The 57,406-nt window shown below is 58.2% G+C and carries 53 protein-coding genes (2 of these 53 only partly in view); 34 read left to right on the top strand and 19 right to left on the bottom strand.

The window, feature by feature from the left end; all coding sequences use genetic code 11:
- A protein-coding gene (locus tag ACR0AG_RS02155; RefSeq protein ID WP_480835979.1) for a M20/M25/M40 family metallo-hydrolase crosses the window boundary here: on the top strand, window positions 1-456 show its end. The gene continues 915 nt to the left of window position 1, outside the view; 456 of the gene's 1,371 nt are visible here — the last part of the coding sequence; its start codon lies off the left edge, out of view; the stop codon is at window positions 454-456.
- 79 nt (window positions 457-535) lie between these two features.
- Here the strand turns inward: ACR0AG_RS02155 and ACR0AG_RS02150 are convergent, their stop codons facing one another.
- The 4 genes from ACR0AG_RS02150 to ACR0AG_RS02135 form a co-directional block, all read right to left on the bottom strand.
- Window positions 536-637, bottom strand: coding sequence for a hypothetical protein (locus ACR0AG_RS02150; protein ID WP_480835977.1), 102 nt, complete (start codon window positions 635-637; stop codon window positions 536-538).
- 35 nt (window positions 638-672) lie between these two features.
- Window positions 673-975 carry a hypothetical protein gene (locus ACR0AG_RS02145; protein ID WP_480835976.1) on the bottom strand — a complete coding sequence of 101 codons (303 nt, stop codon included), beginning with the start codon at window positions 973-975 and terminating at the stop codon, window positions 673-675.
- A 671-nt stretch (window positions 976-1,646) separates the two neighbouring features.
- A complete protein-coding gene (locus ACR0AG_RS02140) occupies window positions 1,647-2,753 on the bottom strand; it encodes a ParB/RepB/Spo0J family partition protein (RefSeq protein WP_480835975.1) in 1,107 nt (368 codons plus the stop codon).
- On the bottom strand, window positions 2,750-4,057 hold the full coding sequence (locus ACR0AG_RS02135) for an AAA family ATPase (protein WP_480835973.1): 1,308 nt from the start codon (window positions 4,055-4,057) through the stop codon (window positions 2,750-2,752). The genes ACR0AG_RS02140 and ACR0AG_RS02135 overlap by 4 nt, the downstream gene beginning before the upstream one ends.
- Window positions 4,058-4,524: 467 nt before the next feature.
- Between ACR0AG_RS02135 and ACR0AG_RS02130 the strand changes: the two genes are divergently transcribed.
- Window positions 4,525-5,208 carry a DnaA N-terminal domain-containing protein gene (locus ACR0AG_RS02130; RefSeq protein ID WP_480835972.1) on the top strand — a complete coding sequence of 228 codons (684 nt, stop codon included), beginning with the start codon at window positions 4,525-4,527 and terminating at the stop codon, window positions 5,206-5,208.
- Window positions 5,209-5,449: 241 nt separating this feature from the next.
- On the opposite strand, the gene ACR0AG_RS02125 is transcribed toward ACR0AG_RS02130, so the two are convergent.
- Together ACR0AG_RS02125 and ACR0AG_RS02120 are read right to left on the bottom strand one after the other, a co-directional pair.
- Window positions 5,450-6,424: a LuxR family transcriptional regulator gene (locus tag ACR0AG_RS02125; RefSeq protein WP_480835970.1), complete on the bottom strand. Its 975-nt coding sequence runs from the start codon at window positions 6,422-6,424 to the stop codon at window positions 5,450-5,452.
- A complete protein-coding gene (locus tag ACR0AG_RS02120) occupies window positions 6,421-6,615 on the bottom strand; it encodes a hypothetical protein (protein WP_480835968.1) in 195 nt (64 codons plus the stop codon). The genes ACR0AG_RS02125 and ACR0AG_RS02120 overlap by 4 nt, the downstream gene beginning before the upstream one ends.
- A gap of 177 nt (window positions 6,616-6,792) precedes the next feature.
- Here ACR0AG_RS02120 and ACR0AG_RS02115 point away from each other — a divergent pair, with 177 nt between their 5' ends.
- The 8 genes from ACR0AG_RS02115 to ACR0AG_RS02080 all read left to right on the top strand — a co-directional run bounded on the left by ACR0AG_RS02115 (window position 6,793) and on the right by ACR0AG_RS02080 (window position 12,979).
- Window positions 6,793-7,164, top strand: coding sequence for a YciI family protein (locus tag ACR0AG_RS02115; RefSeq protein ID WP_480835966.1), 372 nt, complete (start codon window positions 6,793-6,795; stop codon window positions 7,162-7,164).
- Window positions 7,165-7,167: 3 nt separating this feature from the next.
- On the top strand, window positions 7,168-8,403 hold the full coding sequence (locus ACR0AG_RS02110; RefSeq protein ID WP_480835963.1) for an RNA polymerase sigma factor: 1,236 nt from the start codon (window positions 7,168-7,170) through the stop codon (window positions 8,401-8,403).
- A 69-nt stretch (window positions 8,404-8,472) separates the two neighbouring features.
- Window positions 8,473-8,859, top strand: coding sequence for a VOC family protein (locus tag ACR0AG_RS02105; RefSeq protein ID WP_480835961.1), 387 nt, complete (start codon window positions 8,473-8,475; stop codon window positions 8,857-8,859).
- 24 nt (window positions 8,860-8,883) lie between these two features.
- Complete coding sequence (locus ACR0AG_RS02100) at window positions 8,884-9,282, top strand: MAPEG family protein (protein ID WP_480835959.1); 399 nt, start codon at window positions 8,884-8,886, stop codon at window positions 9,280-9,282.
- The gene (locus ACR0AG_RS02095; protein WP_480835957.1) at window positions 9,282-9,626 is read left to right on the top strand and encodes a TfoX/Sxy family protein; all 345 of its coding nucleotides are present in this window, start codon (window positions 9,282-9,284) and stop codon (window positions 9,624-9,626) included. The genes ACR0AG_RS02100 and ACR0AG_RS02095 overlap by 1 nt, the downstream gene beginning before the upstream one ends.
- A gap of 12 nt (window positions 9,627-9,638) precedes the next feature.
- Window positions 9,639-10,298, top strand: a complete 660-nt coding sequence (locus tag ACR0AG_RS02090; RefSeq protein ID WP_480835955.1) for a DUF2461 domain-containing protein — start codon at window positions 9,639-9,641, stop codon at window positions 10,296-10,298.
- A gap of 156 nt (window positions 10,299-10,454) precedes the next feature.
- The gene (locus ACR0AG_RS02085; protein ID WP_480835954.1) at window positions 10,455-12,515 is read left to right on the top strand and encodes an adenylate/guanylate cyclase domain-containing protein; all 2,061 of its coding nucleotides are present in this window, start codon (window positions 10,455-10,457) and stop codon (window positions 12,513-12,515) included.
- A gap of 260 nt (window positions 12,516-12,775) precedes the next feature.
- Complete coding sequence (locus ACR0AG_RS02080; RefSeq protein WP_480835952.1) at window positions 12,776-12,979, top strand: hypothetical protein; 204 nt, start codon at window positions 12,776-12,778, stop codon at window positions 12,977-12,979.
- A gap of 108 nt (window positions 12,980-13,087) precedes the next feature.
- On the opposite strand, the gene ACR0AG_RS02075 is transcribed toward ACR0AG_RS02080, so the two are convergent.
- On the bottom strand, window positions 13,088-14,212 hold the full coding sequence (locus ACR0AG_RS02075; RefSeq protein ID WP_480835951.1) for a caspase family protein: 1,125 nt from the start codon (window positions 14,210-14,212) through the stop codon (window positions 13,088-13,090).
- A gap of 88 nt (window positions 14,213-14,300) precedes the next feature.
- On the opposite strand from ACR0AG_RS02075, the gene ACR0AG_RS02070 reads away from it, so the two are divergent.
- Window positions 14,301-15,296, top strand: a complete 996-nt coding sequence (locus tag ACR0AG_RS02070) for an OmpA family protein (RefSeq protein ID WP_480835949.1) — start codon at window positions 14,301-14,303, stop codon at window positions 15,294-15,296.
- 53 nt (window positions 15,297-15,349) lie between these two features.
- Here ACR0AG_RS02070 and ACR0AG_RS02065 read toward each other — a convergent pair whose 3' ends face one another.
- From ACR0AG_RS02065 to ACR0AG_RS02055, 3 genes are read right to left on the bottom strand one after another with little or no spacing between them, the layout of a single operon-like run.
- Complete coding sequence (locus ACR0AG_RS02065) at window positions 15,350-16,063, bottom strand: response regulator (RefSeq protein ID WP_480835947.1); 714 nt, start codon at window positions 16,061-16,063, stop codon at window positions 15,350-15,352.
- Window positions 16,056-18,287 (bottom strand): hybrid sensor histidine kinase/response regulator, encoded by a 2,232-nt coding sequence (locus ACR0AG_RS02060; protein ID WP_480835945.1) that lies wholly within the window; start codon window positions 18,285-18,287, stop codon window positions 16,056-16,058. The genes ACR0AG_RS02065 and ACR0AG_RS02060 overlap by 8 nt, the downstream gene beginning before the upstream one ends.
- A 26-nt stretch (window positions 18,288-18,313) precedes the next feature.
- Window positions 18,314-18,448, bottom strand: a complete 135-nt coding sequence (locus ACR0AG_RS02055) for a hypothetical protein (protein ID WP_480835943.1) — start codon at window positions 18,446-18,448, stop codon at window positions 18,314-18,316.
- 98 nt (window positions 18,449-18,546) lie between these two features.
- On the opposite strand from ACR0AG_RS02055, the gene ACR0AG_RS02050 reads away from it, so the two are divergent.
- From ACR0AG_RS02050 to ACR0AG_RS02025, 6 genes are all read left to right on the top strand, one after another.
- Window positions 18,547-19,386 carry an alpha/beta fold hydrolase gene (locus tag ACR0AG_RS02050; RefSeq protein WP_480835942.1) on the top strand — a complete coding sequence of 280 codons (840 nt, stop codon included), beginning with the start codon at window positions 18,547-18,549 and terminating at the stop codon, window positions 19,384-19,386.
- 72 nt (window positions 19,387-19,458) lie between these two features.
- Entirely contained in the window at window positions 19,459-20,289 is an 831-nt protein-coding gene (locus tag ACR0AG_RS02045) for a class I SAM-dependent methyltransferase (RefSeq protein ID WP_480835940.1), read from the top strand.
- A gap of 107 nt (window positions 20,290-20,396) precedes the next feature.
- A complete protein-coding gene (locus ACR0AG_RS02040; protein ID WP_480835938.1) occupies window positions 20,397-20,756 on the top strand; it encodes a group I truncated hemoglobin in 360 nt (119 codons plus the stop codon).
- A 3-nt stretch (window positions 20,757-20,759) separates the two neighbouring features.
- A complete protein-coding gene (locus tag ACR0AG_RS02035) occupies window positions 20,760-21,782 on the top strand; it encodes an adenylate/guanylate cyclase domain-containing protein (protein WP_480835937.1) in 1,023 nt (340 codons plus the stop codon).
- Window positions 21,783-21,948: 166 nt separating this feature from the next.
- The gene (locus ACR0AG_RS02030) at window positions 21,949-23,319 is read left to right on the top strand and encodes an amino acid permease (protein WP_480835935.1); all 1,371 of its coding nucleotides are present in this window, start codon (window positions 21,949-21,951) and stop codon (window positions 23,317-23,319) included.
- Between the two features lie 5 nt (window positions 23,320-23,324).
- Window positions 23,325-24,803, top strand: a complete 1,479-nt coding sequence (locus ACR0AG_RS02025) for a hypothetical protein (RefSeq protein ID WP_480835933.1) — start codon at window positions 23,325-23,327, stop codon at window positions 24,801-24,803.
- Here the strand turns inward: ACR0AG_RS02025 and ACR0AG_RS02020 are convergent.
- From ACR0AG_RS02020 to ACR0AG_RS02005, 4 genes are all read right to left on the bottom strand, one after another.
- Window positions 24,782-25,909: a saccharopine dehydrogenase family protein gene (locus ACR0AG_RS02020; protein ID WP_480835931.1), complete on the bottom strand. Its 1,128-nt coding sequence runs from the start codon at window positions 25,907-25,909 to the stop codon at window positions 24,782-24,784. The two genes, ACR0AG_RS02025 and ACR0AG_RS02020, sit on opposite strands and share 22 nt — an antisense overlap.
- Entirely contained in the window at window positions 25,906-26,607 is a 702-nt protein-coding gene (locus tag ACR0AG_RS02015; RefSeq protein WP_480835929.1) for a DUF4166 domain-containing protein, read from the bottom strand. Before ACR0AG_RS02015 ends, ACR0AG_RS02020 begins: the two co-directional genes overlap by 4 nt.
- A gap of 41 nt (window positions 26,608-26,648) precedes the next feature.
- Complete coding sequence (locus tag ACR0AG_RS02010; protein ID WP_480835928.1) at window positions 26,649-27,212, bottom strand: GbsR/MarR family transcriptional regulator; 564 nt, start codon at window positions 27,210-27,212, stop codon at window positions 26,649-26,651.
- A gap of 95 nt (window positions 27,213-27,307) precedes the next feature.
- Complete coding sequence (locus tag ACR0AG_RS02005; RefSeq protein ID WP_480835927.1) at window positions 27,308-27,988, bottom strand: GntR family transcriptional regulator; 681 nt, start codon at window positions 27,986-27,988, stop codon at window positions 27,308-27,310.
- Window positions 27,989-28,090: 102 nt separating this feature from the next.
- Between ACR0AG_RS02005 and ACR0AG_RS02000 the strand changes: the two genes are divergently transcribed.
- The 5 genes from ACR0AG_RS02000 to ACR0AG_RS01980 are packed head-to-tail and all read left to right on the top strand — an operon-like array spanning window position 28,091 to window position 32,945.
- Entirely contained in the window at window positions 28,091-28,693 is a 603-nt protein-coding gene (locus tag ACR0AG_RS02000) for an amino acid synthesis family protein (protein ID WP_480836864.1), read from the top strand.
- Window positions 28,665-29,492, top strand: coding sequence for an alpha/beta fold hydrolase (locus ACR0AG_RS01995; protein ID WP_480835925.1), 828 nt, complete (start codon window positions 28,665-28,667; stop codon window positions 29,490-29,492). The genes ACR0AG_RS02000 and ACR0AG_RS01995 overlap by 29 nt, the downstream gene beginning before the upstream one ends.
- Window positions 29,489-30,424 (top strand): flavin reductase, encoded by a 936-nt coding sequence (locus ACR0AG_RS01990; protein ID WP_480835922.1) that lies wholly within the window; start codon window positions 29,489-29,491, stop codon window positions 30,422-30,424. Before ACR0AG_RS01995 ends, ACR0AG_RS01990 begins: the two co-directional genes overlap by 4 nt.
- 6 nt (window positions 30,425-30,430) lie before the next feature.
- Window positions 30,431-31,468, top strand: coding sequence for an LLM class flavin-dependent oxidoreductase (locus ACR0AG_RS01985; RefSeq protein ID WP_480835920.1), 1,038 nt, complete (start codon window positions 30,431-30,433; stop codon window positions 31,466-31,468).
- Window positions 31,469-31,481: 13 nt separating this feature from the next.
- Window positions 31,482-32,945, top strand: a complete 1,464-nt coding sequence (locus ACR0AG_RS01980) for an aldehyde dehydrogenase (RefSeq protein ID WP_480835918.1) — start codon at window positions 31,482-31,484, stop codon at window positions 32,943-32,945.
- Window positions 32,946-33,004: 59 nt separating this feature from the next.
- Here the strand turns inward: ACR0AG_RS01980 and ACR0AG_RS01975 are convergent, their stop codons facing one another.
- The 3 genes from ACR0AG_RS01975 to ACR0AG_RS01965 all read right to left on the bottom strand — a co-directional run bounded on the left by ACR0AG_RS01975 (window position 33,005) and on the right by ACR0AG_RS01965 (window position 36,786).
- Entirely contained in the window at window positions 33,005-33,985 is a 981-nt protein-coding gene (locus tag ACR0AG_RS01975) for an ABC transporter permease (protein ID WP_480835916.1), read from the bottom strand.
- Window positions 33,978-34,985, bottom strand: a complete 1,008-nt coding sequence (locus ACR0AG_RS01970; RefSeq protein ID WP_170375080.1) for an ABC transporter permease — start codon at window positions 34,983-34,985, stop codon at window positions 33,978-33,980. The genes ACR0AG_RS01975 and ACR0AG_RS01970 overlap by 8 nt, the downstream gene beginning before the upstream one ends.
- 94 nt (window positions 34,986-35,079) lie before the next feature.
- Window positions 35,080-36,786 (bottom strand): peptide ABC transporter substrate-binding protein, encoded by a 1,707-nt coding sequence (locus tag ACR0AG_RS01965; RefSeq protein WP_480835914.1) that lies wholly within the window; start codon window positions 36,784-36,786, stop codon window positions 35,080-35,082.
- A gap of 284 nt (window positions 36,787-37,070) precedes the next feature.
- Here ACR0AG_RS01965 and ACR0AG_RS01960 point away from each other — a divergent pair, with 284 nt between their 5' ends.
- The 8 genes from ACR0AG_RS01960 (at window position 37,071) to ACR0AG_RS01925 (ending at window position 49,994) form a co-directional block, all read left to right on the top strand.
- On the top strand, window positions 37,071-38,891 hold the full coding sequence (locus ACR0AG_RS01960) for an ABC transporter ATP-binding protein (RefSeq protein WP_480835910.1): 1,821 nt from the start codon (window positions 37,071-37,073) through the stop codon (window positions 38,889-38,891).
- Between the two features lie 5 nt (window positions 38,892-38,896).
- Window positions 38,897-40,063 carry an acetylornithine deacetylase gene (gene argE, locus ACR0AG_RS01955; RefSeq protein ID WP_480835908.1) on the top strand — a complete coding sequence of 389 codons (1,167 nt, stop codon included), beginning with the start codon at window positions 38,897-38,899 and terminating at the stop codon, window positions 40,061-40,063.
- A gap of 20 nt (window positions 40,064-40,083) precedes the next feature.
- Window positions 40,084-41,250, top strand: a complete 1,167-nt coding sequence (locus tag ACR0AG_RS01950) for a M20 aminoacylase family protein (protein WP_480835906.1) — start codon at window positions 40,084-40,086, stop codon at window positions 41,248-41,250.
- Window positions 41,251-41,266: 16 nt separating this feature from the next.
- Window positions 41,267-42,430 carry a M20 aminoacylase family protein gene (locus ACR0AG_RS01945; RefSeq protein WP_480835902.1) on the top strand — a complete coding sequence of 388 codons (1,164 nt, stop codon included), beginning with the start codon at window positions 41,267-41,269 and terminating at the stop codon, window positions 42,428-42,430.
- 17 nt (window positions 42,431-42,447) lie between these two features.
- Window positions 42,448-43,611, top strand: a complete 1,164-nt coding sequence (locus tag ACR0AG_RS01940) for a M20 aminoacylase family protein (protein ID WP_170707044.1) — start codon at window positions 42,448-42,450, stop codon at window positions 43,609-43,611.
- A gap of 182 nt (window positions 43,612-43,793) precedes the next feature.
- Window positions 43,794-48,650 (top strand): GAF domain-containing protein, encoded by a 4,857-nt coding sequence (locus ACR0AG_RS01935; RefSeq protein WP_480835898.1) that lies wholly within the window; start codon window positions 43,794-43,796, stop codon window positions 48,648-48,650.
- Complete coding sequence (locus ACR0AG_RS01930; protein ID WP_480835894.1) at window positions 48,647-48,976, top strand: Hpt domain-containing protein; 330 nt, start codon at window positions 48,647-48,649, stop codon at window positions 48,974-48,976. Before ACR0AG_RS01935 ends, ACR0AG_RS01930 begins: the two co-directional genes overlap by 4 nt.
- Window positions 48,969-49,994 (top strand): response regulator, encoded by a 1,026-nt coding sequence (locus ACR0AG_RS01925; protein ID WP_480835891.1) that lies wholly within the window; start codon window positions 48,969-48,971, stop codon window positions 49,992-49,994. The genes ACR0AG_RS01930 and ACR0AG_RS01925 overlap by 8 nt, the downstream gene beginning before the upstream one ends.
- Window positions 49,995-50,007: 13 nt before the next feature.
- Here the strand turns inward: ACR0AG_RS01925 and ACR0AG_RS01920 are convergent, their stop codons facing one another.
- A complete protein-coding gene (locus ACR0AG_RS01920; protein ID WP_480835889.1) occupies window positions 50,008-51,297 on the bottom strand; it encodes an alpha/beta hydrolase family protein in 1,290 nt (429 codons plus the stop codon).
- Between the two features lie 208 nt (window positions 51,298-51,505).
- On the opposite strand from ACR0AG_RS01920, the gene ACR0AG_RS01915 reads away from it, so the two are divergent.
- Window positions 51,506-52,153 carry a glutathione binding-like protein gene (locus tag ACR0AG_RS01915; RefSeq protein WP_480835887.1) on the top strand — a complete coding sequence of 216 codons (648 nt, stop codon included), beginning with the start codon at window positions 51,506-51,508 and terminating at the stop codon, window positions 52,151-52,153.
- A gap of 125 nt (window positions 52,154-52,278) precedes the next feature.
- Window positions 52,279-52,704, top strand: a complete 426-nt coding sequence (locus ACR0AG_RS01910; protein WP_480835884.1) for a VOC family protein — start codon at window positions 52,279-52,281, stop codon at window positions 52,702-52,704.
- A 20-nt stretch (window positions 52,705-52,724) separates the two neighbouring features.
- Here the strand turns inward: ACR0AG_RS01910 and ACR0AG_RS01905 are convergent, their stop codons facing one another.
- Window positions 52,725-53,657: a LysR family transcriptional regulator gene (locus tag ACR0AG_RS01905; RefSeq protein ID WP_480835882.1), complete on the bottom strand. Its 933-nt coding sequence runs from the start codon at window positions 53,655-53,657 to the stop codon at window positions 52,725-52,727.
- Window positions 53,658-53,967: 310 nt separating this feature from the next.
- Between ACR0AG_RS01905 and ACR0AG_RS01900 the strand changes: the two genes are divergently transcribed.
- Together ACR0AG_RS01900 and ACR0AG_RS01895 are read left to right on the top strand one after the other, a co-directional pair.
- Complete coding sequence (locus tag ACR0AG_RS01900) at window positions 53,968-55,647, top strand: BCCT family transporter (RefSeq protein ID WP_480835879.1); 1,680 nt, start codon at window positions 53,968-53,970, stop codon at window positions 55,645-55,647.
- Between the two features lie 250 nt (window positions 55,648-55,897).
- Window positions 55,898-57,406: the 5' portion of an acyl CoA:acetate/3-ketoacid CoA transferase gene (locus tag ACR0AG_RS01895; protein ID WP_480835876.1), read on the top strand. It continues 63 nt past the right edge of the window; only the first 1,509 of its 1,572 coding nucleotides appear in the window; the start codon lies at window positions 55,898-55,900; the stop codon falls past the right edge of the window.

Here is a 57,406-nt window from a genome sequence, read left to right as displayed (position 1 = left end):
GGGCCGGGCAGCAAAACCGTGCTACCCAATGAGGCGATAGCGAAATGCGATGTGCGACTGGTTGAACCGCTGACCCCCGATTACGTATTCGAACGCATCGAAGCCCATGTGGCGCAGCATGCACCGGGCGTCGAGGTCATTCGGCACAATGGCATGTTGCCCTCAAAAACACCTCTGGACAGCCCGTATGCGAAACCCCTGCGAGACGCAATCATCGCGGCGCGCGACATGGAACCGCTGATCTACCCCACCGTCGGCGGGTCGCTTCCCGACTATGTCTTTACCAAAATCCTGGGCAAAGACGCCTTCGTCATTCCCTACGCAAATGCGGATGAGGCAAACCACGCACCAAACGAAAACTTGGAAGTGGTGAGGTTTCTCGATGGCATCAAGACCGGTGCAGCTGTTCTGAAGGCACTCGGAACGCTTTCTCGCGCTGATCTGAAAGGATCATGAGCGATCGCATATGTTCGCACTGGCGACCAAACATCACAGAGCCCGTCGCATACCCACCGGGATTTGCCTTCTTGCGACCCTAACCGCCCCAAGTATCCGACAGCCGGAAACCGCTTGGAAACGGGTCGGTGGGGTCCAGGCCAATCTGTGAGAGTGCATAGATCCAACTCTGCCCTGACACGCGATTCCTTATCGCTTCGAACGCTAGCACTTTTGTTACACCCAGAAAAGCCGCTCAAACCACGGGATCAGGCGCGGGGCATAGATCGGAGAGATTCGGATCGGACCATCGGACGCCAGAAGCCAGGACGGAGTCTGCTGCCAGACTGATGCGTGCGCGACCGGCATGAACTCAGTCACGGCGATCGTCCCCATGTTGCCGTATGACGCGCTGTGATTTCGCGGGTCTGCGGCAATCGGCGCGAACCGTGAGCCACGGTTTTGCGGATCATTTGCGATGGCAGAACCAATGACACCGGCCCCGACGTCATCGCTGTGTTTGGACTGATCCTGTTGCACCAGATGGTCCCTTGAAATGGCAGGTAAGGGCCTAGAGCTGCCTTTGCCCTGAACAGGGTGTAGGTCGTGTTTACATTGCCCTATTGGGTCGCTGGCCTCGTTCAGTAGCCCCAGCGGCGCACAAAATTCGCCAACCTCCTGCCCCTGCAATTCGATGGCCCGCAAATCCAGCTTTCCGCGCCCCAGAACATGAAGTCCAGCGCAATATCATCCGAGCCCGAAACCATCTGGATCTTGCCCTCATAACGCGAAGCAGTTTCAAAAACGATTCATAGATTTCCTAAGTGCAATACAATGATGATTTCGATTTCCAACTGCCTTCTTTGAAGAACAGCGAACTACGTTAGAAAGCTAGGCTTTCATTTTTTAATGGTCATATGTTGTGTATTTTGATCATTATAAAACCAAGTAGAATTTATCGCTGTTACACCACATGCATACACCCTTCATAGAATTGACGACCTTCCGACTGAGCCACACTTTGAGTAGGCTTCAAGAATGTCCCAGCGCTCTTTTTGCACCCCCCTGCCCTCAATCGTGCAATAGCCTTGACGCACTATGGTGGCGTCGACCATCAGAAATCCTGGGGTCGGTCGGTGCTGCATCGACCAAAAAACAAGCGCCGGGATCTTGGCCCGGCGCTTTCATTCTGGCTTCGTTGCTCATAAATCTTACCCGCGGGTAAGATCGTCTTCGTCCTGAAGATCTTCCAGCAAAGCTGCTATCGCCCGTTCCAACCTGGCCCGGTCCAGACGTGTAAAATCCAGGTCGTAGCGCAGGTCGATCCGTCCGTTCGAGGCAGAGCATTTCGCAACCCCTGCCCGCCCGGAAACCTGGAAAGTCGTTTTAGCGCGCCGGGTTTTTCCTTCGCTCACCGCTACGGGTTTCTTGGGCGCATCCGCTTTGGGCTCAAGGAATGACCGAAGGATTGAAACTTCGCGGGCACCGTCCCGATCCGGCTCGCTCATCACCGCGGTGCTGACTTGTCGGATCAGACCAGGGTCGGCATCCAGTTTGCGCTTCAGCTCTACCCCGACGTTGCGCGGAATGTCGTTTGGGTGCATCAGGACCTTGTCCAGCATCAACAGAAGGCTGGCAAACGACCGGATATAGCTCCGCTTGGTATAGCTCGCGGATTTGAACAAAAGCGCCACCGCCTTGTCCACATCCGCGCAGTCATTGGTCGGGTCCTCCGCATAGGCACGCGCCAGAGCGCCCATTTCCGCAAATGAGATATCTTTGCGGATCAGGTTTTCATCCACCATCCGACGGTAGTTGTCGGTCAGGTCAGCGCCTTCTGAGATACCGGCCGGAATGCGCGCGTAAAAGTCATCACCGGTTTCCTCATGCAGCGCCCTGTAGGCAGACAACCGGCGCATGCCTTGGATCAATTCAAACCGACCGTCTGACCGACGTTCCAACCGGATCGGGTTCGACAGACCGATATCGCGAATGGAGTCTTTCAGTTCTTCCAGATCCGGGTCCGGACCTGGCTTGCGGTCCCGGGTCAGTTTCTCGGTGACCACATCCGCCAGGTTAACATGTTCCGTCACCAAACCCTCAGACCGCAGGCGCACCAATTCATGCGCGAGGCGATCGTTTTCGTCCCGGATGCTCTGCTCGGTCGACTTCTGATCCCGCAGCGCATCCGCGTTTTCCGAGATTGCGGCGGCCATGGGACCGCGGCGTTTCTCAAGCACTTTGTCGGGAACCTTGCCAACCGGGATGTCGTCCATCGCCGGCATATCGATGTCGAACATTCTGCGTTTGCGGCTCATGCGTCATCCTCCAGCTTGTCCCAGGCCGATAACATTACGCCCCGGAATTCTTCATAGACATTGTCAAAGGTCGAGCGCGCGCGGCGCCAGGTTTCGCGCGTCATCTCGCGATAATCCATCTCATAGACCGAACTTAGAAAGCGTCCGGATTGTTCGACAGCCCGCGTCATCTCGACCGGATGCTCAGCCACGTGGTCACCGAACACCTTCTTGAACGCTTCGAACATTGCGATGTGCAGGGCATTCCCGGGCTCATAACGGGTCAGCACAAATCGCAACTCGCAAAAGGTTTTCGGCAGGCCGATCTTACCCGTGGGTAAGGTCTTGTCGAACCCATAAGCCAGGTCTTCGAGCGCTTCGGCCAGCTGACCGATAAAAGACGTGGTCGAGTCATATTCCCAATACCCGGGGCCGGAAGGAACATAAAGCATGTCCGCGGCAAACACCGCGTTCATCGACTGATAGCCAATTGCAGGAGGGCAGTCGAACAGGATCAGATCGTAGGCGTCATCGGGGATCTGATCGAGATAGCGCGACACAGCGGCAAAGAACGACCATTCCGGATTCAGATGCCGATACTGCGCCGAGGCAAACTCGACAAAAGCTGCATTGGCGCAGGAGGGGATAACGTCGATGGTTGACCACGAACTTTGCTTGATGAAGTCGCTGATCCGCAAATCACCCAGACCCATATCAGTGATCGATGGCGGCAATTCGCGGCGGGGCAGGGCGGTTCCGGATTCCGCAGCGGCAGGGCGGCTGTTCATGCGCTCTGTCTCACGGATGAGATCGCGGGCCATGATACCCCAGACGGTGAAGTCTTCGGCCACGTCGGTCAGGCCCATCGAATGGCTCAGCGTGGCCTGCGGGTCAAAGTCGACCACCAGCACCCGGTAGCCATCCAGCGCCGCTGCGTGGGCCAGATGCAGGGCGACGGTCGACTTGCCAGCGCCGCCCTTAAAGTTAGCCACCGCTGCGCGGATCGCGCGCTTGCCAACAGGGCGAGGCGGCATCAGCGATTTGCGGTTCACTTTCAGTCTGCGGCGCAGCTCATTCACTTCCTCCAGGCTGAACCAGCGCTGTCGCCCATCCGGTTCGACCTCACCCCCGGGCAAGGTCGGGTCAGCGGCCAGCTTGCCGCGAAAGGTCGATTGGTTGACGCGAAAAATCAGCTCGGACACTTCCCAGCTCGAAAAGCGGCGAAGCGTCTTTTCCATCTCGGGGCTGAATGTCTGCTGGCGAATCCAACCCTGCAATTTGAGGGATTGGTTGCGCAATGCGTTCAGGTCTTCGTGCGTGTACATGCCTGTTGTCTCATCGTTTGGGACGTTATTTTCTGCTTCTTCCTCATTTACGCCCTATTTGCACATTACGCAAAAGAAATTATTATAAGAATGCGAACTTACCCATGGGTAAGAAAACAAGGCGACCAAGAGCCCAAAGCGATTCGGACAGGCCAAGAGCCGGCCATCTAGCCCGATATGGTAGATCCTCCCAGATTTAGGGGGTCACAATCTAGCTCAACCGTTGATATAGGGGGACACAAAGATTCAATAAGGGGACATTCAGACTGTCCCCCATCACCATTGCTTCACCTATTTCTTTAAAATTAGGGTTCTGATTTTAGGACCAAGTCTGCGTCGAAACACTCTTCTCTTGACAGAATCGAAGCTTTGGACGCTAATCAGGTCAACATGATGAAAAGCGTTGGCAAACGGCGCGAATAGGGCGGTATTACCCGTCAGAGGCAGACAGAGCTGTGAGAACGAGAATGCAGGTTGCGAAACCGGTCGGGCGAAATGCGCCTGCCATAAAATATGATATTCTGTCCGCGCTGACCGTACATGCCTTGTCGGGCGACAAACACCGCCAGCGTCTCATTCTGCGCATCCTTGTACTGATCACCACCCGCTATAACTGGCGCAGCAATGAGCTGTCGATCGGACGTGAGGAGATTGCGCGGCTCTGGTTCGTGAATGAACGCACGGTAAAGCGTGAAATGGCCAAGCTGCGCGCGTTGGGATGGATCTCAGTCAAACGCCCAGCTGCGCGCGGACGGGTGGCCGTGTATCAGCTGGATCTGGCACAGATGATGCGCGACACCTCCGAGGTTTGGCCTACGATTGGGCGCGATTTTGTGGCGCGCATGACGGAAGAGCCCGAGACAGAGACAAACGTTGTGCCGTTCAAGGCCAAACCCTTTGAACCCGAAGAAACCGAGGATGACGTCTGGATACAGGTTCAAAGCATCCTTCACAGCCGTGACCCCGAACTGTGGACCAGCTGGTTCCGGCATCTCAGCCAAGCCGACAGGGCAGGGGGCACCGTGACGCTGATTGCACCGTCACGGTTTGAAGCGGAATACATCTCACGCAATTGGTCAGAGAAACTGTTGGGCATCTACAGCCGGATTAATCCCGAAATTCGGGACCTTCGTATTGAATCCGCCAAGTAACCGCGCTGGACGAGCCGTGGGCTGAGCGGATGTGATGATCATTACTAATGAAAAATGGATATTATTTGATCAATGTATATCGTTCTTGCGCATTGTGGCTTGGAAGTAACCAATATCCGGTCAACCTGAATTTCAATGCGACGCTGCACCGGCTGAGCTGCGTATCCTGCCGCCCGCCGGTGAACCCGTCATTGGCTGAATCCGGGATGACAGGACAAAGATGGACATTATCGGTGTCTGCTCAGCCCACGCTGAGAAGCGTTCGAACCAGGGCGGTTTGAGAGTTCACGCCGGTTTTGACGTAGATACGTGACAGGTGTGTTCTGGCGGTGTTGAAACTGATCCCCAGTAATTCGGACGCTGCCCTGAGGCTGTCTCCGGCCACGATCCGATGCGCAAGAAGCATTTGTCCGTCAGACAGCCCGAAGATGGATTTTGCGACACTCAGGCGTTCGTCGATATCCCCATCTGTGCGGGTTTCGACAAAGGTCATACCATCCCGGACAAACAAAACGCAAAGGGCGACACCGCCATCATCGGTTTCTCCGAACACGATGGGCAGCCTGAAATTCCGGCCACTTTCGGTCATGTATTTGTAATGCTGGAAATATCCGTGTTGTTCGGCGGCAAGTTTCAGCCCGTCTTGCAGGATTTTATCCCATGCGGGTTTGGAGCCGCGCAGCCGGTTGTTTGAAATCCGAAGCGCTGCGTGGCGGTCCAGATGGGCGCGGGCCTCAGCCGGGAGGCTCAGAACATCGCCTTTGGCGTCAACAACCAGTCTGGTCGTGTCCACATATTGGTGTCCTCGCAGAATGAACGAGGCATAGAGGATGCGCCACATGCCTTCGGAACGCAGCAGAACGCGGGTTTCGAATGTGTTTTCGATCCGGCCATCGATGTTGCGTGAGGTTTCATCAAAGACGACATGCGCCATGCCCCCGGACATGGTGATCGAGATATTGGCACGCTGAACATCTGAGATTTTGCAGACTGCGCCGCTATCCATCACTTGCCGCATATAGGTGCTGAGCTTATCCCACCCTTCATGCACCGTGGCGCCGAAAGAGGACGAAACGCAGACCTCGCGCGTGCGATCGTCATGAACCCAACACGCAGCCCAGGTGTCGAAATCCTGCTGCAGAAACGCCCGGGTCTCGCGCTGGATCACGTCCATAATGGCCGCGTTTTGATCCGACACTTCATTGGGTACCGTCATGGGTGGTGTTTGCCCGCCATTTGCTTCATCCGCCTTGGATCATACCTTAGGGCCGGGTCGCGTCGGGTGAAACACCGCAGTATATTGCGGAAGATATGCAGCCAATTGCAGCTGTGCATGGCGTAGAACTGATCTTCGCTTTGCCGCGTCGAAAGGACATCACTGGCGGCTTTCATATGCAAGGGGTCCATCTTCTGCACTCCGATCAACCGTCGCTTTGGTCGAAGCTTTGGCAGAAAAGCAGAAACAGCGTTGTCACCCAAAGTGACCACAGCCTGCAAATAATCTGTGTCTCAGGGGTTCGGGCCTGTCGGATTTGCAACTTGTCGCGCGTCCTTGCAGCATGTGACCAATCGACGGAGGGTGAGATGATTTACACGATCACGATTTTTGGTGAGGCAGGCGCGTTTGAAGCGCTGCCCGAGGACCGCCAGCAAGAAGTGATGGCAGGTCATGGTGTCCTGCAGGAGGCGCTGCGCGAGCGCGGAGAGTTCGTGACGATGAAGCTGATGCCTCCGACCTCGGCTGTGATGGTCGAACCCGCCCCGACCGAAGGCGCGGCTCCGCTGATCACCGATGGCCCGTTTGCCGAAACCAAAGAGAACTTCCTTGGGTTTTATGCCGCCGAGTTCAAGGACCTGGATGAGGCGCTGGGATATGCCAAGATGATCTCTTCCCCCGTTGCCCGGCTTGAGGTGCGACCGGTGGCATGGGCCGGTGGTGTGATGTCTTCGGACTAGGGCATGTCGGACTGGCTGGAGGCCACATTCACCTTGCACCGCCCGCGCGCGATCGCCGCGCTGACCCGGTATTTTCGCGAAATCGACATGGCGGAAGAAGCATTTGCCGATGCGTGCCTAAAGGCGCTGACGGTTTGGCCCAAGGATGGCGCTCCCCGTGATCCGTTGGCGTGGCTGCTGACAACCGCGCGCAATGCGGGTCTGGACCGTGTGCGCACTTCACAGCGCCGCGCGGCCATTCTGTCACGCCATACCGAGGAATTTCAGCCGATGCCCGCCGAGACACCGGACCCCGATGAGATGCGCGATGATGTGTTGCGGCTGCTGTTTATCTGCTGTCACCAAGAGCTTGACCGGCGCGACCAGATTGCCCTGGCCCTGCGGGTGGTTCTGGGATTGAACGTGGATGAGATTGCACGCGGGTTTCTGATCAAACCCAAAACCATGGAACAGCGGATCACCCGGGCGAAAAAGAAAATCGCGCTGAGCCCGGTTGCCTTTGAAACGCCAAGCCCAGCGGAGCGGGGCGCGCGGCTGGGTGAAGTATCGCTGATGGTCTACCTGATGTTCAGCGAAGGGTGGTCGACCTCAGCCGGGACCACGCAGATCAGGCTGACCTTGTGCGAGGAAGCGATCCGGTTGGCGCGTCTGCTGGCCGCGTTGTTTCCGGCCATGGGCGAACAGGCCGCTTTGCTGGCGCTTTTGCTGTTTCAACATGCCCGGCGCGATGCGCGCATTGATCCCCAAGGCAAGCTTGTCGCACTGGACGATCAGGACCGTAGGCTGTGGAACCGCGCGGAAATCGCTGAGGCGACAGGCCTTTTGCAAAAGGCGCATCGGACGGGCCATCACGGTGCCTACATCATCCAGGCGGCGATTGCGGCGACACATGCAAGGGCGGCTTCGGACCGGGATACGGATTGGGCATCGATCGAAAGCCATTACGCGGCCTTATATGCTTTGCAGCCGACGCCAGTGGTTCGTCTCAATCAGATTGCGGCGCAGGCCAAGCTGCATGGGCCCCATCACGCGCTGAAAGAGATGGAGCCTTTGGCGTCTGAGCTGTCCTCGTACCGTTGGTTTCACGCGATGCGGGGCGGGCTGTTGCAGGATGCAGGCGATCACCGCGCGGCGATTGCGGCGTTTGAAACCGTTCTGACACTGAGCCCGACAAGCCTTGAACGTGTTGCGATCCTTGAAAAAATTTCCCTCAGCCAGAAAAAGCTGAGCCGCGTGTAGGGATCGCGGTACGTCACGCGTCCTTGGATCAGACCCGTCTGTGGCGGGCGTAACCAAGGGAGATCTGAAATGAGTATTCTTGAAATGACCATCGTCGGAAATTCCGGCTGGATCGGACATTCCGGCCCGGATCAGGGCAAAGCCAAAGCGTTCTATCAGGATGTGCTGGGCTGGACGATCAACGACATGCCGATGCAGGACGGATCCAGCTATTCCGCCGCCGTTGTGGGAGAAACCGCCATTGGTGGCTTTTCCCCCATGCCCGAGGATCAGGGAAGCTGGACGATTTTTTTCACGGTGGCCGATGTGGATGCCAGCGTCGCAAAGGCTGAGGCCAAAGGCGCTGCGATCATTCAGCCCGCGATGGACATGCCGGGGGTTGGCCGTATGGCCACGTTGACCGATCCGCAAGGCGCGCGATTTGCGCTGATCACCTATGAAAGCATGGCGTCGTAACCTCGACTGGAAAGGAGGCATCACATGGAACAGGTTCCCCAGATCGCGCTGGCCGTCACAGCCATTTTTGTCCTGATGAGCATCCCGATGGCCATCGCTGTTGGCGTGCGGCGTACCAGAACCGGGATCCCTTTGCTGCACGGCGAGGATGAAAGCCTGCTGCGGCTGATGCGGGCACATGGCAATTTCATCGAATATGTGCCGCTTGCCCTTTTGGCGCTGGCCGGGGCCGAGATCGCGGGAACCCCAACCTGGCTGGTTGCGGCTTGCGGTGCTGTCCTGCTGTTGGCCCGGCTTGTGCACTATTTCAGCCTCAGCGCCTCGATCAACGGTATGGGGCGCGCGGTTGGCGCGGCGCTGACGACACTGACCATGCTGGTGCTTGCGGTGGCGATCCTGTGGCACCTGTGGGTCGGCACCTGATGCCCGTGGATGAAACCCTCAACACCCGCATGCGAGACGCTTTGGCCGCGCATGTGGGCATTTCCGAAAAGCGGATGATGGGGGGTCAGTGCTTCTTTTTGAACGGCAACATGCTGTGTGGTGCGCGGCGTCACACCGACGGCGTGGGCCGGTTCATGTTCCGCGTGGGCAAGAAGAATGAGGCCGCCGCGTTGCAGGACCCCACCGCCCATGCCGTGATCCACGGAACCCGCAAGCTGGGCGGTTTTGTCCGTGTGGATGCGTCGGATTGTGATGACGCCGCGCTGGGGCGATGGTTGCATCTGTGCCTTGAACACGCAGCGGCGCTGCCCGCAAAAGAGTGAACGGAGGACACCATGGCCCAATTTGACTGTTTTTCTGCCGAGGCGCTTGGGTTTTTGTCAGAGCTGAAGGCCAACAATACTAAGGATTGGTTCGCGGCGCATAAGCCGATTTACGAAACCCACCTGAAGGTGCCCGGCAAATTGTTTGCCGAAGATATGGCCTCGGCCCTACAGGACCTGACGGGGCAGGATCATGGCAGCAAGATCTTTCGCATCCACCGCGACGTCCGGTTCTCCAAGGACAAGACCCCCTATAACGCACATCTGCATATTGCGTTCATGCCGGTGGGGCAGGGGGGTCAGCCGCCGATGTGGTTCTTTGGGCTGGCACCCGACAAGCTGTCGCTGGGTTGCGGCGTGTTCCAGTATGAGAAAGCTGCGCTGGATGGGTTTCGCGATGCGATGGCGAGCCCGATGGGGGCCGAGCTAGTCCAGATCACGACAAAGATGCGCGCGCAGGGGTACAGAATCGCCGAGCCTGAATTGAAACGCGTGCCGTCCGGGTTCGACAAGGTCCACCCGCACGCAGAGGCGCTGCGGCGCAAGGGGTTTGCGGTCTGGACGGATATGCCGTTGCCCGCGTTCGCACTGGAACCCAAGTTGGTGGAGCGCACAGCTGCGGAGTTCGCCAAGCTGATGCCAGTATTTCAGCTGTTGTCGCGGGTCGGTTAACCGGGCGCTGCCAGAACCAGAGGCGTCTGGCGCCCATATTACATATGCCAATTCCTAACACTTGCGTGATTTTCCTGCGCAATTGCAAACTAAGCTTTGCGCTCCGGGTTGTCTCAATTCAAAACTGGATCACCTGTCACCATTCGCGGAGCAAGCATGCGCATCAGCGTTGGCATTGCCGTCTCAATTCTGGTCGCCTTCTCGATTGGCGTATCGACGTTTATTGTTCATTCGCTGTGGTGGACAACGGCGCGCGACAACAGCCGTATGCTGGCCGCCGAAATCAACGGCCAGATTGCAAACACGGTCCGGATCGAGGTCGGGGTCACGCTCCGCTCGGCTGAGGCGGCCTGGGCCGCTGTGCGCACGATCTTTGTTCAAAACGTCATCGCTACGCGGCAGGCGGACAAACGAGAATTCGTGTTTCTGTCGCAATTGCAGGCGCAGCCGAATATCTCGTGGATGTTCTTTGGCTGGCCGGACGGGAACTTCTTTGCCTCGCACCGGTTGGGCGACGGCGGGCTTGAGATGATCGAGATCGACAGTGATATCCGCGACCGGATGCTGCGCCGCGACCGTTATATCTTCATCCCCGGCGACATTCAGTTTGAAGAGCGCACCTTTACCGAAACAGACTATGACCCGCGCGACCACGCGTGGTTTGAAAACTTCATGGGCCTTGGGTCTTCGGGTTGGATCGAGGCGCGGGATCTTCCGGGCAGCGACCGGACGATTTACGCCTATGCCGGACCGATAGATGTCAATCGCCAGCGACAGGGCGTTCTGGCCGTCGCCATCGAAACGGACCGGCTGTCGCGCTTTTTGGCAACCCTTGCGCCGGGCGAATTCGGTGCCGCGTTCATTCTGGATGCCGATGGCAAGGTCATTGCGGTACCGGATGCGCAGGCGGATGAGGTTACACCCGCGCGCATGGGCGAGGGAGAGTTGTATGAGGTCGCCAAAATGGCCGGTCATACATTGCTGGGTGGGCCCGAAGGAAATGCGGTGGGCACGTCTACAAAGCGTATTGTCATCGACGACGTGCCTTATGCTGTGGCTCTGACACCGCTGGGGTTCTATGGCTGGCGCGTGGCCACGGTCATACCCGAGGCTGCGTTTCTGTCGGATATCGACCAGACGCTGATCAACCTGATCTATATCCTGATCGGCGCGGTTGTGATTGCGACCGGTCTGGCCATCTGGCTGGTCAGACGTGTGGTCGCCAACCCGCTGTCAGACATTGCCGAAGACCTCAGCAAGATCGAACGCTTTGACGTCGAACGCATTTCGCGCAGGCCCTCGAAACTGTCTGAACTTGAGAACCTTTCGGCCGCGACCGCAAGCATGGCGGCGGGCCTATCGGCCTTTCGCAAATATGTCCCGACCGATCTGGTGCGTATGCTGGTGGCCGAAGGGATCAACACGCAGCCGGGCGGGGATTTGAAACAGATCTCAGTCCTGTTTTGCGATGTTGCGGGCTTCACAGGTCTGGCCGAAAAGCTGGGCCCCAAAGTCGCCCAGTTGATGGAGCCGTTCTTTAGCGCGGTTTCCGCCGCTATTGCGCGCAACGGCGGGACAATCGACAAATTCATCGGGGACGGGGTGATGGCGTTCTGGGGGGCGCCGCTTCGGGATGCCAAACACGCCGAACATGCCTGCCGTGCCGCGCTGGATCTTGTGGCCGCCGTGGATGAGGCCGGGATCGAGGATGACGCCGGCAATCCTCTGCGCGTTCGGATCGGATTGAACAGCGGCGAGGCGCTGGTTGGCAATATCGGATCCGAGCAGCGTTTGAACTACACAGCCATTGGCGATGTGGTGAACGTAGCCAGCCGGTTGGAGGGGGCCAACAAGGATTACGGATCCCTGATCCTGATCGGCCCGGAAACGCGACGCCAGGCGGCAGAGGCCATTGTGGTGCGCGAGCTGGACACTTTGGCCGTGTTCGGTCGCAGCGAAGAGCTGGTGGTCTATGAGCTAATCGCAATGGCCGACGAAATGGACGGCACACCGTCATGGATTGCGCTTTATGAACAGGGCTTGGCGCAGTATCGGGCAGGGCAATTCGAACAGGCGATTGCCGCCTTTCGATCTGCGGATGAGTCCCGCGGTGGCGATCCCGTCTCATCGGCCATGATGGCCCGCACGCGGTCGCTTATGGACAACCCACCGCCCGAAGGTTGGGACGCAGTTCAGCACACGGACAAGAAGCCCTAGATCACGATCCAGCAAAAATTCGACCAATACGCGCATTGGTTGTTGAGCGAGAAGTATCCATCTGATACTCAGTGGCTCCGGAAACCCTGATTCAGGAAGGATCAGACATGTTGAATCGTCAGACTTTCATACTTTGCGTGCCAGGCGCAGTTGTCCGTTAAAGCGGTCTGACAGGTTTCCAATCTGAAGGCCGCCTCATGAGCGGCCTTTTTTAGTGTTTTCCTCATGTGGCGGCTTTCCATCATCCATGGAGAGTGAAAATGCCAAGCATATCCCTTTTTATCCCCTTCAGTCGGTCGCACGGTCTTTTGCTGCGGCTGGTGGCCATTCTGGCGCTGCGGCCGGACCGGGAACATCCGGTCATCCGCAAACAGCCTGAATTGCCGGATTATCTGAGAAAAGACGTGGGCCTGCCGCCCGAGGTTGTGCGGCCGCCCCCTGAACGGCACCGGTTTCCCTTTTGACCGGAACCCGAGGGCAGGGTCGCTAAGCGGTCTCTGCCCTCGGCCAGCAGGCTTTGGCCTAACGGGGAAAAGATGGCTTGGCTGAACTGGCGGTCCGATCCTTTGGGATCAATCGGAAGGTTGCAGCGCCTCAAGTTCCAGGCGGGCCAGCTCGGCATAGACACCGTTTGGAAAGGCGGTCAGGTACGCCTTGTAATCCACAGCGTCGCCCGATTGCAGCGCCTGTTGGAACAGATCAAGGTCCTGATCCTGTGGCGTGGCGGTGACCAGGCGAAGTGCGCGGGTCGTGTCGGCCGAGGACAGCCGGATAGACTGATCAAGCCGCGCGCGGGCATCCGGGGCGAAGCGTCCGCTGGGATACGTGCGCAGAAAGCGAACGATGTCGCGCACATTCCCCGTGTCACGCACTTCGGCCCAAAGCAGGGATTCGGCATCGGGTGTGACGCCCGGCCGTGAGAATACGAAATCCGAGGTCAGCAGCGAAGTGTCCCACGGCGTCTGAATGCCGTGTGTTTCTTCGACAACGCGAATGCGCACCTCTTTGAAAACCTGCTCGATGGCCTGATCGGGCTTTTGCATTTCTGCCGCCAACGCCGCGCTGAACGGGCTGTTCTGGCCCAGACCGTCCAGGGCGACATCCCCGGGTCCGGTGGCATAAGACAGGAATGTTCCGGGGGATGGGTTCATCTTGGCCAGCCCGTTGGCCTCCATGCCCTGCACGGCAGCGAAAGGGTTGTTCCGACAGGCGTCGAGGATCACGATATTTGTGCGGTTCTTGGCGGTGCCCATCTGGCGCAGCACCACATCGGCCTGAGTGCCGACAAGATCCAGCTCGGCCTCATCACTCAGTGCGGCATCCACCGGCATCAGAAAATTCTTGCCCCGCGATTGCACGCCGTGGCCCGCAAAGTAGAACAGCCCGGTCGTTTCGGGCCCGCGCGCCCGAATGGTGCGCCCAAGCTCGACAATGGCGGTTTCCAGTTCTTGCTGCGTTGCATTCAGCAGATAGGTGACTTCGAAGCCCGCATCCTCGAGCACCCCCCCGATCAGGTGTGCATCATTTTCCGGATTATCGAGCGCGCCAATATGCGTGTAATCGGCGTTGCCCACCACCAGCGCGACGCGCGGGCCGTCGGTGTCTGCCATGGACGAAAAGCTCATCACGGTCATCAATGCAACGAGCGGCGCCAGCAGCCACCGAAGAAATACATTTGAATAAATAACAGCTTTCATTTGTTGTCCTTTCAGACAGGCACCTCGCGGCCTTGTGATGGAAACAACCGACTCATAAACTTTATTCAAACAGAAAGGTAATTAAAGCATGCTGCGCTTCCTGGGCCTATGTGCCACTGTTCTGACCGCATTCAGCGCATCGCTTGCTGCCGCGCCTTTTGGCGAGGGTTGGGAACTGGAAGCGACTGCATCCTCTCTGAGTTTTTCGGCCCAGGCGGGCAAAGCGGATCCGGTGCGTTTCGCCACCGAGATGCAGGGCGCAATTGCCAGCGACGGGGTGGTCGAGATTGCCGTTTCTCTGGATGCGATCAACTCGGGCGACGCGCTGCGGGATGCACGGGTCCGGTACCTGCTGCTTGAAAGTTTTCGCCGGCCCCAGGCGACCGTGACCGCCACGATCGATCCGCAGCTTGTGAGCGGGCTGCGGACCGGAGACCGTGTGCAGGTGGCGCAACCGGTGACGCTGACGCTGAACGACATATCACAAGAGATCGACACCACGCTGGACCTGATCGTGATCGCGCAGGATGTCATTCTGCTGGCATCGCAGGCCCCCATCGTGCTGGACCTTGCCGCGTTCGATTACCTGAGCAATCTTGAAACCCTTGAGCGCGTGGCTAGGGTCGACATTCTGCCGAAGGCCGAGGTGAGTTTTGAGCTTGTGTTCAAGGCTAATCCTGTCAGCGGCCAGCCGGTCGCTCTGGACCCGGAGCGGTTCAACGTCTGTGCGCAACAGATCAAGACAATCGGCGAAAGCGATCAGGTCTATTTCACCAGCGGCTCGGTGCAGCTTGAGACGAAATCCTATTCTTTGCTGGACGCGATGGCCGAAACGATGCAATCCTGCCCGGCGATCAATTTGCGGATCGAAGGCCACACGGATGATCGCGGCCCGGCGCAGCTGAACCGGCGGCTTTCGGTTGGGCGCGCGGCAGAGGTGGTGATCTATCTGGCCAACAAAGGGGTTGATCCAACGCGTTTGAATGCCACCGGTTTTGGCGAAGACCGCCCCATCGCGGATAACGCCACCCGCCGCGGGCGCTGGAAGAACCGCCGGATCGAGTTTGTGCCGCTCAGGTTCTGATCGGGACTTTAGGGATTGGCCGGGTTTGTGAAACGCAAGCGCAACCCTTCCAACTATTGCGGGTCGTAGAGATACCCGATCCCCCGGACGGTTCTGATGATTTCCGGTTTTTCGGGATTGGTTTCAATCTTCCGGCGCAGCCTTGAAATTCGGATATCGATGCTGCGATCGAACGGGTCCCAGGATCGGTCATGGGCTTGTTCCAACAGCTGGTCGCGGTTCAGAACCCGCCCCTTGTTTTCTGCAAACACCTTGAGCAGGCGATATTCCATCGCGGTCAACTGAACTTCGGATCCGTCCGCCGAGAACAGTTTTGCGGCATCCTTGTCGAGCGTGTATTCACCGAAAACCGTGCTGCTGCTGCCGTCGCCGGTGGCGGACGCGGTTTCGGTGATGGCCCCGCGCCGCAGGATGGCCTTGATCCGGGCCTCAAGTTCGCGCAGGTCGACGGGTTTGCCCAGATAATCATCGGCCCCCATCTCAAGTCCGATGATCCGGTCGACAACATCCCCCGCTGCCGTAAGCATGATCACCGGCGTGGTGACATCCGGGCGCAGGGAGCGCAGGATGGAAAGCCCATCCTCTTTGGGCATATTGATGTCCATGATCATGACATCCACGGTTTCGGCCTGAATGATCGACCTGAGCTCATCCCCGCCCGAGGCCGCCGACACCCGGTAGCCGCGTTTGCTCAGGTATTCCTGCAGCATTTCGCGAACGTCGACCTCGTCATCGCAAACCAGGATATGGGTGTTCTGATTATCCATTTGGATGATCCTCTTGATCCGCGAGAAGCTGTCCGATCAGTGCCCGGAGCTCAGAGGGCGAGACGGGTTTTTCCAGATAGGGAAGGCCGGATTCCTGCAATAATCCCAAAGAGCTTTCGCCCATCGTGTCTCCGGTAATATAGGCCGTGCGTGCCAGCATGTGGGGGAAGCGTGCCACCAGGGCTTCATAGATCTTGCGGCCATCCACACCCGGCATGTTCAGATCGCTGAGGAAGACATCGTAGCTGCCGGATTGCAGCCGTTTCAGCGCCTCTTCCCCGGATGAGGCGAAATCGACGTGAAACCCCTCACGTCTGAGGATTTCTGCGTGCAGCTCACCCACTTCGATTTCATCATCTACGATCAGCACGCGCTGTTGGGATTGCGGCGATGGGGTTTCGGTGGGCTCATCCAGCTTGTCTTCTTCCGATTTGGCAACAGGTAGCGTGATCCGGAAACAGGTTCCGGTGCTGTCGGTTTGGTCCAGCCTGATCTGACCACCATGCGACAGCACGATCCGGTGGCAGAACGCCAGCCCTATACCGGTTCCGTCACCGACGCCTTTGGTTGTAAAGAACGGCTCGAAAATTCGGGCGCGGATGGCTTTGGGTATGCCAGGCCCGTTGTCGCTGACGGTGATCTCGACCATGTCGGCGGCGGGCTTGAGTTCGGCGGATAGCGTGATCTGGTCACCCGCACCGCTTGAGGTCATGGCCTGTTCGGCATTGATGATCAGGTTCAGGATAACCTGCGTCAGCTGATCCGCATCGCCTGCGATCTGGGGCAGGTCCGCGGGCAGGTTCCGCACGATCTGCACCTCGCCGGACGTGCTGCCATATCCTGCGACGTCGGCGGCGGTTTCAACGAGGCCCGGCACGTCGACCGGTTCGATCTTGCTGGGTTGCTGACGCGCCATGGCAAGAAAGGTCTTTACAATCTTGGCGCAGCGTTCCGCGGCATTGCCGATCTTTTCGATCCGCACCGTCAGATCGGGGTCGGTTATTTCTTCCTTCAGCATCAGCGAATGGCCGACCACCACCGAAAGCGGGTTGTTCAGCTCATGCGCGACGCCGGCCAGCAATTCGCCCAGGGCTGACATCTTTTCGTTCTGGAACACCAGCTCGCGCTGCTTTTCAAGTTCGGCCTCGATGGCCAGTTCGTCGGTCAGGTCGCGCGTGTTTGAGACAATGACCTGCTCGCCGTTAAACTCGATCAGGCGTGAAGAATCCGCGCCCCAGAACTTGCGCCCATTGATGTCGACGAATTCCATCCGCCGGTCTTTGAGGAACCCGGCCTGCCGCAGGTCCTTCAAATAGCGCACGCGTTCCTCGGGGTCGGCATAATATGACATGGAGCTTTCGCTGTCGCCAAACAGGGCGCGGATTTCCGGGGTGGCGAACAGCACTTTGCCGGTGTCTGCGTGGGTCATGTTGATGGCGGCTGGATAGGCCTCGACGACCTGGCGGATGATGGCGTCGGCCTCTTTCTGGACGGTGAGGTCGATGATGCTGGTGACGATGACCTCTTCGCCCTTGTAGTCGATCAATTGCGAAGAGATCGAGGCCGGAAAGACCCTTCCTTCGGCATTCACCAGATCAAGTTTGTAATCTTTGACCTGTCCATCGGCCAGAAGCAGAGTGATAAAATCCGCGCGTTCATCGGGATTGAGATAATGCTCTTTCGCCGATCGCGCAGGCCCGAACATTTGCAGGGCGGCGGGCGTGCGATAGAGAATCTGGCCGTCACCGATCCGGGCCATGGTCACAACGGCAGAGCTGGCATCCAGAACCTTGCGGATCAACAGGTCGCCGTCGCGTTCTTCGACCTCGGCCTGTTTTCGCGCGGTAATGTCTTCGCGGGTGACAACAAAACCGCCGTATTTCGTGGGGTGAACCGACACCAGATAGGTGCGGCCATCCGTTTCCGTCAGTTCATAATCCTGGATGAACTCGATCCCGTTGGCCAGCCGGTCGGACACCCATTGCTGTTCGTTTCCGATCGCGTCCGCGTAAATGCCCCGCCGCGCGGTCTCGCGCATCAGAATTTCCCAATCCAGCCCCGGCGCCAGCAGGTCCGCGACGCCCTTGTTCATCTCGGCATAGCGTTGGTTGAACATGACCAGACGGCGATCATCGTCGTAGAGTGCAAACCCTTCTTTAAGCGATTCAATGGCGTCTCGCAGAAGGTCGCGCGCCTTCTCGATTTCTTCAAGATCGTTTGCCATGCCAATCGTCATCCTGATCTTTTAAGTTACCAATGTTTCAGTGCCATTTCAAATCCAGCATCTTGTGTTTCAATTGTTTCAGAAGGTGCAGCTTTTAAAATAACTCTGCCCAAAAAGAGCCGCGTTTCAAACAGGATACCGCGCTGTGTGATCCGGTTCACAGAGCTACAACTGAAACATTTCGCAGCGCATTTCGAAATCACATTGAAACATTGGAACCCCAGTTAAGGGTCATCGCAATTGTTATTGGGTAAGTACGATGACCATTTCACTGAGTTCTTCTGAAACCACCAACGCACCGATTGTCGCGTTGCATTCTTCTGCTTCAAACGGCGGGCAATGGGCCCGGCTGGCCGCTGATCTGGAGGGCCGTTTTGACGTCCACGCCTTTGATCTGCCTGGTTACGGCAAGGCCCCGCTGGCGGGCGATACATCACAGGCCGGTGCCGCGATTGCCGCGGTTCCCGTGATCCGGGAAATCGAGGCGCTTGGACGCCCCGTGCATCTTGTTGGGCATTCCATGGGCGGTGGCGTCGCCATCAAGATCGCGCTGATGCGGCCTGATCTGGTCAAGAGCCTGACGCTGTATGAACCCGCGACCTTCCATTTCCTGAAGCACGGGTCCGAGGCAGGCCAGCGGCTGTTTCGGCAGATCCAGCTTTTGTCGGGCCAGGTGACGGCTGCGGCGGCGGATGGCGATGCCGCGTCGGGGTTTCACCATTTTCTGGACTTCTGGAACGATGACGGGTTTTGGGACGCACTTCCGGTTTCGGCTCAACTGCGCTTTGCCCAGCAGATCGGTTCGATCATGAGCGATTTTGCCAACGGGTTCGCGGAGACCTGGGATCTGGCAGCGCTGTCCGCCTTGCAGATGCCATCGCTGGTGATGACCGGGCTGGAATCCCCTGAGATCGCCCAGCACGTGTCGGTGGCGATTGCCAAGGCTTTGCCCAATGCGCGCATCGCCCTGTTGCCGGAGCTTGGCCATATGGCGCCTGTCTTTCAGCCGGAATGGGTGAATTCGAGAATTCTTGAGCACGTTGCCAACGTTGAGCGGCCCGTCATGAATATCAGCTGGCCGGTGCGGCAAGCTGCTTAATCCGCGCGCTTCGGCGATGCGACAAACCTAGAAACCACCGGCGGTGCCGGGCAAAACCAAGAGGATCAGATCATGGGACTTCAAACTTCTATCGATACGTCACCAGATTTCACGGCGATCAAAGCCAAGCAGAACGTGGCCTGGGGATCAGGCGACTACAGCAAGGTTGGCGTGACCCTGCAAATCACCGGCGAAGAACTGGCTGAAGCCATGGACATGACGCCAAGCGCCAAGGTGCTGGATGTTGCCGCCGGAAACGGCAATGCCACGCTGGCCTTCGCGCGGCGGTTCTGCGACGTGACCTCGACGGACTATGTCGAGGCGCTGTTGCAGGCCAGCAGTCAGCGCGCCGAGGCCGAGGGGCTATTTGTCACCTACAAGGTGGCGGATGCGGAAAACCTGCCGTTTGCGGATCAGTCGTTTGATGCGGTGGTTTCGACCTTTGGGGTGATGTTCACGCCCAACCAGCAGCAATCCGCGTCCGAGCTTCAGCGTGTTGTGCGATCCGGCGGTAAGATCGGCATGGCGAACTGGACGCCCGAAAGCTTTATCGGTCTGCTGTTCAAGACCATCGGAAAACATGTGCCGCCACCGGCCGGTGTGAATTCACCCGCTCTGTGGGGCAATCAGAACTGGCTGGCCGAGACCTTTGGCGGCAAGTGCGAGATGGTGTCGTTCCGGCGCAAGAACTTCATGTTCCGCTACAGATCGGCTGAGCATTTCCTGGAGTACTTCCGCACTTTCTATGGCCCCATGCAAAAGGCCTTTGACGCGCTGGATACCGACGGTCAGGCCGCGCTGCAGAGCGATATCATGGCACTGATCGCTAAGTTCGACATTTCGACCAACGAGTCGCTGTGCATCTCGTCCGAATATGCCGAAGTGATCGTTCAGCGACGCTGACATATGACGACCCTCTCACCGTGCTTGGATTTTGGTGCGGTGAGAGGCCAAATGCCGGTGTTTTCGGCGCGTTTTATTGATTTTTGGGTGAGAAAAGGGGTTTTCCAATGGCCGGGCGTACACTTTTTGAAAAATATGGCGGGTTTTCGCAGGTCAGCAAGATCGTGATTTCCTTCTACAATAACCTTTTGGACAATGATGAGGTCGGGCCCTTCTTTGACGATGTGGACATGACCAAGATGGTCGATCACCAGACCAAATTTGTTGCGTCGCTGCTGGGTGGTCCGGCCTCTTACACCGATGAACAACTGCGCCGGCTGCATGCGCATCTGGACATTTCGAACGCCCATTTTGACGAGTTGGAGATGGTGCTGCAGGATGCGCTGGAACATCACAACGTGGCACAAGAGGACATCGCCATTGTTGTGGCAGAATTTGGAAAACGCCGTCCCCTGATTGTTAGGTAAACCATGACCATCGAAGCCATCAACGAACAGCTGCTCCGCGCCATTGGTGTCGGGGTGGCCCTTTTGGATCGAGAGACCCTTCAGTTTGGGTTCCGCAATGACACGTTTGATGACTGGTTCAGCGGGACCGATCCCTCTGATCACTTGCAGCATCTGTTTCCTGATCTCGATATGCCCGCGGTCCAGCAAAGCCTGGCGGACAAGGGCCGTTTCACGTCCGAGATCAGTTTCAAGAAAAAGCGCCGAACCCTGGTGATCGCTCTGGATTGCACGGTTGCGCATGACGATGTGCTTGTTCTGGTCTGCCAAAACATCACCCGCATGAAAGAACTGGAATCGATGATCGATTCCTATTCGATGATGGTCGAACGCAACACGCGCGAGCTGAAGCGCGAAAAAGAGCAGGTGGAAAAACTGCTTCTCAATCTGATGCCGCGTTCCGTTTACGAGGAATACAAGACCTTCGGGGTGGTCACGCCGCAGCTTTATGATCCGGTATCCGTCTTGATGCTGGATTTTGTCGGGTTCACCGAGATGGTCGCCTCGCAGGACCCAAGCGTCACAGTGACCGAGCTGAACGACATCTACAGCGCTTTTGACCGGATCGGCGAACAATTCGGATGCGAGCGGATCAAGACCATCGGCGATGCCTATATCACCGTAGCCGGTCTGCCGGACCCGACCCCGGATCATGCCAAGGCGATTGCCAACACAGCTATTCGGTTCGTGCGGTACCTGAACCGGCGCAACCTGAGCCATCCGCATCAGTGGCGGTGCCGGATCGGGCTGGCCTCCGGGTCGGTTGTCGGGTCGGTCGTCGGGATCCAGAAATATGTCTATGACATCTTCGGCCCGGCGGTAAATCTGGCCTCACGCCTGCAGGAGTTTTCCGAGCCGATGCAGATCACCGTGCAGGATGAGGTTGCGCTTGTCCTGCGCGATCAATTCGACGTGCAGGAAATTGGCGCAAAACCCATCCGAGGGTTCGGGCAGCAAGAGCTTTGGACGCTTTTGGACAAGGGCTGAACCTGCACAGGATAGATTGAAATGAGCGTTTAGCGGAAAACGAGAATTCGCACTTTGCGGCATCTCCGGAACTGGGTAGCGTGACAGCAAAACCGGTCTCGGGTCGAGTGTCGTCAGCGCCATTCCCACGGCGCCTTCGGCGGTGGCCCTTATGCAAGAGGATTGCGTGTCACAAGGTTCAGCGTCAGCCGATCGTGCCGAAGCAGCGGCGCCGTCAAAGACAGGCGGCGTTCTGGGCCCGTGGACATGCACCGCGCTGGTGGTGGGAAACATCATCGGGTCCGGCTTTTTCCTGGCTCCGACCGCCCTGGCCTCGTTCGGGGGCGTGGCGATCGTGGGCTGGATCGTGATGTCGGTGGGCGCGCTGTGCCTTGGGCTGGTTTTTGCTCGCCTCAGCCGTGTGGCGCCGGAAACCGGCGGCCCTTATGCTTATACTCGCCTAGGGTTCGGAGATTTCGCCGGTTTCCTAGTAGCCTGGGGGTACTGGATTGCAGTTTGGGTTGCCATGCCGGCTATCGCGCTGGGGGCAACGGACTATATCCTCTATTTCTTTCCTGATCTCAGCAACATACCCGGCGGCACGACCAGTGTTGCACTGGCCATGATGATCGGCGTGGGCCTGCTGAATTTACGCGGGGCGGAAACCGTGGGCGTGTTTCAGCTGGTCATCGTCGCGGTCAAGCTGATCCCCTTTCTGGCCGTTTCCCTTGTGGGCCTGTTTTGGGTGGATTGGGGGCATTTCACGCCGCTGAATCCGACACCGATGTCATTTTTCATGGCGTTGGCGGGCACCGCGCCGTTCATCATGTTCGCCTTCACCGGCGTCGAATCCGCAACCGTTCCGGCAGGAGATGTCAAAGACCCACGCCGTACGATTGCGTTTGCAACCGTGACCGGAACGCTGTTGGCGGCGGTCATCTACACCTTTGGCACCCTGACCGTCATGGGCGTGATTGACCGGGATGCGCTGGCGCAGTCAAACGCGCCGTTTTCACAAGCGGCGAGCGTGATGTGGGGCGACTGGGCTGGATATGTGATCGCGGTGGCGGCGGTCTTGTCCTCAATCGCGGCGTTGAACGGTTGGACCCTGCTGATGGCGCAGGTTCCGCTTGCCGCTGCGCGTCACGGGCTGTTCCCGCGTTGGTTCTGTGTCCTTAATCGCAGGGGCGTGCCCGCAAAAGGTATCGTGATTTCGATGGGCCTGTCGGTGGCGCTGTTGTTGTTCAAATCTTTGGCGTCCAGCTCGTTGCTGGGGGTGTACGAATATCTGATCGACCTTTCGATTGTGACCGACATGGTCAGTTATCTGTTCTGCTGCTGCGTCGAGGGGCTGATCCTTGTGTCACTGGGCCGACGGATCGGATTTCTCAACCCCTGGACCTATCTGCCTGTGGCGGGCACGGCGTTTCTGTATTCCCTGCTGACCATCTATGGCGCCGGGGCCGAGGCCGTTATGTGGAGTTTTCTGCTGTTGCTTGCCGGGATACCGATCTTTGTTGTGAATCGTTTGTTCCAATCTGACCCGGCCCAGGAATGACCGGCGTGCGTGACACCCCCCTGACCCCGTCGCCCCGGATCGAGACATTGTCGCGCGCGGCCAACCCGGCGCTGTTCGAGGCCGCCATCGATCCACAACTGCTGACCGTCCTGATGCTGGCCAATCTGATGAGCCCGACGCTCTGGCAGCTAAAGGACAAGGTACTTGCGCGGGCGCGGGCCAGATATCCCGACGAAGTGGAACTGCAGCAAGCGCATATCACATTGGAAATGCTGGCTTATGTGAATCACCACTTCACCCATGATTACCCGATGAGCACGGCAAAGAAGGTCGGCGTGACCGATCTGCCATCTATACGCCAAAGGCTGGGTGCAGAGGGCGTGGATTATGCGCTGGATGTGATCACACGGCATTTCAAACGGCGGGGCGAGCAGGGATTGCTGACGCCGGATCTGGATATCTTTCCGGTACTGGAGCAGGACAGATTTCCGATCTTCAACTACTCGACCATCGATGGGTTGCGGGCGATGCGGCGGCTTTTGGGTCAAAAGAAACACAAGCCCATGGGTGTCACCATCTGCGCCGACGAAGCGACACTTGTGGCGACATTGGCCAATATCCTGCATGGGGTTTCTTTCGGGGACATCTTCCTGCTGGGAACACCTGCACATTACACGACCTTCCTGCGCAAGGATGGCGCTCGGTTCTGGTGTAACGGCAAACCTGAATATTTCGACCACGCGGCCTGGCAAAGACTATGTGCCGATCCCGCGGTCACCACCCCGGACGCTGAGTTTTCGCGTCGCTTGCCGTTTCTGGACCGGGTTGTCTCGCCGTTGGGAACCCTGTTTCTGGTCAACCGCGAATGGTCGATACCCAAGGCGGCATTCCAAGGGTTTCTGACCGAAAGCCGTGCCTTTTTCGGTTGCATTCTTGAGCCGCTGCAAAACGCGATTGAGGCCGGGATTTCCTATCTGCCCGACCGCGTGGGCCCCGACGATTTGAGGTGTTTGGATCAGCTGACAAGCGCGGCTGAGGCCCGCGCGGTTTTGTCGAACCTGGCCGCAGGTCGCGGGCTGTCGGTTTTCGATCAGGCGTTCTATTGCATGAGAGATTTGCAGGTTGCCTTTCCTGGCGGCTATCTTGCGGCGGCACTGCACGGCCCGAAGCTGCGTGAAGCGGCGGCAGATGTCGCGTCGCTGGACGATGCACTGGACGTCGTCGCGAACATCGCGGGCACCGGGGCTGTTTTGGGCGACAGAGACAGGATCGCGCTGCCCGATGAGGTGATCGTTTTCCAGACCGGGGACGACGTGGACAGGGGGCTGCTGCTTTTCTCATTGCTCCTGTCCAGCGCGGCGTTTTCGGGGCGCGACAAATTCGAGGCCGCTTTTGTTGTCACCGACCTATCCTCATACTGTTGCTGGCAGCACCGGATTGTCGATTTGAACGACCTTGAGCTTGTGGACGCGATCCAGGGGGAGGAGCGTATGCGGCTATCTCAGGCGGCTTTGTTGGAATAGGAATCCGGGGCAAAAGCCCTCTGATCAACCCGTTCGGTGCAATTGGTGCGGATTTCCAGATCCGCCATTGCGCGTTCGACCGATGCCCTGGGCAAAACCGCCAGGCAGGGTCGCGCGCCCGGATCTATCGTATTGTGGTCGCGAAGGATCGACCGGCAAATCACGCCCGGCACAAAGGGACCGTCACCCTTTTCAGCGATCAGTTTCCATGTCCGGGTTACACCGCGCCCGTCTTGCTGCCCTGCGACGCTGACCTGCATGCCGCCGCGATCCGTCCCAAAGGGATAAAGGGCGTTCGAGAGGAGGTGGAGCGCAGAATACCCGACAGGTGGCACTTCAAAGCGCCCGTACTGCCTGAGCCGCGCCAATTGACTAAGTGCCCAATTCATCAAGGAAAGTTCAAGCCCCGCGCGAAACATGACGCTTTTTGCGCCTGTTTTTGCGGGCAGCAACGCGATGTCGGGCACATCGACGCTGTAGGCGGTACGAACCAGCCCCGGTTCAAGCTCATAGATTTTCCGATCCGACCAACCGGTCATGGCCTGCCACGCGCCGTTGCGCCACACCTGATAGGGTTTCCCGACCCCGCTTACGATGCTTTTGATCACCGACATACCCCTGGGGGCCCGATTACCCGGCAGGATCGCGATATCGATCAGGTCGACCGCGTCCAAAGTTTGGATCAGGTCCTCAACGATGCAAGAGGACAGGCCAGGCACGCTGGACGCCCCGGACAAAACGTAAACACCTGCGGCTTTCGCCTTGGCATTCAAGGCCGCGATACCTTTGGTGAAAGCGGCGCTGTCCGACAGGTCGAGATAGTGGCAGCCATGGGCAATGCAGAGATTTGGGATCCTGTAAGGATCGTCGCCATACTGCTGGAACGGGCCAGCCGCATCGATCACAACGTCCGGTTTGACGTCGAACAGCACCTCTGGCGTTGCGTGGATGTCGAGTTTCAGTGTTTGCGCCCCGAGGTTCCGTGCCAGAGTGCGGCCCTTTTCAGGGTGACGTCCTGCCAGCCAAAGCCTGTGCCCGTCCCGCGCCAGCAAGCGGGCTGTCAGCGAACCGAAAACGCCATATCCGCCAATTATCACGATGTTCATGACGGCGTGTTCCCGATGATTTCGGCGTCGTGGAAGGTTGCATTCTGCCAGATCAGTTCTCCAAACAGAGGATGCGCCAATTCCAGGGTGAACCGGAACGTTCCGTCGCCAAGTTCCTCGTGACCCGCGATAAGGTCGCCGGGGCTGGCCCACGCGGGCAAAGGCAGGCGGCGTCGGCCGAATTTCAGGAAATAACGGTCGCTGACAAAATAAAGGCCACTCGCAGTTCCTTTGAGCCTGAGCGAAATGCCGATGCCGAACCCGATATATTCTTCCAATCCGGTGGGTCCTGCAAACCGCTTGGAGCTGCCGACCATCTGCGGAAATCCTGCGGCCCGGCCATATTGCCGAATCCAGAACTGCCCGTCCGTTGCCGCATCTTCGGTGACCGTGACAACAGCGGACCGACCCACCGAGGTCAGGTCAAAAGGCAGGGGTGCCCCGACGACACGCAATGCAAAGGCCAGCGCACGCCCGACCGGGTTCATCCGCATCTCTGTCACGCGCCCCTGATAGGCAAGACTGGCCCCGCCCAGCAATCTCTTGCTGAAACGGCGTTGTATAGCCTTAGGCAATCTGGCCCAGGCGGTGGCACCCAGCAGTTTCCTGAACCGGTTGTCATGGCCACTGGCCGGATCAGCCCGGCTGTGATCGGGTTTGATCCCGGGCGGGAAGGATTTTCTATGATTTACGAGCATTCTGTTTTTTCCGTTAAGAGAGAAATAGTGAGGCAAATTTTTTAGCTGCTCTTTTTGCCCCCTGCGAAATTGAGCAGTGAAACGACCTTGGTCCCCATCTTCATCAACATCACCAGCTTGGGGCGGGGCACCGTCAGCATGTCGCGAAACCAGGTGTCGGCTGTTGCCAGGAACTCCTGCATGTCCTGCATGCGTTGCAGAGCGATGGGGTCCAGCCCGCTTTCGGTTTCAGCCTGCGTCACACAAGCCCGCAGCGCTTGTGTCGCCGGATCAATCTCACGCTCTTTGCGCCCCTGGGCAATGCGGATCCCCATTTCCCAGACATCCACTTCGGCCTCGTAATGTTCACGACGGTCCCCCGGGACCGGTATGCGGCGAATGAGCCGCCAGCTTACCAGCTCTTTGAGCGAATTGGACACATTGGACCGCGCAATACCCAGCGATTCCGCGATCTGTTCAGCATTGAGCGGCGCCGAACTGAGGTAGAGAAGCGCATGTATCTGTGCCACCGAGCGATTGACGCCCCATTGGTTGCCCATGTCGCCCCAATAGAGAATGAATTGGCTTGCGGCGTCGGATTTCGTTATGTCAATAGTTTCTGTCATGACAGAAATATCAGGTAATACATGAAGAAGGTCAAGCTTTATCTTGATCGCGAAGGATGTGTGGGTGAAAAAAAGCAGCCCGAAGGATCCAGGCGTCAGCTTTCTTCAGCTGCCAGAAGCCGGTCTGCTATGGCGGTGGTGTCGTCCAAGTGGGCTTCGACAGCTGCCCGGGCGGCGCCGGGTTTTCCTGAGACGATGGCTTCGCAAATCTGTTCCATATGCGCGATGCCGGGGCGGATGCGGTCTGTGGTTGAAAGTGTCATCATCCGCAAACGGCTGATTCTGCCATTTAGGCGCTGGACGATTTCCCAGGCGATGTGATGACCCGCCCCGTCAAAAATCTCGGAATAAAAATCTGCGGTGGCGCGGAACAGCGATCCGGGTGTCTGGTCTGAGAACCCTTTTTTCAGCCGCTTCAACGCTTTTTTGAGGGACCGCGCGCGTTCCGGGGTGATTTTGCGGGCGCAATTTTCGGCAGCGGCGGTTTCTAACATGCGGCGGATATCGTAGATCTGGCGCGCGTCTTCCCAGCTCATGACCGCCACGATCGGGCCGCGACCGGGAAGGATTTCAACCAGACCTTCGGCCTCAAGATAACGGATCGTCTCGCGGATCACGGTTCTGCTGACGCCCAGCTGATCACAAAGCGGGCGTTCGACCAGCCGTTGGCCGGGCTCAAATACACCCTCGATGATCGCGTCGCGCATGCGATCCTGAACGATATCCCGAAGCGTCGAGGGGGGGTGATCTATCTTTGTGAGTTTTGGAGCGCTCATGAGAGCGAACTTACCCGCTTGCGTAAATTCTCACAAGGTATGATTGACAGCTCGTATGATGGTATACCAAATTACCAAGTGTCGAATCGTAAGGACAAGATCATGCCTGCCGAAATCCGCAAAACCCTGCTGCACGTTGAAAATACCCTGATCGAAGGGGGCAAAGCCGCCGAGGTTCCGTTGAGGATGATTGCAGCGGTAGCGGTGATCCGAAACCCGTGGGCCGGGCAGGGGTTTGTCGAAGACCTGAAGCCCGCCATCCAAGATTGCGCTCCGGGACTGGGATCAATGCTGACCGACATGATCCTTGACGCTGCGGGCGGTGGCGACAAGGTCGAAGGCTATGGCAAAGCGGCCATTGTGGGCGTGAATGGAGAGGTTGAGCACGGCTCGGCCCTGATCCACACGCTGCGCTTTGGCAATTTCTACCGCGAGGCCGTGGGCGCGAAATCCTATCTGGCCTTTACCAACACGCGCGGCCCGGCGAACGCGTCCATGCAGATCCCGCTGATGGACAAGAACGATGGGGGTCGTCGCAGCCACTATCTGACCATTCAATTGCAGGTGGCGGACGCGCCAGCACCGGATGAGATCATGATCGCGTTGGGGGCATCGATCGGGGGGCGTCCGCATCACCGTATTGGCGACCGGTATCAGGACCTCAAGGAACTGGGTCATGACGTTGACAACCCTGCAGCTGTCTGACCCTTTCGGGCAGGTCTCGTTCCGCGAAGCCGGAGTTTCCCATGCCGGGAAATCCGTGCCTGTGGTGCTGATCCATGGGGTCGGCATGCAGTCCGCGGCCTGGAAACCGCAGATCGAGGAGCTGTCGAAAACGCGCCATGTCATCGCGTTGGATATGCCCGGGCATGGAAACAGTGACCCGATCCCTTCCGGCTCGGACCTGCCCGTTTTTCTGGACTGGCTACTGGCGGTACTGGCTGCGCGTGGGCTGGCGCGCGTCAGCCTTGTGGGTCATTCCATGGGGGCATTGATCGCCGGGGGGTTCGCGGTGTGCCACCCGAACCGCGTCGCACGTGTGGCCTTGTTGAATGGCGTGTTCCGTCGGGACAAGGCGGCCAGGGCGTCGGTGATCGAACGGTCCGCGCTTATCGGAACCGGTTCTTTCGATCTGGACACACCCCTGCGCCGCTGGTTCGGAGACAGCCCAAGTGACAAAGCGGCCCAGGATAACGTGGCCGGTTGGTTGTCGCAGGTGGATATCGATGGCTACGCAACCGCGTACCGCGCGTTTGCGCACGGTGATGCGGTGTATGCGGATGGGTTTACCAAGATCACATGCCCGCTCTTGGCGCTGACCGGGCGGGATGATCCGAATTCGACCCCGCAGATGTCGCAGGCCATGGCCGAGGCTGCACCGCTGGGTCGGGCTGTCATCGTCGACGATCACAGGCATATGGTGAACCTCACTGCGCCAACGCAGGTGAACGCTGCTTTGGCAGAATGGCTGAGTATGCCGTCTGAACAGGGTGAACTGACATGACCGATTTTGATCCCGATACCCTCAAGAACCCGCGCGCCCTGCGCAATGCGTTTGGAACTTTCATGACCGGTGTGACGGTTGTGACGTCCCACGATGAGGTGGGCCAGCCGCTGGGCTTTACGGCAAATTCCTTCTCCTCCGTTTCGTTGGACCCGCCTTTGGTACTGGTCTGCCTCGCCAACACGTCCAGCAATTTTGAAATCTTTGCCAACACGCCGAAATTCGCGGTCAATATCCTGTCCGAGGCGCAGGTCGAGGTCTCAAACACCTTTGCCCGTCCGGTTGAGGATCGGTTCGCCACCGTTGACTGGCAGACGGGCCCCCATGGCTCACCCATTCTGGAGGGTGTGACCGCCTGGTTCGACTGCGCCATGCACAAGACCGTTGAGGCGGGCGATCACCTGATCCTGATTGGCGAGGTCAAAGCCTTTGATCAGGGTATCGCGCCGGGTTTGGGCTATGCCCGTGGGGCTTATGTAACCCCGGCGGCCGAGGCCGAGGCGCTGAGCAAGCGCACGGATATGGTGGTATCCGCCCTGATCGAGCGCGACGGCAAGATCCTGCTACAGGATGACGGCAACGGTCATCTTACAATTCCAAACACGGATGACGTCGCCGGCGGTGCAAATGCGGCTTTGGCCCGGTTGATCAGCGACAGCGGCATCCATGCCGAGCCCGGGTTTATCTATTCCGTTTTCCAGGACGAAGCGCGCAAGCACCAGCATATCTCATTCCTGTGTCAGGCGGATAGCGGCGACCCGGAAAAGGGTGTTTTCACCGAAATCGCCCCGTCCACCTTGATGGACGTATCAGACCCGGCGATCTGCACGATGCTGGAACGGTTCGCAGCCGAAAGCCAGATCGGGAACTTTGGGGTATATTACGGCAATGAGTTGAGTGGCGAGGTTAAGCCGCTTACCATGGGGAGTTAACAGGGCATGAAGTTCTCACTCTTTGCGCATATGGAACGGATCTCTGAGGATCAGGACCAGAAGCAGTTGTATGATGAGTTCATCCAATTGTGCAAAATCGCGGATGATGGCGGTATGCACGCGGTTTGGACGGGTGAGCATCATGGGATGAACTTCACCATCGCGCCGAATCCGTTTCTGAACCTGATCGACGTGGCTCGCCATACCAAAAACGTGCGTCTCGGCACCGGAACGATCGTCGCGCCGTTTTGGCATCCGATCCGTCTGGCCGGTGAGGCGGCGATGACCGACATGATCACCGACGGTCGTCTTGATCTGGGCATCGCGCGCGGTGCTTACAGTTTCGAATATGAACGCCTTGTGCCGGGCATGGACGCGTGGGAAGCGGGCCAGCGCATGCGAGAGCTTGTGCCCGCGGTGCAAAACCTGTGGGCTGGTGATTATGCGCAGGATGGTGAATTTCACTCGTTCCCCAAAACCACCTCGTCGCCGAAACCGATGCAGCCGGGCGGCCCTCCGATCTGGGTGGCGGCGCGCGATCCCAACAGCCATGAGTTTGCGGTTGCGAACGGCTGCAATGTGCAGGTGACACCGCTGTGGAACGGCGATGATGAGGTCGAGGACCTGATGGTCAAGTTCAAGGCCGCTTGTGAGAAGCATCCGGATATTGAGCGTCCGAAAATCATGCTGTTGCGCCACACCTATGTGGCCGAGGATGAGGCGGATGTGAAACAGGCTGCGGTCGAGCTGAACCGGTTTTACTGCTATTTCGGCGCCTGGTTCATGAACAAACGCGAGATCACCCAAGGGCTGATCGATCCGCTGAGCGATGAGGATATTGCCGCGCATCCGTTCTACACGCCAGAGAACATGGAACGCGATCTGGTGATTGGAACCGCCAACACCGTCATTGATCGCCTCAAAACATGTGAGGCGCTCGGATATGACGAGTATTCGTTCTGGATCGATTCCAGCATGCCGTTCGAGCGCAAGAAAGCCTCGCTTGAGCGGTTCATCAAAGACGTCATGCCGGCGTTTCAGTAAGGGAATGGCGTAGATGGAGCAGTTTCAGCACTATATCGGCGGCACATTCCGGGACGGCGCGGCACAGTTTGACAGTCTGGACCCGGCGACCGGGCAGGTTTGGGCCCGGATGCCCGACGCGGATGCCCAGGACGTCGATCAGGCCGTTGATGCGGCTGAGCAGGCGTTTTTTTTACCGGAATGGGCAGGAATGACCGCGTCAGCGCGGGGCAAACTGCTGTATCGTTTGGCCGATCTGATCGCCGAAAACGCCCCGCGTCTGGCCGAGTTGGAGACGCGGGATACCGGCAAGATCATTCGCGAAACCTCGGCCCAGATCGCTTATGTAGCCGAGTATTACCGCTATTACGCCGGGCTGGCGGACAAGATCGAAGGGGCCCATCTGCCGATCGACAAGCCCGATATGGAGGTGTGGCTACGCCGCGAACCCATCGGTGTTGTGGCCGCGATTGTGCCGTGGAATTCACAACTATTTCTATCGGCTGTCAAAATCGGCCCGGCGCTTGCTGCGGGGTGTACCGTTGTGCTGAAAGCCTCGGAAGCAGGTCCGGCCCCGATGCTGGAGTTCGCGCGCATCTTCGATCAGGCCGGTTTCCCGAAAGGCGTGCTGAACGTCATCACTGGCGGGCCGGTGGTCGGCGCGACGTTGACCAGCCATCCAAAAGTGGCCCATGTCGCGTTTACTGGTGGGCCCGAGACCGCGCGGCATATCGTGCGAAACTCGGCCGAAAACCTGGCTTCGACCTCTTTGGAACTGGGCGGGAAATCTCCGTTCATCGTGTTTGACGACGCTGATATCGACAGCGCGGTCAATGCGCAGGTTTCGGGGATTTTTGCGGCAACGGGGCAAAGCTGTGTGGCAGGGTCGCGGCTGGTGGTGCAGCGTTCGATCAAGGTTGAATTCCTTGCGCGGCTGAAAGAGAAAGCAGAAGCGGTTGTCATCGGCGCGCCCGATGACATGGCCACCGAGATCGGTCCGCTGTGCACGCTGGCCCAGCGAGATCACGCTGTGGATCTGATCCAACGCTCTGTCGCGCAAGGGGCGAGGCTGGTCACCGGAGGGGAGCCGATTGACGGCGCGGGGTTCTATTTTCCTCCGACCATTCTGGATTGTTCCGACGCCCCGAATGCGGATAGCCTGACGCATGAGTTTTTCGGTCCGGTTCTGTCAGTTGTTGCATTCGACACCGAAGCCGAGGCCGTTGCCACAGCCAACAACACGCAGTTTGGGTTGGCCGCGGGGCTATTCACTCAGAACCTGACCCGCGCCCACCGCATGACCCGCCAAATCCGCGCGGGGATCGTTTGGATCAACACCTATCGCGCCGTCAGCCCCATCGCCCCGTTCGGCGGGCATGGACTGTCAGGTCACGGGCGCGAAGGCGGCCTGCAAGCGGCGCTGGATTACACCAAAATCAAATCGGTCTGGTTGCGCACAAGCGACGATCCGATACCGGATCCGTTTGTCATGCGGTAGGGACATAGGCACCGGCGAGCAAAACAGCCGGCGCGCGTTGGCGCACCGGCAAAGCTTGTTCAGCGACCGCGAATGCGCGGATCCAGCGCGTCGCGTAGCCCGTCACCGAGATAGTTGACGCTGAGCACGGTCAACGAAATCGCCAGCCCCGGCCAGAACACACGCTCGGGGTATTGCTGCAGGTAATCGACACCGTCAAACAGCAACCGTCCCCATGTCGGGAAATCCGGCGGGAAGCCGAGGCCCAGAAAGGACAAGGCGCTTTCAGTGATGATCGCCGTGGCGATGCCCAGCGTGGCCGACACCATGATCGGCGACAGCACATTGGGCAGGATATGCCGCGTGATGATCTGGCTGTTGCTGGTGCCGATTGACCGGGCGGCCAGAACGAACTCGCGTTCCTTGATGGCCAGCACGTCCCCCCGCACGATCCGCGCGGTAGGCATCCACGACGTGATGCCGATGGCGCAGACGATCAGGATGAAAATCCCGCGCTCCAACCCGAAGGCAGCCGACAAAGGCTCGCGGAACAGCAGCATCATGACCAGCAGCAAGGGCAGCAGCGGCAGCGCCAGGAACAGATCGGTCAGGCGCATCAACGGCCCATCGAGCCGTTTGAAGAACCCGGCGACCACACCGATGAAGGACCCCAGGAACAGCGCCAGCAGCATAGCGGTGATGCCAACGGACACCGAGGTCTGACCCCCGGACATCATCCGTGCCAGGATATCACGGCCCAACTGATCGGTTCCAAACGGGTGCGCGAGGCTGGGCCCCTGATTGCGCGAGCGGATGTCGATCTGGGTCGGGTCGATGGTCCACAGGAACGGGCCGAGATAAACCGCCGCCACGATGAAGATGAACAGGATCGCCCCGATCATCGCGCCTTTGTGGGTTTTGAACTGGTCCCACACGTCCCGCCACTGGCTGCGTGGCGGGGTGGCGAGGTCGTCCATCACGCCCGATGTTGGCAATGCAGTAGATGCAGGTGCCAGCCCTTCGTCTGGGATCAGCGTGTCTGATTGATTTTGATCAGTCATAGCGAATCCTCGGGTCCAGAATGCCATACAGGACGTCTGCGATCAGGTTGAACAGCACGATCAGTACGGCAAAGATGAAGGTCAGGGTTTGTACCATCGGCAGGTCGTTGGCCTGAATGGCCCCGATCAGCAGCTGGCCGATGCCGTTCACCTTAAACACCTGCTCAGTGATAATGGCTCCGCCGAAAATGGCCGGAATACCCAGCGCAATCACGGTCACAACCGGGATCATCGAGTTGCGCAGGACGTGGACCATGACAACCGTGTACTCGCTGAGGCCCTTGGCGCGGGCGGTGCGGACGTAATCCTGATTGAGGTTGTCCAGCATCGAGGCGCGCATGAAGCGGGAAAGCTGCGCCGTGATCTGCAGCGCAAGGACCATGACAGGCATAATCATCTGCTTGAGCTGCACGACAAAGCTGTCCCAACTGTTGACCACATGGGTGGTGTCATAGATCGACGGGAACCAACCCAATTGGACCGAGAAGATCACGATCACCAGCACGCCGGAGAAAAACGGCGGAACCGAAAAGCCGACCATCGACACGAACGTGCCCATCTGGTCGAACCAGGAATACTGGCGATAGGCGGAATAGATGCCGATGGGCAGCGCGATCAGGATGGCGACCACATAGGCGGTGCCGACAACCCACAAGGTCTGCGGGATACGCTGAACCACGATGTCCATGACGGGCGAGCGGGTCTGCCACGAAATCACACGCAGGTCACCTTCGGAGAAGGTGGTGCCAAACATGTGGTCGATCAGAACCTGAGGCTCGATCCAGAAGAACTGCACGATCCATTTCCAGAAGCGGATATGCATCGGCTGACCGAGGCCGAGCGCCTCGCGCATCTTCTCTTTGACTTCGGGTGGAACGGTGAGCGGAACCTGCGCCATCGGATCGCCGGGTGCGAGTTCGAGGAGCAGGAAGATGACGAGGCTGATGAACAGCAGGGTTGGAACAGCCAACACCAGTCGTCTGATTGTAAAATTGAGCATTAAGAGGCGCCTTTATGTGCGTCTTCTTGTTGGGGTGGTGTGCAAAGGGCTGCGCCCCGATCTTGGTCGGGGCGCAGCTTTGCAACGTCAGGGCTTAGGAACCGGTCTTGCGGTACCAGTCCGCAATGTTCCACAGCTCGCTGTCCCAAACGTTCAGGACAACGCCACCCAGGGTGTTCGAATGCGCCGACAGACGACCGCGGTGCACCAGCGGGATCATGCCGCCATTCTGAACGATGATGTCGTTCAGCTGTTTCGCGATCTCAGCCCGCGCCTCGGCGCCTGCGGTTTCGGCCAGCTGGCCATGCAGCTTGTCGAATTCTTCGTTGCAGAAACGGCTGATGTTTTCACCTTGCCACTGTGTGTCCGGGCGCGGTGCCTTGTCGCACAGACCGTTGCCCAGATAGGACTGCGGGTCAGTGCCGTTGAAGGTGTTGGCGTACATTTCAACGTCAGCATAGAACTTCTGGAAGGTGTCAGGCGAACCCGGGTCACCACCGAAGAAGACCGATGCGTTGATGTTGCGCAGCTCGGATTCGATGCCGATCTGGCTCCACCATTCCTTGATCAGCGCCTGGAAGTCCTGACGGACGGCGTTGGTCGAGGTCTGGTAGACGATTTTCAGCGGAACACCGTCTTTTTCACGAATGCCGTCGCCATCGGTATCCACGATGCCAGCATCATCCAGCAGTTTGTTTGCACCATCGATATCCTGCGTGTCGCAGGTCATTGAGGTCGAGTTGACGGCAGCAGGTGCCGGAACCCAGTTGCAGGTCACTTTGCCCGCCTGGCCATAGCCGATTTCCACCAGCAGCGGTCGGTCGATGGCCATGGACATTGCCTTGTAAACGGCAGGGTCCTGCAGGAACGGGTGCGGATGCTTTGCCGTCGAACGCTCGCCTTCAGGCAGGTCGGGCGACGGGTTGGTCTGGTTCAGCATGATGCGTTCAACCAGCGGACCGAAACCGGCAACAGGGGTGCCTTTGCCGCCTGCTTCCATCTGCGCGATCACCTCGGGCGCCAGCTGCAGGTTCCAGGCATAGTCGAATTCGCCTGTTTCCATGACGGCGCGGCCAGCGGCGGTCGCGTCCCCGCCACCTTTGAAGGTGACAGTCGCAAAGGCCGGTTTCGACGCATCGCGGTAATTGTCATTGGCCGCAAAGGTGATCACGTCATTCGGCTTGAATTCGGTGACGACAAACGGGCCTGTGCCGATCGGGTTAAAGTTCTGCTCGGTGCATTCGGGGGCTTTGGCGCCCATGCAGTCAGCAAACTGAGCGGCCTGAAGGATCGGGCTTTCGCCACCTACAAAGGGGCCGTAGGGGAAGGGGGTCGGTGCATCAAACGTGACTTTGACGGTCAGGTCGTCCAGCGCTTCGACATTTGTGACGCCTTCATATTTGGTGACCTGCGCGCAGCCGCCTTCGGGATCCATGCAGTAGTTTGCGGTGAACACAACATCTGCCGAGGTGAAGGGCGTGCCGTCGGACCAGGTGATTCCCGGCGCGATTTTCCAGGTGATCGTTGTCAGATCTTCGCTGACGCCGCCGTTTTCAACGGTCGGGATCTCGGAGGCCAGGAAGGGCACCATGTTGCCATCCTGGTCGTAGCGGGCGAGCGGTTCAATCACCAGCGAGGCAGCTTCTACGTCTTTTGTACCACCCGACAGGAACGGGTTCATGATTGACGGAGCCTGCCAATAAATAATGCTGACATTGCCGTCCGATCCGCGCTCGGCAAAGGCCATCGGGGCCATTGCCGTGCTTGCAATCGCACCGAGCAAAAGGGTTTTGATCTTCATAATACACTCCATGTTGGACACCTGTGTGTCTCGATTATTTCCGCAATGCCTGCGGACTTGGCGTTGCCGCCGGAGGAGTAAACTGCTGATTCGAAACAAGAACGCAATTTGCGCGACGTGGTGTGCGCCATCTCCCCAAGGCGGTTACGACGGGTATCGAAACAGAGTTTTCGAAAATTGCAAGCCTTGCCGTAACGATCAACTGCATTGGGTTTGACTTTTCATGTCCTGCCGCCTTAGCGTTTGGCACTCAACCGAATTGAGCCGCCAAGAGGAGCGCGCGCGTGCTGGATCAGCCAATTGCCCAGATCAAAAAACTGCGGGTCGAGTTTCAAACCAAGGATGGCCCGGTGGTGGGCGTCGAGGATGTCTCGTTCGAGGTAAACCCCGGTGAAACCGTTTGTATCGTTGGCGAATCGGGGTCCGGCAAGTCGGTGTCTTCGCTGTCTCTGATGCGGCTGGTCGAGTTCGGCGGGGGCGAGATTGCGGGTGGTCAATTGCTGTTTGACCGCCGGGATGGCGACGAGATGAACCTGGCCGACGCCGATCAGGATCTGATGAAACAGATTCGCGGCAATGAGATCGGAATGATCTTTCAGGAGCCGATGACAGCCCTGAACCCCGTGTTTACGGTTGGTCGGCAGCTGACCGAAGGGCTGCGCATCCACAAGAACATGTCGAAGGCTGAGGCCGAGGAGCGCGCGCTGGAACTGCTGCGGCAAGTGCGCATCCCCGAGCCGGAACGGCGGCTGAAACAATATCCGCATGAGCTGTCCGGGGGGATGCGCCAGCGGGTCGTGATCGCAATGGCCATGGCCTGCGAGCCGCGTCTGCTGATCGCGGATGAGCCGACAACGGCGCTGGATGTGACCATTCAGGCCGAGATTCTGGCGCTGATGGATCGTCTCAAGCGCGAAACCGGCACGGCGGTGATGTTCATCACCCATGACATGGCCGTGGTGGCGCAAATGGCCGACCGCGTTGTGGTCATGTTCCGCGGCAACAAGGTCGAAGAGGGCACGGTTAACGAGATTTTCGAAAACCCGCAGCATGACTATACCAAAGCTCTGCTGGCGGCGGTTCCGAAGCTGGGCGAGATGCGGGGCAAAGCCGCGCCCGAGCCGATGAAACTGCTGGGTGTCGAAGGTCAGAACATTGCGCCCATCCCCGGCACGGAAGAGGTCTTGCTGACCGTCAAGAACCTGACCACGCGCTTTCCGGTCAAAGGCGGATTGCTGCGCCGCACGATTTCGAACGTGCACGCGGTCGAGGATGTGTCTTTCACGCTGAACAAAGGGCAGACCCTCAGCCTTGTTGGAGAATCCGGTTGCGGCAAGTCGTCAGCGGGGCGGTCGATCCTGCGATTGGTTGAGCCGATGATGGGCGAGGTTGATCTGGACGGCGTCGACATCATGAAACTGGATCAAAGCGGGCTGCGCAAGGCGCGGCTGGATATGCAGATGATCTTTCAGGATCCCTTCGCCTCGCTGAACCCGCAGATGCAGCTGATCGATCAGGTTGCCGAACCCATGCGCAATTACGGCGTTGCCACGGGGTCTGAATTGCAGGACCGGGTTGCCCAGCTGTTTGACAAGGTGCAATTGCCGCGCAGTTTCATGCGCCGCTTTCCGCATGAAATGTCGGGCGGTCAGCGTCAGCGGATCGCAATTGCGCGGGCTTTGGCGCTGAACCCGAAACTGATCATCGCGGATGAGGCGGTTTCGGCGCTGGACGTGTCCGTGCAAGCTCAGGTTTTGAACCTGATGATGGAGCTGCAGTCCGAACTGGGCCTCAGCTATCTGTTCATCAGCCATGATATGGCCGTTGTTGAACGGGTCAGCCATCATGTTGGCGTCATGTATCTGGGCCGCATTGTCGAGCTTGGCCCCCGCGCGCGGGTGTTCGAGAACCCGCAACACGCCTATACGCAGGCGCTGATGAAGGCGGTTCCGATCGCCGATCCCAATCAGCGGAAATCGGAAAAAGATCTGAACTTCAAACCGATTCCCTCGCCTATTCACCCCATCGGATATACGCCTGAGCCTTCGAACTATCGCGAGGTTGAGCCCGGCCATTTCATTCTGACCACCGATAGCGGGTACTGATATCGATGACGCAACGTCTGTCCCCGCTGGAGATCATGACCAAGCTGATCTCTTTCCCAACGGTGAGTCGCGATACCAACCTGCCGCTGGTGGACTGGGTTGAAGAGTATCTGAACAGCCACGGAATCACCGCCCATCGCTGGCCCGACCCCGATCAACCACATAAGGCGGCGCTTTACGCTCAGGTGGGGCCGGACCAGGAGGGCGCAATTGTTCTTTCGGGCCACACGGATGTGGTGCCGGTTGACGGTCAGCCCTGGGATACCGATCCCTTTACCGTGACCGAGAAGGACGGCAAGTATTTTGGCCGCGGCACCTGCGACATGAAAGGCTTTGATGCGCTGGCCATCTGGGCGCTGGTCGAGGCACATCACGCCGGTGTCAAACACCCCTTGCAACTGGCGCTGAGCTTTGACGAAGAGGTTGGCTGCACCGGTGCGCCGCCAATGATCGAGGCCATGCAGGGCGTTCTGCCCAAAGGGTCTGCGGTGATCGTGGGCGAGCCGTCGATGATGCAGGCCGTCACCGGCCACAAGGGCGGGTTCGGCTTTGACACGCATATTGTCGGGTTCGAAGTGCATAGCTCGATCATGCATACCGGTGTCAACGCGATCATGGCGGCCGCGCCGCTGATCGACTGGGCCAATCAGCGCAATGCCGAGAGCATGGCGGCACAGCCTTCGGATATCGCGGCGGTGTTCGACCCGCCCTGGACCACCTGCCATGTGGGGATGATCGAAGGCGGCACCGCCCATAATATCACCGCCAAGGATTGCCACTTCATGATGGATTTCCGCACCGTCCCGGACGAGGATAAGGCGGTCTGGCAACAGGCCTATTTTGACAAGGTGCGAGCGGTTGAGGCGCAAATGCAGGCGGTCCACCCGGATGCGCGGATTGAGTTGTCCGAGCACTTCTCGATCCCCGGTCTTGTCCCTGAACAGGATGGCGAGGCCGAGATGCTGGTGCGTGCGTTGACCGGCGACAATGCCAGCCATGTGGTCAGCTATGGCACCGAGGCCGGACAGTTTCAGGAGGCCGGGTATTCCGCCGTGATCTGCGGCCCCGGCAATATTGCACAGGCCCATCAGCCGAATGAGTTCATTACGATTGCTCAATTCAACGCAGGCCAAAAATTCATGGAACGTCTGGTAGAACGGCTCTGCGAATAACCTCAGAGGAGAGGTCGAACATGCCCGTCAAGAACCGCCTCGCCGAGATGCATGGCGAGATCACCCAATGGCGCCGTCACCTGCATATGCATCCTGAACTGATGTATGATGTTGAGAAAACGGCAGGGTTTGTTGTCGACCGGCTGAAAGAGTTCGGTGTCGATGAGATCACGCCGGGGATTGGTAAAACCGGCGTGGTTGCGGTGATCAAAGGCCGGCAGGACTCGCAGGGCCGGGTGATCGGCCTGCGCGCGGATATGGATGCGCTGCCGATTGAAGAGGCGACGGGGCTGGACTATGCCTCGACCGTTTCGGGCAAGATGCATGCTTGCGGGCATGACGGGCATACCTCGATGCTGTTGGGCGCGGCGCAATATCTGGCCGAGACGCGGAACTTCGACGGCACTGTGGTGTTGATTTTTCAACCTGCGGAAGAAGGCGGCGCGGGTGGTCTGGCCATGTGTCAGGACGGGATGATGGAGCGTTGGGGCATTCAGGAAGTCTATGGCATGCACAACATGCCCGGAATGCCGGTGGGTGAGTTCGCCATCCGGCCCGGTGCGCTGCTCGCCTCATCTGATGAGTTCGAGATCGTGGTGACGGGCAAGGGCGGCCATGCTGCCGCTCCGCATGAGGCGGTGGATACCACTCTGGTCGCGTCGCATATTGTTGTGGCGGTGCAATCGGTTGTGGCCCGCACTGTCGATCCGATCAAACGGTTGGTGCTGACCGTTGGAACTTTTGAAACCGACAGCGTCGCCTCGAACGTGATTGCACACACGGTGCGGTTGCGGGGCACGGTACGAACGCTGGACCCCGAATACCGCAAGATCGCCGAAGACCGCGTGCGGCGGATCGCGGAAGACACGGCCTCGGCCTTTGACGCGAAGGCGGTTATGACATGGACGCCGGGCTATCCGGTCACCGTCAACTCAGAGGCTGAAACCGGATATGCTGCCGAGGCGGCGCAAGCTGTGGCGGGCAAGGTCAACGACAGCACCGATCCGATCATGCCGTCCGAAGATTTCGCCTACATGCTTGAAGAACGGCCCGGAGCCTACATCTTTATCGGAAACGGGGACACGGCCATGTGCCATCACCCGGAATACAATTTCGACGATGACGCCATTCCTGCCGGATGCAGCTGGTTTGCTGAGCTGGTGGAACGACGATTGCCGGTCGCTTAATAGTCAGGAGGATGCCATGCCGATCAAAAACCGTTTAGCGGAAATGCACGAAGAGATCACAGGTTGGCGGCGTGACATCCATCAGCATCCCGAAATTCTATATGACACGCACCGCACCAGCGCCCTTGTCGCCGAAAAGCTGAAAGCGTTCGGCTGTGACGAGGTGGTGACTGGAATTGGCCGCACTGGCGTAGTTGGAGTGATCAAGGGCAAAACGGACACGCAGGGCCGGGTGATCGGATTGCGTGCCGATATGGATGCGCTGCCGATGCAGGAACAGACAGGGTTGAACTATGCGTCGAAAACCGATGGCGCGATGCATGCCTGTGGCCATGACGGACATACCGCAATGGTGCTGGGTGCGGCGAAATACCTGTCAGAGACGCGCAATTTCGACGGCACGGCGGTTGTGATTTTCCAGCCCGCCGAAGAAGGCGGCAACGGGGCCGAGGCGATGTGCAAAGACGGGCTGATGGACCGTTTCGGCATTCAGGAAGTCTATGCCATGCACAACGTGCCCGGCTTGCCCACGGGTCAGTTTGCCATCCGCTCGGGGCCACTGCTGGCAGCGGCGGACGAGTTTGACATCCATCTCGAGGGGCATGGCGGCCATGCGGCCAAGCCGCAAGAGACCGTGGATACAACGGTCATGCTGTCGCAACTGATCGTCGCGTTGCAGACTATTGTCTCGCGCAATGCGGACCCGATCCTGCAGGCCGTGCTGTCGGTCACCTCGGTCGAGACGTCGTCAAAGGCCTTCAATGTCATCCCGCAATCCGCACGGGTGCGTGGCACTGTGAGGACTCATTCAAACGACATGCGAGACCTGATCGAACAGCGGTTGAACGAGGTCGTTCAGGGCATCGCGCAAACCTTTGGCGGAACGGCGCGGGTCACCTATACCCGCGGCGTTCCGGTTACGATCAACGCCGAGGAACAGACAGGCTATGCCGCCGAGGCCGCCGTGTCTGTTGGGGGCAGCTGCGGCGAGGCGCCGATGGTCATGGGCGGCGAGGATTTCTCGTTCATGCTCGAGGAACGCCCCGGTGCCTTCATCATTCTGGGCAACGGCGACAGCGCCGGGCTGCACCACCCCGAATACAACTTCAACGACGAGATCATACCGATGGGATGCTCGTGGTTTGCCGAAATGGTCGAGCGCCGGATGCCGGCGGCTTGAGATAGGAGAGAGAAGATATGCCAGTTAAGAACCGTTTTGCCGAATTGCAGGCCGAAATCACCGAATGGCGACGGGATATTCACGAAAATCCCGAGATTTTGTTTGAAACCCACCGCACAAGTGCTCTTGTCGCGGAAAAACTGAAAGAATTCGGCTGCGACGAGGTTGTCACCGGAATTGGCCGCACCGGCGTTGTCGGCGTGATCAAGGGCAAGTCGGACAGCAAGGGCAAGGTCATCGGCCTGCGTGCGGATATGGACGCTTTGCCGATCCACGAGGCGACCGGGTTGGACTATGCCTCGAAAACCGATGGGGCGATGCATGCCTGCGGCCATGACGGTCACACCGCGATGCTGCTGGGCGCGGCGAAATACCTGTCCGAGACGCGCAATTTCGACGGCACTGTTGTGGTGATCTTCCAACCCGCAGAAGAAGGCGGCGGCGGCGGTCGTGAGATGTGCGAAGACGGTATGATGGACCGCTGGAACATCCAGGAGGTCTATGGAATGCACAACTGGCCGGGCAAACCGGTTGGCAGCTTCTCGATCCGTCCGGGCTCGTTCTTTGCGGCCACCGATCAGTTCGACATCACGTTCGAAGGGCGGGGCGGGCACGCGGCGAAACCGCAGGAGACAGTGGATACGACTGTGATGACGGCGCAGGCGGTGCTGGCGTTGCAGACCATCGCCTCGCGCAATGCTGATCCGATCGATCAGGTGGTGGTGTCAGTTACGTCGTTCGAAACTTCGTCCAAAGCCTTCAACGTGATCCCCCAAACCGTGCAGATCAAAGGCACTGTTCGCACCATGAGCAAAGAGATGCGGGATCTGGCGGAAAAGCGGATCAATGAGATTTGCAATGGCGTGGCGGCGACCTTTGGCGGTACGGCTGACGTCACCTATATCCGGGGCTACCCGGTGATGGTGAACAGCGATGAACAGACCGATTTTGCCGCCGATGTGGCGCGGTCCGTCTCGGGCGATTGCGAAGAGGCACCGCTGGTCATGGGCGGTGAAGACTTTGCCTTCATGCTCGAAGAACGCCCCGGGGCGTATATCCTTGTCGGAAACGGTGACACCGCAATGGTTCACCACCCTGAATACAACTTCAACGACGAAGCGATCCCCGCCGGTTGCAGCTGGTGGGCCGAAATCGTCGAACAGCGGATGCCCGCGGCTTAAAGGTCCGGGCCGGGGCCATCTAAGCACCCGTTCAAACAGATGTGTCGCAGGGAGCTGGTCTGCGGCACATAGCCGGTTTCAGACGCCCTGGTTTGGCCCGTCAATCTGCCCGTTTCTGATGCAATCGGCAAAATTTCGTGACTTTTGGGCTCAATTTCTTACGGTAATCGCATTGTAGATGAGTGATTGCGTGGGAAGCAGGGGTTTTGGGTGAGGGCCTAAACGATCAGAACAAGATAGCCCCTGAGGCGCATTACGACGGTCAGGACCCGGATCGTGGCGTGAACAGCCAACGACGGTTTGACGCTTTGGCGCGGATTTTGCAGGCGATCAAGACGTCAGGCGCGGATGCGCAACCCATTCTTGAGATGATTGTCAGCGCGGCGTGCGAACTTTGCGATGCCCGCTTTGCAATCTTTTTCAGGTTCGAGAACGGCCTGCTGGACTATGGTGCCAGTCAGGGGTTCGAAGACGAATACATTGCGTCCTACTTTGAAGATTTTCCAAAGCCCCCACCCCAAAATGGCCTGATCGAGCGTGTTCTGGAAACCGGAACAACCGCTTTGATGGATGACGCGAAATCCGACAGCTACAGCGACCATGAAATGGCGCGGATGCTGGGGTTTACCCAGATGATATGCGTGCCCATCAACACTTGCGCAGGGTTGTGGGGGTTTCTGACCATGGCCTGGCCAGATGACACGCCGCGCCAGACCTCGCATATCCAGCTTGTCGAAACATTCGCCGATCAGGCGGCAATTGCCATCGACAAGGTGCGTGAGCAGCGTGACCTGCAGGAACGGTTGGAACGCGAAAAGGCGTCTGCCGAAATTCTGGATATTATCAGCCGGTCCCGCGACGATGAATCCCCGGTTTTTGATGCCATTCTGGAAAACGCGCAGGCGCTGTGCAATGCGCCGATGTCCGCCCTGGTTCTGGCCGAGCCCGGAGACAAGGCGCAGCAACTGGCGGCCTATCGAAACGTGCCCGACGCCACGGTTGAATTGTATGAAACCGGTCAGATGCCCATGGACGGGGATATTTCGTACAATGCCCGGGCCATTGTCGAAGGTCGGCTCATTCAATTTGCCGACATGGCAGACAGCGATCTTTATGCCGCTGGCAGTCCGGTTGTGCGCTCGATGGTGGATGACTCGCATATCCGAAGCGTTCTTTTTGCGCCCCTGATCAGCGGCGATACGGCGATCGGTACAATCACCCTGATCAGGTACGACATCGACCCGTTCAGCGATGCCGAAATCGCGCTGGTCGAAACTTTTGCCGCGCAGGCCGTGATCGCGATCGAGAATGTCCGGCAGTTTCGCGAAGTGCAGGCGCGGTTTGATCGCGAAGCGGCCTCTCGCGAGATCCTGGAGGTGATCAGCCAGACGCGCGACGATGATCAGCCGGTATTCAACAGCATTTTGGAAAACGCCAGTAGGCTGTGCAACGCGCATTTGGCGTTTCTGTGCGTTGCAGATCACAACAGCGGTCGGGCGACGATCCCCGCCAATATCGGTGTCAATGCCGAGTTCAACGAGTCGCTGGGGACGTTTGACGAACCTCTGTCGCGTACCGAATTGATTGCGATCAGGCCCATTCATGATGGTCAGATTATACGCCAGGACGATGTGGCGGATGATCCGCTCTATTATCGCGATCGCGACCCAAAACGCGTGCAACTGGTTGAGATTGCGGGCGCGCGGTCGGTTCTGGCGGTGCCACTGATGAAAGACAGCCGGGGCCTAGGCGTCATCGTGTTGTACCGAAACGAGGTGCGGCCGTTTTCCGATGACGATGTAAGCCTGGTCAGAACCTTTGCCGCGCAGGCTGTTATCGCCATGGAAAATGTGCGCCATTTTCGCGAGTTGCAGAACCGCACCGCCGAGGCGACCGAAGCGCTGGAATATCAGACGGCAACATCCGAGGTGCTGGACGTTATCTCTCGGTCACCCAATGAGTTGCCACCGGTGCTGGATGCAATTCTCAAAGTGGCTTCGCGCATTTGCCGCCCGGAATATGCGTTCTTTGCGCTGCGCGACCCGGTCGATGGGCTATACCGGGTAGAGATGTCGTTCAATGTCAGCGACACATTTCTGCATTACCTCACCGACAACCCCATCCAACCGGAAGAAGGCTCATGCATCGGGCGATCGGCGCTGCATGGTAAGACGGTCTACATCAAGGATACGCGCAACGACCCGACCTATACGTGGAAGAAAGCTGCGGAAATCGGCGATTACCTGACGACGCTGGGCGTGCCTCTTATAAGCGACGGGCTGACTGTTGGCGTGGTTGTCATGGCCCACCGGCAAGCGGCGGCGTTTTCCAAAAAACAGATCGGTCTGCTTGAAACCTTCGCCTCGCAAGCGGTGATTGCGATCAACAATACCGGTCTTTTCAAGGAAGTGCAGGATCGCACCGCCGAGGTCGAAGAGGCTTTGGTTCGAGAAAAAGCCAGCGCTGAGATATTGCAGGTGATCAATGAGGCATCTTCGGACCTGCAGCCTGTATTCGATCTGGTTGTGCAAAAATCGGCCGAGCTGTGCGATGCGCAGTTTTGTGTGCTGGAACGTTTTGATGGTCGTCATTTTCATTTCTGCGCGCAATTTGGCTTTCCGGCCGAAACCATCGGGATCTTGCTGGCCGACTACCCGTTGCTCCCGTCCAAAGGGCACATGGCCCCACGCGTTGTTGAAAGCGCGAAGATTCAGCATCTCGATGACGCTCTTGGGCCGAACTATTTCAATCCTGATTTGGCCCGCGCCGTCGGGTTTCGGCGTCTGATGGGTGTTCCGGTTTGGACGGATAACTGCATTTGGGGTGTGGTTATCGTAGGCTGGACCAAGGCCGGACCACCCGTCCTGAAAGATGAGGAATTGGTCCAGAGTTTCGCCAATCAGGCAAGCATCGCAATCGAGAATGCGCGTCTGTTCAACGAGACACAAACGTCACTGGCCCGACAGACCGCAAGTGCGGATGTGTTGCGGGTCATCAGCGGCGCGCATATGGATGCGACCCCGGTATTCGAGGCCATCGCCGAGGCGGGATGCAACCTGATGGGGTGTGACGGTGGGGTCATTGCCATTCGCGAAGGAGATTATTTTTCGCCCGGTGCAGGTATCCGCAATGGCAGATCGTTGCAAAGTCTGAACCCTGATCCGGTACGCATTGAGCCCGAGAAGAACTATCCGTCGCAAGCCATCGTGAACAAAGAACCGATCCATATTCCCGACTTCGCGTCCGAGGATTTGCCGGAACATGAGATCGCGACAGTTCGGAAATTCAATATCAAATCGGCGCTGTACTTGCCGCTCATTCGTGAAGATGACTGCGTTGGGGTGCTGATCTTCTCACGCTCGGACCGGGCACAGGAATTCAGCGCCGATGAAATCGAGCTGGCGCAAATGTTCTGCGATCAGGCGGTTATCGCCATCGAAAATGTACGCTTGTTCAAAGAGGCAGAAGACGCGCGCAAGACCGCTGAGAAAGCCAACGAGGCCAAAAGCGCGTTCCTTGCTACTATGAGCCACGAGATCCGCACCCCGATGAATGCGGTGATCGGGATGAGCGGGCTGTTGATGGATACCGATCTGGACAGCGAACAAAATGATTATGCCAGCACGATCCGCGACAGCGGAGATGCCCTGCTGGCGATCATCAACGAGATCCTTGATTTTTCGAAGATCGAAGCGGGTCAGATGGATATCGAACGGCATCCGTTCGACCTGCGAGAGTGCATTGAATCGGCGCTTGACCTGGTCAGCGCCAAAGCTGCCGAAAAACAACTCGATCTGGCGTATGTTTATGACGATGACGTTCCGTTGGCAATCAATGCCGACCTGACGCGTCTGCGCCAGATCCTGTTGAACCTGCTGTCAAATGCGGTGAAATTCACCGATGCGGGCGAGGTTGTGCTGACGGTGTCGAGATCCGGCGTGTCGGACCTTGCCTTTCGTGTGCGCGATACAGGGATCGGCCTGACCCCGGCTGGTATGGATCGGCTTTTTCAGTCCTTTAGTCAGGCCGACAGCTCGACCACGCGAAAATACGGGGGGACCGGGCTGGGCCTTGCGATCTCCAAACGCCTGGCCGAGTTGATGGGGGGCACGATGTGGGCCACCAGCGCGGGTGCGGGTCAGGGCTCGACCTTTCATTTCACGATCCGGGCAAATGCTGCAGAGCTGCCAAAGGTTCATCTGCGCAGCCTTTTGGGGGAACAATCCGAGCTGCTGGGCAAGCGGATTCTGATGGTTGATGACAACGCGACCAACCGCAAAATTCTGACCTTACAAACCGAAAAATGGGGGACGTCGACAACAGCCGTCGAAACGGCAACCGAAGCGCTGGATCTTCTTGCAAAGGACCAGGATTTTGATCTGGTCATTCTCGATATGCATATGCCGGGAATGGACGGCATCACGCTGGCCAAGCGTATTCGCGCGCAATGGGCTGCGCTGCCGCTGGTGCTGTTCAGCTCGCTGGGCGCGCGTGAAGTTGATAGTGAACCCGGAGTGTTTCAGGCCTTCCTTGCGAAACCCCTGCGTCAATCGCATCTGTTCGACACGCTGGTCACACTTTTTGCTCCAAAGCCCGAGCCCAGGTCGGAGCGCAAAGCCAAGCCATCAACCGATACGGACTTGGCCAAGACGTATCCTTTGCGCATCCTTCTGGCCGAAGACAATCTTGTGAACCAGAAGCTTGCATTGCGGCTGTTGCAGCAAATGGGATACCGCGCGGATGTTGCCAGCAACGGGGCCGAGGCGGTGCAAAGCGTGGCGCGGCAGCGCTATGACGTCATCCTCATGGATGTGCAAATGCCCGAAATGGATGGGTTGGAAGCGTCCCGTCGGATCAACGCGGACTTTAGCGGTGCCGACCGGCCCCAGATCATCGCCATGACCGCAAATGCCATGCAGGGAGACCGGGAAATGTGTCTGAACGCCGGCATGGATGACTATATCGCCAAACCCATTCGGGTGCCGCATTTGATCGACGCGCTGAAAAGCGCCGCGCGCAAAAGAAGGGAAGCACAGTGAACGACAGCCCACTGGACCAGACGATATTCGATGAATTGCGGGATGCGACCGGAGCCGATTTTGTGGTGGAATTGGTGGAGACCTTTTTGGACGAAGCGCCCGCTATGATCGCGGAATTGCGATCCGCCTTGGCCGATGACGATGCCGACGCGTTCCGTCGTGCGGCCCATTCGATCAAATCGAACGCAAATGTGTTCGGGGCCATGGGTCTTGCCGAGATTGCGCGCAAGATGGAGCTGGAAGGCACACAGGCTGCCGATCTGCCTGCACTGGAAGCTGCCTTTGCACAAACGGCCCAAGCTTTGCGGAACCAGCTTGATGATTGAGCAAGAGGGCCGATTGCTGATCGTTGACGACAACAAGGTCAACCGGCTTTTGCTGTCACGCAATGTCGAGATGCTGGGGCATCATTGTGTGCTTGCCGAAAACGGGCGGGTTGCGATGGAAAAGCTGGCCAATGAGACGTTCGATCTGCTGCTTCTTGATATCGAGATGCCCGAGATGGATGGCTTTCAGGTGCTTGAAGCCCTGAAAGCCAACCCTGAATTGCGAGATTTGCCCGTTATCGTCACCTCATCGGTTGAAGGGCTCGACAACATCGTGCGCTGCATTGAACTGGGTGCCGAGGACTATCTGCCCAAGCCCGTCAACAAGGTTCTGTTGCGCGCGCGTGTTGAGACATCGCTTGAAAAGAAACGACTAAGGGATGAGCAGAAAAGACTGCTGGAACGCTTCGCCACCAGCGAAGTTGCACGCGACCTGCAGACCTCGGGGTTTGAAATCGGTGGCGCGCGAACGCGTGCGACAGTTCTGTTCTGCGATATTCGGGATTTCACCGCGATGTCCGAGAACCTGCCGCCAGAGGCCACGATTGATCTGCTGAACACATATTACACGCTCATGTTCGAGGCGGTCACCAGCCATGGGGGTATCGTCAGCCTGATGCTGGGCGACGGGTTGATGGCCTTGTTCGGCGTGCCGCAGGAATTGCAGAACCCGGCCCAAAGCGCGGTCGATTCAGCACATGAGATGCTGAGCATGATCGAATTGCTGAACTATGATCGCAACGCGACAAACGAACCGGCGCTGCGGCTTGGCATCGGCATTGCAACCGGCGATGTTGTGGCTGGCTATGCCGGTACCGAGGCGCGGGCCACCTATACGTGTATCGGGGCGACCGTAAACCTTGCGGCGCGGCTGGAAGCACAGACCAAGGTGCTGGGCCGCCCGGCGCTGATCTGCGAAACCACGCTGAATGCGCTGGAGCGCAGGCACGACGTCGAGCGTTTTGACAACTTGCCGTTAAAAGGTTTCTCCGAGCCGCAGGTCGTCTTTTCGGTTTAACATTCCCGGCCCATCATTCTCCGGCAGACTTGGTTTCGAACCGCAGGCCATGTGCGCTGCGGTTGGGGAATCCTTCCCAATAGGTATGGGTCGCGGTCGGGTTGCCGGTGTCGTCAACGTCCCAGATGCCATCGGCGGCGATTGGCATCAGATCAAAATAGGCGGTTCGATCCTCGCCTTTCAGGTGCTGATCCAGAAACGCGGTCACAAAGTGCTGGCTGATATTGTTCATCCGAACATTGTCCCAAACCGCATCCGCGTAATGTTCGAATGGGGCCCAGCCCAGGGTTTCCGACACCGCATACCCTTCGGCCGGTGAGGGCATGGGTGCACCTGCATTGTGGTTTGCGTTCTCGAAGGTCAGCAGGTGACGGGTCGTGTTGACCGTTCCGTCAAAGATACCGCGGATCGCGTCATAAATGCTGACATCATCGACGCCGCCTGCAATCAGCATCAGCGGCGCGCCGACGCCGGCCAGACCGGTCTCATCCCAGAACCCGGCATTGTTGCCCCAGGGTCCGAAGGCCACGAAGGCTTTGACCCGATCATCCGAGAGGCTGGCGTGGCTTTGCGTGCCCATCATGTTGCGTTCAAGCAGACCCTGTGGTGCGCCCCATTCGAATTTCGTGCTGGCCTGAGTGACACCAGCGCCGGAATAGATCAAAGCACCATAGCCGCCCATCGAATAGCCCACGACCGCCGTATTCTGTGCATCCGTGATCGTGCCAACATCATCGTCCAGCGCCGCCATCTGGTCGATCACGAAACGCTGGTCCCATGGCCGGTTCACCAGGGTTGACCCGAACGCGGCCTGATCGGAATAGGTGCTGTCGGTATGGTCAATGCTGGCCACCACATAGCCTTTGCTGGCGATGTTTTCGGCAAGTGGCGACATCAGCCAACGATTGCCCGGATATCCATGGCTTACGATAACCAATGGAAACAGGCCCTCTGCGGTATTCGCATCGCGCACCGCGCGACCCTGCAGTTGCACCGCCGTTTCGCCGTCGCGCAGCACGGTATCGTAACTGCCGCCCGGCGTGGTTCCCTGGGCTGCGGGATACCAGATTTCAACTGTCAGCGGCCGGTCATAGCGCGCAATCTCTCCGTCCGGGCCGGTGTTGACCACATCCACCTGATCGGGATTGGTAAAGGTCATTTCACGCACCCCGACGGGATACTCGCCATAAGCCGCCAGGGTGGGCGCGTCGGGGCGAATGGCATCAATCCGGTTCTCCGCATGCCCGGGCATGGCGAGCAGAGCAAACGCGACACCTGTCGCAGCTAATTTGTGGGGTTTCATCTGGCTCTCCCTTCGGATGCCATAGCTTAGCGCGATTCCCGGCTAAGGCGAGACGCGTTTTTTTGCAATATAAGGAAAGCTGCAGGCAGGCATCCGTTTCAATATTAAGACGGTTGTGTATGGCGCCTTATCCTTTGCCTGTGCCAAGGTTGTGACCACGTACACCCATCTGGTCGCGGTATAAGGTTTCAACTTCAAGGAGGCGCATATGACCACGCTCTACCATGCTCCACTCACGTGTTCTCTGGCCGCGCGTTTCGCGGCGGGGGAAGGAGAGGTTCCGCTGGATCTGGCTCTGCTGAACCTGAAAACCAAAAAGCTCGACTCCGGGGATTCGTTTTACGATATCAACCCATTGGGGCAGGTCGCGGTGCTAAAGCTGGCGGATGGGACGAAACTGACCGAAACTCTGACAGTGATCCATTGGATTCAGTCGCACTCGACCAACGAGGACTTTCGGATCGACCCTTCCGATCCCGATTACTTCCAGATGCTGCGCTGGCTGACCTTTTGCGCGACTGAACTTCACAAAGGACTGTTCCGCGTCGTGTTCTATCAGGAAGCCACAGATGAGGTTAAGGACCGTGTACGCGCCCTTGCCCCTTTGCGATTTGAGGTTCTTGAAAACCATCTGTCCGGGCGCGACTATTTGTTGGGGCGCAGGTTCTCTGCGGCGGATGCCTATCTGACGTGGTTCTTTGTACTTTCAGGTTACGCTCAGGTAGATCATTCCAGATATCCCAACCTCGAAGCGTACCGCCGGCGTGTTCTGGCGCGCCCGACCATCGCGGGTTTGATTGAAAACGATGTGCAGCTGGACCGGGAGATGAAACAAAACCTGTTTGCTGCCGCATGAGGTCAGGCGATTGTCGGCCTTGTCTAGGCGGGCCAGGTGAGCAGCCAACTGCTCGTTTTCTTTGGTCCCAAATCGCGATCCCAGATACTAAGACCGAAACCGAACACTATTAAAGAAGACCGGCGATGAAACTTGAATTTCACCATATAAACTTCGTGGCGGACGATGTGGACCGCATGCATGACTTTTATACCAACGTGCTGGGCCTGGCTGATGTACCGCAACAGAACTTCCCGCGCACCGAGGCCAATGAAAATGCGGGCTATGACGGCAAAATCCGTTTTGCGACGGAAGGCAAAATGCAAATGCACCTGGCAGAGCGCGATTTTGACGTCGCCTTCAAAAACAAGCGGGTCATTAATCCGGTTGAACGCGGGCATATCGCATTTCGCACCGATGACCTAGCGGGTTTCCTGCGCATGCTGGAGTCGCGAGATATTCCCTATTCGGATTATGGAACGGCCTTTTCGAAAGAATGGCACCAGGTGTTCTTTCACGACCCCGAAGGCAATGTGATCGAGGTGCACCAACAGGTGTTGACGATGACCTAGGCCCGGCACATCTGACAGTTCTATATCCCAGCGGTCGGGAAACCTTGCTCGGCAATCCAGTCGAAAACCAATCTGGGGCCGCGGCCCGTACTGGTGATATTGCGGGACATGACATAGCCCGCATCGCTGGCGACCAGATCGTCGGTCACCGTGACCAGCGATCCTTTTGCCAGCAGATCATCAATCAGCCCGATCCAGCCCAAGGCAACTCCCTCGCCGGACAGCGCTGCCTGCGTGACCATGTCATAGTTGTTGAAGCTGATGTAATTCTTCTTTCTTTCGCCGGTGATCACAAGGCTGTCAAACCACCCTTGCCAGGTTTGCCAGGCCGCGTTTGCAGGCTTTGACAGGCTTAGCAGCTGCACATCCAGCAGCTCTGCGGATGACCGGATTGGCCCAATCTTTTCTAATAGCTGCGGGCTGCAGACGGCGGCGACAATTTCTTCCAGCAAAAGCACTTCGCCGGGTTTGATCTGGTCCTTGGGAGCGATGTGGATCTGAATGTCGCAATCGGCGTCATCCAGCCCGGGTGGTTCGGTCGAGGCGAGGATCTGAATTTCGATCTCATCGCCGATTTCTTCCCGTAAATACCCCAGGCGCGGCAGCAGCCAAAAGGTTGAAAATGCGAAATCGGCGGAAATCCGAACCCGGGGTTTGGTCTTACGTTCATGCAATGCACTGACCGCATACCCCATCTGGGTCATTGCGGGCCTGACCACGTTCAAAAGCCTTAACCCTTCATAGGTCAGGGACACGCCCCGGTGTTCGCGTTTGAAAAGAACCACACCCAGATCGACTTCCAAACCCTTGATCCGTTGCGAGATCGAGGATTGAGTCAGCCCCAGCGCATCCCCGGCGCTGGTAAAGTTCCCATGTCTGGCAACCATATCGAACGCATAAAGCCCCACAAGATTGCGGCTTAGGCTGGTATTAATTCTGTTAATGTCATCCATAACGACTCAGCTACTGCAAAACCGAAGATTTTTGTACCAAAAGTTGTGGCAAAGGGTGTGAATTCAGCCCTGTGAAGCAAAACGCGGGAGACGATGATGACCATGCACAACCGCCGCGAGGCCATTCATTCAGCTGCTGCAATGCCCGCCTTTGAAACCTGAAGAGTTCGGGGGCCAACAGGAGCACATGATCTGACAAAGCACTTTGCTTGCATCGTTGATTTCATAAGCTTTGCGCGCAAGAGTGGGGCATCAGAAAGTAGAAATCAGGGTATTTGAACAAAAGATCAACAACAGGGAGACTTTGATAATGTCAATAAAACCACCCCTTTCAGAACTTCCGATTAAGACCGCCGACAACGGTTTTTATCGGGGGTTCAGTGTCAATGTGACGGTGATCAGTAAGATCATTATCAGTCTTCTGGTTGTCTGGTGTATCGTATGGCCGACACAGGCCGGCAGGGTATTGGGCGATTGGAACGCCGCCATTCTGTCCCAGTTTGCCGCTTGGTATATCTGGGTTGTGACCGGGTTCGTACTTGTCTGCATCGGTTTGGCCATCTGGCCGGCAGCCGGGCGGCTGAATCTGGGCGTCGATGGTGAAAAGCCGGAATTCTCGAACTTTTCATGGTTTTCGATGATGTTCGGTGCCGGTATCGGCGTGGGCATGCTGACCTGGGCCGTTGCGGAACCTGTCGCACATTTTGGAAATAATCCATCGGTCATTCAGGGTGTCACCACCGCTTTGGGTGAGGACAATGTGCGCACGGCTTATGTCTGGTCCTTCCTGCATTGGGGTTTGGGTGCCTGGGCGTGCTATGCGATTGCCGGGTTAGCCTTGGCCTTCTTCAGCTATCGCCGAGGGCTGCCGCTGACGATCCGTTCCTCTCTGACACCGCTGTTCGGCAAGGCGCTTTCGGGCAATCTTGGCCACGTGATCGATATCGTCGCTGTTGTGGCCACGATCCTGGGCGTGGCGCAGACCCTTGGATTTGGGGTCGAGCAATTTGTGGCAGGTTTGACGCGTATCGGCATCGGTGGGCTGGCAAATACGGACGGTTCGGCCACAACGCTCGGTATCATCGTCGCTCTGCTGGTCATCATGGGGGCCTCGACGCTTTCGGCTTTGTCCGGGGTGGGCAAAGGCATCAAATGGCTGTCGAACATCAACATGGGGCTGTCGATTTTCCTGCTGGGTTTCTTCATCCTTTTCGGGGCGACATTCTTTGGGGCCAAGGCGTTCTTTGTCGGGATCTGGGATTATCTGATCGCACTGCCCTGGCTCAGCTTCAACGTCTACACATCGGATGGCGTTGAAGGGTCTCAGGCATTCCTGCTGGCACAATGGCAGGGCTGGTGGCCGGTGTTCTACTGGGCGTGGTGGATCGCGTTTGCACCTTTCGTCGGCCTGTTCCTGGCGCGCATCTCGCGCGGGCGTTCGATCCGCGAATTCGTGCTGGGCGCGATGATCGTGCCGTCGCTGATGTGTTTTGTCTGGTTCGCATGGGCCGGTGGCACGGCCATCGATCTTGAGTTGAACGGCGATGCAAATGGTGTGATCCTCGATGCGGCGAATGGCGACAAGATCTTTGCCATGACGACCTACATGCTTGCACCCATTGCAGAGTTCCTGGCCTGGGCTATGGCGGTTGTGATCGTGATCTTGCTGATGACGTTCCTTGTCACCTCGGCAGACTCTGCCGTTCTGATCGTGAACACGATCAACGCGGCAGGTGACGAAGGGCCCAAGGCGCGTCCGCACATCATGTTCTGGGGTGCCGCATTGGCGCTGGTGGTCGGCGGGCTGCTGATCTCGGGCGGGACCGGGGCCATTCAGACCGCGATGGTGATCGGGGCCCTCCCGTTCTCGATCGTCATGGCATTGATGTGCATCGCATTGATCAAGGCGATCTGGAACGATGGCCGTCGCGAAGCTGCGGGTGTCGCCACGACCATTGATCCGGAAACCTCGTCAATGCCAGCTGAGTAAGCTTTTTGCATGCCGCTGTGATCCCGGTGCTAGGCCGGGGTCACAGCAAAGCTCTGGTGCACATCTGCGCCAACTGCCACACCGCGGCGCGGCTTGCGGTGGCACATGGTCTTCCCAGAATCGCTGATTACTTTGCAGAAAACACCGGGCTCTTGCTGAGTTCAGATTTTTTTGTTGCTTCTTTTGGAACGTTCCACTAATTGATTTGGAACGTTCCAAAAGAAGCATCCCGTCAGGACGGAGTAGATTGATGTCCAAACTGGTATCCGCCGAAAACGCTGTGTCCCGGATCCCGGATGATGCGGTTGTGACGGTGTCTTCATCCTCGGCGCTTGGCTGCCCCGATCTGGTGTTGCGCGCTTTGGGCGATCGGTTCCGGTCCGAAGGGCATCCGCGCAATATCTCGACCCTGCATCCGATCGCCGCCGGCGACATGTATGGCGTGAAAGGGATGGAGTATCTGGCACAGGAGGGCTTGCTTTCGCGGGTATTGGCCGGGTCGTATCCTTCAGGGCCCTCCAGCCTGGAGATGCCCGAGATCTGGAAGATGATCGTCGAGGATCGCGTTGCGGCCTACAATGTTCCCTCGGGCATCCTGTTCGACATGCACCGCGAGGCTGCGGCGCGGCGTCCGGGGGTTTTGACGCAGGTGGGTCTGGATACGTTTGTTGATCCGATCCGCGAGGGGTGTGCGATGAACGCGCGCGGGTCCGCCGCGCCCATCGTCGCCAGGAAAGAGTTTGACGGTCAGACGTGGCTGCACTTTCCCAACATCATCCCGAACGTTTGTATCTTGCGGGCCACTACGGCGGATGAATTCGGCAACCTGACTTACGAACATGAAGGGGCCTATCTGGGCGGGCTGGAACAGGCGATTTGCGTGCGCAACCATGGCGGGCTGGTGATTGCGCAGGTGCAACGCGTCACCGCCGAGGGCAGCCTGCGGCCCCATGACGTGCGTGTACCGGGGCATCTGGTCGACGTGGTAGTCGAGGACCCGGATCAGAAGCAAACCACCGAAACAGCCTATGATCCGGCCATTTCGGGTCAGATTATGCGTCCTTGGGACAGTTTCTCACTGGCCGAACACGGGGTCGAGAAGGTGATCGCCCGCCGCGCCGCGATGGAATTGCGCGCGGGCATGAGCGCCAATCTGGGCTTTGGCATCAGCGCCATGGTTCCGCGAATCTTGTTGGAGGAAGGACACCCCAAGGCCGTAACATGGGCGATTGAACAGGGCGCCGTTGGCGGCGTTCCTCTGACCGGATTTGCCTTTGGGTGTGCTTCGAACGCGCATGCATATGTGCCCTCACCCCAGCAATTCATCTATTTTCAGGGCGGCGGGTTCGATATGTCGTTCCTTTCGTTCCTTGAGGTCGATGTCGAGGGCAACGTGAACGTTTCGAAACTGGGTAAGAAGCCGTATCTGACAGCCGGGTGCGGCGGCTTCGTCGACATCACGGCAAGCGCAAGAAAGATCGTCTTTTCGGGCTGGTTCGAGGCCGGTGCCAAGATCGACCTTGGCTCGGACGGGATCAGCGTCGCCGCGCCCGGCAAGTTCACCAAGATGGTGGATCAGGTCGAACATGTCACCTTCTCGGGCCGACGCGCGCGCGAGCTGGGGCAGGACGTGATCTATGTGACCGAACGCTGCGTCATTCGCCTGACTGATCAGGGGCTTGTTGCGACCGAGATCATGCCCGGCATCAGCGCGCAGCAGGATATCGTGGCGGCGTCAAACGGGCGGGTCACCGTGGCC

The sequence above is a fragment of the Ruegeria sp. H6 genome (assembly GCF_056532975.1).
This window is presented reverse-complemented; position numbering and strand designations above follow the sequence as displayed.

Excerpts from the sequence above, each read along its gene's own strand:
- ACR0AG_RS01920 (WP_480835889.1), bottom strand. The coding sequence starts at position 51,297 with ATGAAACCCCACAAATTAGCTGCGACAGGTGTCGCGTTTGCTCTGCTC.
- ACR0AG_RS01910 (WP_480835884.1), top strand. The coding sequence starts at position 52,279 with ATGAAACTTGAATTTCACCATATAAACTTCGTGGCGGACGATGTGGAC.
- ACR0AG_RS02065 (WP_480835947.1), bottom strand. The coding sequence starts at position 16,063 with ATGGATAATCAGAACACCCATATCCTGGTTTGCGATGACGAGGTCGAC.
- ACR0AG_RS01980 (WP_480835918.1), top strand. The coding sequence starts at position 31,482 with ATGGAGCAGTTTCAGCACTATATCGGCGGCACATTCCGGGACGGCGCG.
- ACR0AG_RS01990 (WP_480835922.1), top strand. The coding sequence starts at position 29,489 with ATGACCGATTTTGATCCCGATACCCTCAAGAACCCGCGCGCCCTGCGC.
- ACR0AG_RS02130 (WP_480835972.1), top strand. The coding sequence starts at position 4,525 with ATGCAGGTTGCGAAACCGGTCGGGCGAAATGCGCCTGCCATAAAATAT.
- ACR0AG_RS02060 (WP_480835945.1), bottom strand. The coding sequence starts at position 18,287 with ATGGCAAACGATCTTGAAGAAATCGAGAAGGCGCGCGACCTTCTGCGA.
- ACR0AG_RS02035 (WP_480835937.1), top strand. The coding sequence starts at position 20,760 with ATGACCATCGAAGCCATCAACGAACAGCTGCTCCGCGCCATTGGTGTC.
- ACR0AG_RS02085 (WP_480835954.1), top strand. The coding sequence starts at position 10,455 with ATGCGCATCAGCGTTGGCATTGCCGTCTCAATTCTGGTCGCCTTCTCG.
- ACR0AG_RS01950 (WP_480835906.1), top strand. The coding sequence starts at position 40,084 with ATGCCCGTCAAGAACCGCCTCGCCGAGATGCATGGCGAGATCACCCAA.
- ACR0AG_RS02000 (WP_480836864.1), top strand. The coding sequence starts at position 28,091 with ATGCCTGCCGAAATCCGCAAAACCCTGCTGCACGTTGAAAATACCCTG.
- ACR0AG_RS02005 (WP_480835927.1), bottom strand. The coding sequence starts at position 27,988 with ATGAGCGCTCCAAAACTCACAAAGATAGATCACCCCCCCTCGACGCTT.
- ACR0AG_RS01940 (WP_170707044.1), top strand. The coding sequence starts at position 42,448 with ATGCCAGTTAAGAACCGTTTTGCCGAATTGCAGGCCGAAATCACCGAA.
- ACR0AG_RS01945 (WP_480835902.1), top strand. The coding sequence starts at position 41,267 with ATGCCGATCAAAAACCGTTTAGCGGAAATGCACGAAGAGATCACAGGT.
- ACR0AG_RS01965 (WP_480835914.1), bottom strand. The coding sequence starts at position 36,786 with ATGAAGATCAAAACCCTTTTGCTCGGTGCGATTGCAAGCACGGCAATG.
- ACR0AG_RS02075 (WP_480835951.1), bottom strand. The coding sequence starts at position 14,212 with ATGAAAGCTGTTATTTATTCAAATGTATTTCTTCGGTGGCTGCTGGCG.
- ACR0AG_RS01905 (WP_480835882.1), bottom strand. The coding sequence starts at position 53,657 with ATGGATGACATTAACAGAATTAATACCAGCCTAAGCCGCAATCTTGTG.
- ACR0AG_RS02105 (WP_480835961.1), top strand. The coding sequence starts at position 8,473 with ATGAGTATTCTTGAAATGACCATCGTCGGAAATTCCGGCTGGATCGGA.
- ACR0AG_RS01985 (WP_480835920.1), top strand. The coding sequence starts at position 30,431 with ATGAAGTTCTCACTCTTTGCGCATATGGAACGGATCTCTGAGGATCAG.
- ACR0AG_RS01925 (WP_480835891.1), top strand. The coding sequence starts at position 48,969 with ATGATTGAGCAAGAGGGCCGATTGCTGATCGTTGACGACAACAAGGTC.
- ACR0AG_RS02015 (WP_480835929.1), bottom strand. The coding sequence starts at position 26,607 with ATGCTCGTAAATCATAGAAAATCCTTCCCGCCCGGGATCAAACCCGAT.
- ACR0AG_RS02070 (WP_480835949.1), top strand. The coding sequence starts at position 14,301 with ATGCTGCGCTTCCTGGGCCTATGTGCCACTGTTCTGACCGCATTCAGC.
- ACR0AG_RS02045 (WP_480835940.1), top strand. The coding sequence starts at position 19,459 with ATGGGACTTCAAACTTCTATCGATACGTCACCAGATTTCACGGCGATC.
- ACR0AG_RS01915 (WP_480835887.1), top strand. The coding sequence starts at position 51,506 with ATGACCACGCTCTACCATGCTCCACTCACGTGTTCTCTGGCCGCGCGT.
- ACR0AG_RS02125 (WP_480835970.1), bottom strand. The coding sequence starts at position 6,424 with ATGACGGTACCCAATGAAGTGTCGGATCAAAACGCGGCCATTATGGAC.
- ACR0AG_RS01970 (WP_170375080.1), bottom strand. The coding sequence starts at position 34,985 with ATGCTCAATTTTACAATCAGACGACTGGTGTTGGCTGTTCCAACCCTG.
- ACR0AG_RS02020 (WP_480835931.1), bottom strand. The coding sequence starts at position 25,909 with ATGAACATCGTGATAATTGGCGGATATGGCGTTTTCGGTTCGCTGACA.
- ACR0AG_RS02110 (WP_480835963.1), top strand. The coding sequence starts at position 7,168 with ATGTCGGACTGGCTGGAGGCCACATTCACCTTGCACCGCCCGCGCGCG.
- ACR0AG_RS01995 (WP_480835925.1), top strand. The coding sequence starts at position 28,665 with ATGACGTTGACAACCCTGCAGCTGTCTGACCCTTTCGGGCAGGTCTCG.
- ACR0AG_RS02010 (WP_480835928.1), bottom strand. The coding sequence starts at position 27,212 with ATGACAGAAACTATTGACATAACGAAATCCGACGCCGCAAGCCAATTC.
- ACR0AG_RS02115 (WP_480835966.1), top strand. The coding sequence starts at position 6,793 with ATGATTTACACGATCACGATTTTTGGTGAGGCAGGCGCGTTTGAAGCG.
- ACR0AG_RS02100 (WP_480835959.1), top strand. The coding sequence starts at position 8,884 with ATGGAACAGGTTCCCCAGATCGCGCTGGCCGTCACAGCCATTTTTGTC.
- ACR0AG_RS02080 (WP_480835952.1), top strand. The coding sequence starts at position 12,776 with ATGCCAAGCATATCCCTTTTTATCCCCTTCAGTCGGTCGCACGGTCTT.
- ACR0AG_RS02040 (WP_480835938.1), top strand. The coding sequence starts at position 20,397 with ATGGCCGGGCGTACACTTTTTGAAAAATATGGCGGGTTTTCGCAGGTC.
- ACR0AG_RS02140 (WP_480835975.1), bottom strand. The coding sequence starts at position 2,753 with ATGAGCCGCAAACGCAGAATGTTCGACATCGATATGCCGGCGATGGAC.
- ACR0AG_RS02090 (WP_480835955.1), top strand. The coding sequence starts at position 9,639 with ATGGCCCAATTTGACTGTTTTTCTGCCGAGGCGCTTGGGTTTTTGTCA.
- argE (WP_480835908.1), top strand. The coding sequence starts at position 38,897 with ATGACGCAACGTCTGTCCCCGCTGGAGATCATGACCAAGCTGATCTCT.
- ACR0AG_RS02120 (WP_480835968.1), bottom strand. The coding sequence starts at position 6,615 with ATGGACCCCTTGCATATGAAAGCCGCCAGTGATGTCCTTTCGACGCGG.
- ACR0AG_RS02050 (WP_480835942.1), top strand. The coding sequence starts at position 18,547 with ATGACCATTTCACTGAGTTCTTCTGAAACCACCAACGCACCGATTGTC.
- ACR0AG_RS02135 (WP_480835973.1), bottom strand. The coding sequence starts at position 4,057 with ATGTACACGCACGAAGACCTGAACGCATTGCGCAACCAATCCCTCAAA.
- ACR0AG_RS02095 (WP_480835957.1), top strand. The coding sequence starts at position 9,282 with ATGCCCGTGGATGAAACCCTCAACACCCGCATGCGAGACGCTTTGGCC.
- ACR0AG_RS01975 (WP_480835916.1), bottom strand. The coding sequence starts at position 33,985 with ATGACTGATCAAAATCAATCAGACACGCTGATCCCAGACGAAGGGCTG.
- ACR0AG_RS01900 (WP_480835879.1), top strand. The coding sequence starts at position 53,968 with ATGTCAATAAAACCACCCCTTTCAGAACTTCCGATTAAGACCGCCGAC.